General features: G+C 41.7%; 36 protein-coding genes and 3 tRNA genes. 26 read left to right on the top strand and 13 right to left on the bottom strand.

What is annotated here, in order from left to right; all coding sequences use genetic code 11:
* Positions 1-568 precede the first annotated feature (568 nt).
* From ACWB0I_RS07865 to ACWB0I_RS07875, 3 genes are read left to right on the top strand one after another with little or no spacing between them, the layout of a single operon-like run.
* The gene (locus tag ACWB0I_RS07865; protein ID WP_479387506.1) at positions 569-2,767 is read left to right on the top strand and encodes a SpoIIE family protein phosphatase; all 2,199 of its coding nucleotides are present in this window, start codon (positions 569-571) and stop codon (positions 2,765-2,767) included.
* Positions 2,768-4,174 carry a UTP--glucose-1-phosphate uridylyltransferase gene (locus tag ACWB0I_RS07870; RefSeq protein WP_479387507.1) on the top strand — a complete coding sequence of 469 codons (1,407 nt, stop codon included), beginning with the start codon at positions 2,768-2,770 and terminating at the stop codon, positions 4,172-4,174. It abuts the gene before it with no gap.
* Between the two features lie 50 nt (positions 4,175-4,224).
* A complete protein-coding gene (locus ACWB0I_RS07875) occupies positions 4,225-4,803 on the top strand; it encodes a hypothetical protein (RefSeq protein ID WP_479387508.1) in 579 nt (192 codons plus the stop codon).
* Between the two features lie 42 nt (positions 4,804-4,845).
* On the opposite strand, the gene pfp is transcribed toward ACWB0I_RS07875, so the two are convergent.
* Entirely contained in the window at positions 4,846-6,186 is a 1,341-nt protein-coding gene (gene pfp, locus ACWB0I_RS07880; RefSeq protein WP_479387509.1) for a diphosphate--fructose-6-phosphate 1-phosphotransferase, read from the bottom strand.
* 1,386 nt (positions 6,187-7,572) lie between these two features.
* Here pfp and ACWB0I_RS07885 point away from each other — a divergent pair.
* The 5 genes from ACWB0I_RS07885 to ACWB0I_RS07905 all read left to right on the top strand — a co-directional run bounded on the left by ACWB0I_RS07885 (position 7,573) and on the right by ACWB0I_RS07905 (position 12,415).
* Positions 7,573-9,336, top strand: a complete 1,764-nt coding sequence (locus ACWB0I_RS07885; protein WP_479387510.1) for a hypothetical protein — start codon at positions 7,573-7,575, stop codon at positions 9,334-9,336.
* Between the two features lie 68 nt (positions 9,337-9,404).
* Positions 9,405-10,367: an aminopeptidase gene (locus ACWB0I_RS07890; RefSeq protein ID WP_479387511.1), complete on the top strand. Its 963-nt coding sequence runs from the start codon at positions 9,405-9,407 to the stop codon at positions 10,365-10,367.
* A gap of 317 nt (positions 10,368-10,684) precedes the next feature.
* Entirely contained in the window at positions 10,685-11,419 is a 735-nt protein-coding gene (locus ACWB0I_RS07895) for a sulfite exporter TauE/SafE family protein (RefSeq protein ID WP_479387512.1), read from the top strand.
* A gap of 36 nt (positions 11,420-11,455) precedes the next feature.
* On the top strand, positions 11,456-12,187 hold the full coding sequence (locus tag ACWB0I_RS07900; protein WP_479387513.1) for a hypothetical protein: 732 nt from the start codon (positions 11,456-11,458) through the stop codon (positions 12,185-12,187).
* 21 nt (positions 12,188-12,208) lie between these two features.
* Positions 12,209-12,415 carry a cold-shock protein gene (locus tag ACWB0I_RS07905; protein WP_479387514.1) on the top strand — a complete coding sequence of 69 codons (207 nt, stop codon included), beginning with the start codon at positions 12,209-12,211 and terminating at the stop codon, positions 12,413-12,415.
* 60 nt (positions 12,416-12,475) lie between these two features.
* On the opposite strand, the gene ACWB0I_RS07910 is transcribed toward ACWB0I_RS07905, so the two are convergent.
* The 5 genes from ACWB0I_RS07910 to ACWB0I_RS07930 form a co-directional block, all read right to left on the bottom strand.
* Positions 12,476-13,138 (bottom strand): HAD family hydrolase, encoded by a 663-nt coding sequence (locus ACWB0I_RS07910; protein WP_479387515.1) that lies wholly within the window; start codon positions 13,136-13,138, stop codon positions 12,476-12,478.
* Between the two features lie 76 nt (positions 13,139-13,214).
* A complete protein-coding gene (locus tag ACWB0I_RS07915; protein WP_479387516.1) occupies positions 13,215-14,126 on the bottom strand; it encodes a tetratricopeptide repeat protein in 912 nt (303 codons plus the stop codon).
* A 128-nt stretch (positions 14,127-14,254) separates the two neighbouring features.
* A complete protein-coding gene (locus tag ACWB0I_RS07920) occupies positions 14,255-14,941 on the bottom strand; it encodes a potassium channel family protein (protein WP_479387517.1) in 687 nt (228 codons plus the stop codon).
* Positions 14,942-14,962: 21 nt separating this feature from the next.
* The gene (locus ACWB0I_RS07925) at positions 14,963-16,777 is read right to left on the bottom strand and encodes a TrkH family potassium uptake protein (RefSeq protein WP_479387518.1); all 1,815 of its coding nucleotides are present in this window, start codon (positions 16,775-16,777) and stop codon (positions 14,963-14,965) included.
* Between the two features lie 74 nt (positions 16,778-16,851).
* On the bottom strand, positions 16,852-18,600 hold the full coding sequence (locus ACWB0I_RS07930; protein ID WP_479387519.1) for a BamA/OMP85 family outer membrane protein: 1,749 nt from the start codon (positions 18,598-18,600) through the stop codon (positions 16,852-16,854).
* 850 nt (positions 18,601-19,450) lie between these two features.
* Here ACWB0I_RS07930 and ACWB0I_RS07935 point away from each other — a divergent pair.
* From ACWB0I_RS07935 to ACWB0I_RS07945, 3 genes are all read left to right on the top strand, one after another.
* Positions 19,451-20,068, top strand: coding sequence for an outer membrane beta-barrel protein (locus ACWB0I_RS07935; RefSeq protein WP_479387520.1), 618 nt, complete (start codon positions 19,451-19,453; stop codon positions 20,066-20,068).
* 14 nt (positions 20,069-20,082) lie between these two features.
* The gene (locus tag ACWB0I_RS07940; RefSeq protein WP_479387521.1) at positions 20,083-20,760 is read left to right on the top strand and encodes an outer membrane beta-barrel protein; all 678 of its coding nucleotides are present in this window, start codon (positions 20,083-20,085) and stop codon (positions 20,758-20,760) included.
* Between the two features lie 124 nt (positions 20,761-20,884).
* Positions 20,885-21,604 (top strand): uracil-DNA glycosylase family protein, encoded by a 720-nt coding sequence (locus ACWB0I_RS07945; RefSeq protein ID WP_479387522.1) that lies wholly within the window; start codon positions 20,885-20,887, stop codon positions 21,602-21,604.
* Between the two features lie 17 nt (positions 21,605-21,621).
* Here the strand turns inward: ACWB0I_RS07945 and ACWB0I_RS07950 are convergent, their stop codons facing one another.
* The 7 genes from ACWB0I_RS07950 to ACWB0I_RS07980 form a co-directional block, all read right to left on the bottom strand.
* Positions 21,622-24,069, bottom strand: coding sequence for a TonB-dependent receptor (locus tag ACWB0I_RS07950; protein WP_479387523.1), 2,448 nt, complete (start codon positions 24,067-24,069; stop codon positions 21,622-21,624).
* Positions 24,070-25,049: 980 nt separating this feature from the next.
* Positions 25,050-27,068, bottom strand: a complete 2,019-nt coding sequence (feoB, locus tag ACWB0I_RS07955; RefSeq protein ID WP_479387524.1) for a ferrous iron transport protein B — start codon at positions 27,066-27,068, stop codon at positions 25,050-25,052.
* Between the two features lie 8 nt (positions 27,069-27,076).
* The gene (locus ACWB0I_RS07960; protein ID WP_479387525.1) at positions 27,077-27,523 is read right to left on the bottom strand and encodes a FeoA family protein; all 447 of its coding nucleotides are present in this window, start codon (positions 27,521-27,523) and stop codon (positions 27,077-27,079) included.
* A gap of 500 nt (positions 27,524-28,023) precedes the next feature.
* A tRNA-Glu gene (locus ACWB0I_RS07965) sits at positions 28,024-28,096 on the bottom strand.
* A 33-nt stretch (positions 28,097-28,129) separates the two neighbouring features.
* A tRNA-Arg gene (locus ACWB0I_RS07970) sits at positions 28,130-28,203 on the bottom strand.
* A gap of 12 nt (positions 28,204-28,215) precedes the next feature.
* Positions 28,216-28,289 (bottom strand) — tRNA-Gln (locus tag ACWB0I_RS07975).
* Between the two features lie 83 nt (positions 28,290-28,372).
* Positions 28,373-29,038, bottom strand: coding sequence for a hypothetical protein (locus ACWB0I_RS07980; RefSeq protein WP_479387526.1), 666 nt, complete (start codon positions 29,036-29,038; stop codon positions 28,373-28,375).
* Between the two features lie 264 nt (positions 29,039-29,302).
* Between ACWB0I_RS07980 and ACWB0I_RS07985 the strand changes: the two genes are divergently transcribed.
* The 15 genes from ACWB0I_RS07985 to ACWB0I_RS08055 all read left to right on the top strand — a co-directional run bounded on the left by ACWB0I_RS07985 (position 29,303) and on the right by ACWB0I_RS08055 (position 46,181).
* Positions 29,303-32,149, top strand: a complete 2,847-nt coding sequence (locus tag ACWB0I_RS07985; protein WP_479387527.1) for a hypothetical protein — start codon at positions 29,303-29,305, stop codon at positions 32,147-32,149.
* A 230-nt stretch (positions 32,150-32,379) separates the two neighbouring features.
* Positions 32,380-34,665 (top strand): SLBB domain-containing protein, encoded by a 2,286-nt coding sequence (locus tag ACWB0I_RS07990; RefSeq protein ID WP_479387528.1) that lies wholly within the window; start codon positions 32,380-32,382, stop codon positions 34,663-34,665.
* A gap of 665 nt (positions 34,666-35,330) precedes the next feature.
* Entirely contained in the window at positions 35,331-35,879 is a 549-nt protein-coding gene (gene rfbC / locus ACWB0I_RS07995; RefSeq protein WP_479387529.1) for a dTDP-4-dehydrorhamnose 3,5-epimerase, read from the top strand.
* Positions 35,880-35,931: 52 nt separating this feature from the next.
* Positions 35,932-36,915 carry an RpnC/YadD family protein gene (locus ACWB0I_RS08000; RefSeq protein WP_479387530.1) on the top strand — a complete coding sequence of 328 codons (984 nt, stop codon included), beginning with the start codon at positions 35,932-35,934 and terminating at the stop codon, positions 36,913-36,915.
* Positions 36,916-36,927: 12 nt separating this feature from the next.
* Positions 36,928-37,188 (top strand): hypothetical protein, encoded by a 261-nt coding sequence (locus ACWB0I_RS08005; RefSeq protein WP_479387531.1) that lies wholly within the window; start codon positions 36,928-36,930, stop codon positions 37,186-37,188.
* 13 nt (positions 37,189-37,201) lie between these two features.
* Positions 37,202-37,498: a hypothetical protein gene (locus ACWB0I_RS08010; RefSeq protein ID WP_479387532.1), complete on the top strand. Its 297-nt coding sequence runs from the start codon at positions 37,202-37,204 to the stop codon at positions 37,496-37,498.
* 98 nt (positions 37,499-37,596) lie between these two features.
* On the top strand, positions 37,597-38,067 hold the full coding sequence (locus ACWB0I_RS08015; protein WP_479387533.1) for an IS1096 element passenger TnpR family protein: 471 nt from the start codon (positions 37,597-37,599) through the stop codon (positions 38,065-38,067).
* A 695-nt stretch (positions 38,068-38,762) separates the two neighbouring features.
* Positions 38,763-39,716 carry an ATP-binding protein gene (locus tag ACWB0I_RS08020; RefSeq protein WP_479387534.1) on the top strand — a complete coding sequence of 318 codons (954 nt, stop codon included), beginning with the start codon at positions 38,763-38,765 and terminating at the stop codon, positions 39,714-39,716.
* 196 nt (positions 39,717-39,912) lie between these two features.
* Positions 39,913-40,092 (top strand): DUF6922 domain-containing protein, encoded by a 180-nt coding sequence (locus ACWB0I_RS08025; protein ID WP_479387541.1) that lies wholly within the window; start codon positions 39,913-39,915, stop codon positions 40,090-40,092.
* Positions 40,093-40,147: 55 nt separating this feature from the next.
* A complete protein-coding gene (locus tag ACWB0I_RS08030; RefSeq protein WP_479387535.1) occupies positions 40,148-40,369 on the top strand; it encodes a nucleotidyl transferase AbiEii/AbiGii toxin family protein in 222 nt (73 codons plus the stop codon).
* A 579-nt stretch (positions 40,370-40,948) separates the two neighbouring features.
* Positions 40,949-42,106, top strand: a complete 1,158-nt coding sequence (locus ACWB0I_RS08035) for a Wzz/FepE/Etk N-terminal domain-containing protein (protein ID WP_479387536.1) — start codon at positions 40,949-40,951, stop codon at positions 42,104-42,106.
* 12 nt (positions 42,107-42,118) lie between these two features.
* Positions 42,119-43,375 carry an oligosaccharide flippase family protein gene (locus ACWB0I_RS08040; protein ID WP_479387537.1) on the top strand — a complete coding sequence of 419 codons (1,257 nt, stop codon included), beginning with the start codon at positions 42,119-42,121 and terminating at the stop codon, positions 43,373-43,375.
* Positions 43,372-44,544, top strand: a complete 1,173-nt coding sequence (locus ACWB0I_RS08045; RefSeq protein WP_479387538.1) for an O-antigen ligase family protein — start codon at positions 43,372-43,374, stop codon at positions 44,542-44,544. The genes ACWB0I_RS08040 and ACWB0I_RS08045 overlap by 4 nt, the downstream gene beginning before the upstream one ends.
* Positions 44,541-45,635 (top strand): glycosyltransferase family 4 protein, encoded by a 1,095-nt coding sequence (locus ACWB0I_RS08050; RefSeq protein ID WP_479387539.1) that lies wholly within the window; start codon positions 44,541-44,543, stop codon positions 45,633-45,635. The genes ACWB0I_RS08045 and ACWB0I_RS08050 overlap by 4 nt, the downstream gene beginning before the upstream one ends.
* Before the next feature lie 15 nt (positions 45,636-45,650).
* Positions 45,651-46,181 carry an acyltransferase gene (locus tag ACWB0I_RS08055; protein WP_479387540.1) on the top strand — a complete coding sequence of 177 codons (531 nt, stop codon included), beginning with the start codon at positions 45,651-45,653 and terminating at the stop codon, positions 46,179-46,181.
* Positions 46,182-46,455 lie beyond the last annotated feature (274 nt).

Consider the following 46,455-nt stretch of genomic DNA (forward strand, 5'->3'; position numbering starts at 1 on the left):
TCCTTCAAAACATCTAATCCCGCCACAGCGGGATGCGAAAATTTTTGTGCTGTGTGAAGAAGCAAATCTGTTGAATTGTTGAATTGTTTAATTGTTGAATGGTTTGATGTCCCGTCCCAGAGAATCGCAATTTCCGCTGCTCTCCAACAGGCAAAAGCGGCCGGACAATTAAGAAAATTTCCCACACAAGCCTTCCCCCTCTCCCAGATTTTTATTCTGGGGGCGGGGGATCGAGGGGGTGAGGGCTAATTCATGAAATGATTTCTTTTGTTGGCGGAGTTATATGAGTGTAAGAGTTAAAGGGTTCCGGGCACCTGACTGTCATTTTTTAAAGAAGTTTTTTGGTTGCAGCATTGCTACCTTAGTAAAAAAATACTCCATCCCGCTAATCCACAGGCAGAGTACGCTCGTTCTACATTGTAAGTTGACTTTTAAACAGGGCCTGTTTCGCGTACAGAATGTTAATTTTTTACAGAGTGTGGAAAAAAAGATTCTTAAATATTTTTTGAATTGAACGAATATAGGCAATAGTTTAATCATGGATTATTTTACAGGAAAATAAGTACACATGGGTTGGTTACAGGTTCTAAAGGACGATAGTAAGATAGAACAGACTAAGGAGACACAGAAGACAATTCTGGTCATTGATGACAATCCGGAGATTACGGCCACCATAAGTGAATACCTGACGCAACATGGTTACACGGTTCTGGTGGCTAATTCAGGGGAACATGGTTTACAGCTTTTTGAAAAAAAACATCCCCGAATACTTATTGTCGATTTAAAAATGCCTGGTCTCTCCGGGCTGGATGTGCTCAAAAAGATTCGTCAGCAGGATGAAGAATGTGAGATCATCATTCTCACTGCTTTTAAAGATAATAATTCTATTATTGAAGCCCTGCGTAATCGGGCCTCTGATTTTATTTTGAAGCCGGTTGAATTAGAAACCCTGAGATTAACGGTAGAAAAATCCATAAGCAGATTGGAATTATTGGAACAAGTAAAAGCAAACACCAGAGAACTGGAACGCCTGTTACAGAACGTACAGGACACAAAAGAATATCTGCAAAACATTTTAGAGAGTTCTCCGCAAGCGATTGTGACCTATGATCTGACCGGCAGAATTCTGGAGTGGAACAGAGCCGCAGAAAGAATTACCGGCTACCTGGCAGAAGAGGTAAAAGGCAAAACGCTCAAAGAAGTGCTGGTCCTGGTCGATGTGTTAATTACACCAGCGACCGATGGCATACAGACAGCGGTTACAGATGTAGTGGGGCAGATCATTACAAAAAGTGGGGCCTTAATTTACATTAACCGTAATGCCAAAGTTCTATTGGACTCCCGACACAAGGCCATAGGTATTATTGAAAATTTTTATGATGTTACTGAACAGGTAAGCAATAATCAGCTCCTGCAAAAACGCTACCTACAATTACAAACCATCAATGAAATTGGGAAAAAGATAGCCAGTTGCAATGATTTGTGCGAGATTGCCCAGTTTGTAAGTGAAAAGATTGTGCAAAGTTTTTTTGAGTCGACGCAAATGACCATTTTCTTTTATGATCCCGAGCAGCAAAAGCTGGTCTTAAAAGCCATGAGCGGTTACAACATCGAAAAGGTCAAAAAGCGCTTTCCGTTAGGAACCCCCTTCGAGCTGGACCAGGGTGTAATTGGCCATGTTTTTCAGACAGGGCAGGCAGTCATAGCCGAAGATGTGATAACTTTACCCTATTTTAAACAGGGGACAATGGAAGAGACACGCAGCGAATTCGCTTTTCCCATTCGTTTTAAAGAACAAGTGTTCGGTGTTTTAAATATTGAAAACATTGAAAACATGAAGCTGGATGAGGCCGACCGCTTCATGCTGGAAGCCGTTGCGGAATATCTGGGCATTGCCAAAGATCGTATTGAATTGATGGATAAGATTAAAGAACAAAATTTGCAACTGGAGAGGCAGGCCAACGAATTAAGAAAAGCCTTAAAAAAGGTTGAAAAACAGAAAAAAATTATTGAAAATCAACATAAAAAACTGATTACCGATCTACAAAAGGCTGGTGAGTTTCAAAAGAGTCTATTGCCTGAAGCCCTGCCGGACTATGAGGATGTTCAGTTCGGGGTGCTTTATTTGCCGTCCAGCCAATTGGGGGGCGATTTTTACGATATCATGGATATTAATAATCGCTACGCGGCCCTGGTCATTGCCGATGCTTCCGGCCATGGGGTTGCGGCCGCCATGCTTTCGGCCATGTTTAAAATGACTCTGCACAAATACAGCGACGAAATATTAAATCCCTCCGTTGTTTTACAGAAAATGAACCGCGACTTTTGCAGTGTACTGCAAACCGGAGAATTTTTCAGCGCCTTTTTAGCTGTGCTCGACCGAAAAGAAAATATCCTGCGTTTTGCCAATGCCGGACATCCCCACCCTCTGTTGTACGACTATCAAAGCGGAACCATTCATGAGCTGGACACGGAAGGATTTTTATTGGGGATTATTGATTTAGGAACAAATTTCGCCCAGAAAGATATTCAGCTAAAGGGCAAGATGCGATTGTTTTTTTACACAGATGGTCTGAATGAGGCCTCTAATCATAAGGAAGAACAGTTTGGGACAGAACGATTGAAACAGTTAATGCGGGAAAATGCTTCAAATAGCGCTGAAATTTTCATTGAAAATACCAGAAAAAGTTTGTACAATTACACCGGTTCAAATGATTTTGAAGATGATGTAACCATTCTGGTCATGGACAAAATTGGAAGTGAATAAATGATTAAGTCCGAAAATAAAAATTGGCAAAAGATCATCGATCTCTGTTTTGAACATGGGCAAGGACATATCTTTCGCTTTTGGGAAGAATTGAGTCCAACGCAAAAAGAATTCTTAATCAGTCAATTAAACCGCATTGACTGGCAGCAAATGGAACATCTAATTGCTCTGGCTTTGAATCCGCATAAAAAAAATCCGCCCCATCTGGAACCTGCGCCTGTAATTTCTTTGAGAGAGCGAGAGACGCTTGATGAGCAGGTGCGCCCTTTAGGAGAAGATGCCCTGCGACAGGGCCGGGTTGGCGTTTGTCTGGTGGCTGGCGGACAGGGCTCCCGCCTCGGCTTTGATGGGCCAAAAGGCTGCTTTCCCATTACGCCCGTAAAAAAGAAATCCCTCTTTCAATTGCATGCCGAAAAGATTAAAGCCATGTCCTTAAAATACGACGTTGATCTCCCATGGTACATCATGACCAGCCGCAGTAATCACCAGCAGACCGTCGATTTTTTTGAACAGCACCAATATTTTAATTTAGGTAAAGAACAGGTTTTCTTCTTTGTTCAGGACATGATTCCAGCTGTGGATCAAAACGGCAAATTTCTGTTAGCCGAAAAGCACCGTATTTTCGAGAGCCCCAATGGCCATGGAGGTGTGTTAAAGGCGCTGTACGATAGCGGGGTACTGCAGGACATGAAAAACAGGGGCATCCGGTACCTCTTCTATTTCCAGGTGGACAATGTGCTCGTTAACATGTGTGATCCGCTCTTTATTGGCTATCACATTCGCGAAAGAGCGCAGATTTCCAGCAAAGTGGTACGAAAAAGCGATCCGGAAGAACGCGTGGGCATCATTTGTAAGATGAATGGAAAAACAGGGGTCATCGAATACAGCGATCTGGATGAAACGCACATGTATGCCAGAGATGAGCAAGGACAATTATTATATTGGGCGGGCTCCATTGCCATTCACGTTATCGATGTTCAATTTATTGAAGATGAAAACAAAAATGGATTTAAATTACCGTTTCATATTGCCCACAAGAGCATCCCATTTATTGATGATCAGGGTAAGCTAATTCAACCTGATCACAAAAACGGATTTAAATTCGAAACCTTTATCTTTGACGCTTTGTTAGATGCTGAACGCGTATGTACTGTTGAAGTCGATCGCCCGGCAGAGTTCAGCCCGGTAAAGAACAGGGAAGGGGTGGATAGTCCACAAACCGCCCGCCGGGATCTGATCCGCAACTATGCCCGCTGGCTGGTAGAGTGTGGCTTCAAAGTTCCCATGAAAAACGGTATTCCGCAACATCCCATTGAAATTAGCCCTCTCTTGGCCTTGAATGCCAGCGAACTCAAAGAAAAACTAACCCATATTCCTCCCCTTAATGGCCCCATTTATTTGGAATAGCGCTTTTAGCATTGTAGATTAAAAAGAGAAGAAACAATTTGGGGTTAATAATGGACGAACAATTTAGAAGTAAAGTGCGCAATTTATATCGCGTTAACCGTTTACTGTGGTACGCCATATTGGGCGGGGTGCTTATGTTGTTACTGGTCGGCTATCTATTGTACTATTTTGGCTCCGTGGTCTCCACAGCGCCACACACCCAGGGCGGCCTGGGTACTGTAATTTTAATTGTAGCCATCCTTTTGCTCTATCTGGTTTTTCATATGAAACGAACCTATCTTGCTCCCCGCAAATTAGTCTGGCGGGCCAGAAAAAAAACATTGCAAATCACCAGTGTCGATCTGTCTGATTTCATTGTTCAGTTTGGAGAAACGGCCGATACCATGGCCAAAACATTAATTTTATTGAGGCGCTATTACATGGTGATCTGGTCTATTGCAAATTTAATTACACTGCTTGGTTTTATTGAATTTGTAGTTACCGGAGAAATACGCGTTCTGGCCATTTATGGGGTGGTCAGCCTCTATTCTTTGTTGATCAATTATCCTTCTTTCGGCATCATTGAAAGATGTTATGCGGTAATCAGCGAAGAAACCAGTTCTCAGGCCAGAGCAGCGGACGACGAATAGCCGTCCGCTCCGACCGGCTGAAATCAAACATTACCCGGCTCGTTATTTTAGGGCTTTATTGTTCTTTTTTGTCGGACTGGACGAAACCTTTTCGTGAGCGATTCCATCATCACCGATGTGTTCCACTTCGCTGTTGGCGACCAGATATTCAAACTGCTTTCTGAAATCATCCAACCCAACCCCGGCTGTAGCGGCATACTTTGCCAGTTCATGGGGGTCATCAAAATCTTCTGCTTTCAGGCGAATCATGTAGCGGTACGCCACGTGGTAGTATTCTGATTTAATGTCTACCATGCGGATTTTCATGCGTTTGGTCTTGGGGTCGATTTTATCCTTTAGCATCATGGGCATAAAGCGGCCGTCCTGGATAGAGATCAGAGCGCCCGAACCGCCATCAAACAAAAATTTGGCGGCCATGAATCCCAGGTCGCGACAGTATTCCATGTCAAAGGGGATGGGGTCTGCGCAGCGCAATTCGTAACCAATATTCTTGGCCACAATCGTAGTTTTTAGCCCGAACTCGGCCAGCCGTTCCTGTACCCGGCGCTTTAATATTTCGCCAAAACTGATCTCGGCCAATCGGATGTTGTCATGGGCGTCTTTTTCCACATTCATCAGCAATTCAAAATCATTGGGATCCAGTTTTTCCAGCAAGCCTTCAGCCAGAATAGCCACTCCATCCTGCCGGCCATAACTCATGCGCTTAATGATGGCTCCAACCAAAATATCCACGATACGTTTCAATTTAATCTTCTGATTGCCAAATTCTTCAGGAATCAGTGTCAGTGTGGCGCCGCAGGCTTTGCCGATGCCCAGGGCCAGATGACCGGCCTTACGCCCCATGGTAACCACAAAGTACCAGCGAGAGGTCGTTTTGGCGTCGGTCATGATGTTCTTAACGATCTCAACCCCCAGATGGCGGGCCGTCTGAAAACCAAATGTGCTGATGGTGCCCGGCAGGTCCAGATCGTTGTCTATGGTTTTGGGCACATGGGCTACGCGCACCCGGCCATTGGCCACCTGTTCCACGCGGAAGGCAGAATAGGCCGTGTCATCGCCGCCAATGGTGATCAACTTATCAACATTTAGCCGTAACAGGGAAGAAACTGTGTTTTCCAGGAGTTTTTTATCTTTTGTGGGATTGTCCCTGGAGATACCAATGTGCGAACCGCCACGAAAATGAATTCGACTTACCGATTCGATGGTCAGAGGAACCACGTGCGAAATGTCGCCGCGCATGATCCATTTAAAACCATCCTGAATGCCAATGACTTCCGATCCTGAAAGAATGGCTCTGATTGTTGCAGCGCCTATTACACTATTAATACCCGGAGCGGGACCTCCGCCCACTAAAATAGCTGTCCGTTTTGGAAATAATGACATGGTAAACTCCGTTCCCTTTGTTTTACTCCTTAAAACCCTATTGCTTGAAATTCTGCAAAATGTAATTTTTGGTGTCGTGTTCCAATTCCCGGTAGTACGGGAAACGAGGCGTCATTTGATTCTACTCCGTTCCAAAATTTTCCTCCCGATTTTTCAGGATTGAATTCGACCCGAATGAGCATTTTGCAGAATCCGCTGTATTAAAATTTAATTTCTTTTATTTTTTCACAAAATTAATTTAAAATTCTAAACCTGAAATCGCAAATTATTAAGCCAGTTTTTAATGATAAAAATAAATTATTTTGCAGCGGCCAGACAAAAAACGGTTATTCTGGAATACTGTCATTAAAAAATGTATCCCGTCATGGCGGAAGGCGAAATTTTTGTGCTGTGCGAGTGAATAAAACTGTTGAATGGTTAAATGGCCCGTCCCCGAAAATCGGGATTTGAAATGACACTCGGCACTCAGCCTCCCAAATTGTCATTTCGACCGATGCGCGAAGCGAAAGCGACGTGCAGAGTGGAGAAATCTTTCTAAGGTGTAAGGGCGAAGCATTTTCCTTAAGATGGTTCCAATTAGCGCAACCTCTTTGTGTGCAAGTTAAAATTGCTCTTGAGTAAAAATTTGCAAAAATGCTTCGCCCTTACATAAGTCTCGAGCTGAAGCTCGAGTTACGTTGCGCTTGCGAATTACATTTTGGCTTTGTGCCAGTGTATTTATGGTCTCCCGATGAATCGGGAATTGAAATTGCAGGCCAGTACGAATCCTCAACGTTTAGTCATAAACTTCGGTTTAAAAAATAATTCGTAATTCGTAAAAAAATACTCTATTTTGCTTTCATGGCCTTGTTGCATTCTTTCAGGTCGATTACAGCTTGCGGCTGTGCTCATAAGGCCGCTCGATTGGCGTAAAGAATGGGAAGGCTTTTCTTTTCTCTTTGTGGAGAACCAGGTGAAAAGAAATAATGACAGCGCGTGTTTAACAGTGCATCGCCAGGGATTATTTTAATTGTTTAATTGGTCAACCATTGACCTGTATCAGGCAGGGTTTAAAGTCGGCCTGAACCCGATTTTTTAAATTTCGAATAGGTAAACAAATCGTGACCTGGAACAAATACTTTATTTTTGGTGCAATTATTTTAAGAAAGATTTATTCAATCTGAATACCTTTTTGAGGGTACGTATTCCCGGATAGAGTGGCGGTTTTAAAGAGAGATGAGATCAGAGCCAGCCCAAATGTTGAAATAGAAAAAAAGCTGGGCTAGAAGAGTCAGATGCCTCGTAGAAGGGCAGAGCAAGGCGTTCCAAAAATTGTGGATTCCTGATCAAAATTTTGTAAATTGACAATAGATTTTAATTTATGGATGAAAGGGAGATTAGTCGAATATGCGTATTCAGTCTCTTCAACTCTCAGGATTCAAAGGATTTGATCAAAACACAACCTTAAACTTTTTGGATGAACATCAAAACTTAGTGTTTGAAACCGAAGCCGAAGAGAGTCGCTTTTTTATTGAAGCCATTCTGGGCATCATCTTTGGTTTCAGCGCCGATGAAAAATTACGATTTCGGGGCGATCCCAGGATCAACAGGACTTTTACCGGCCTGGTATCGTTAGTCATCGATCAGAAGATTCTGCTCATAGAAAGAGACTTTGAAACGGATGTGATTGCCTGTCTGTTAACCGATCCCAAATCCAGCCGTCCCATTTTCCAGGGCAAAGATATTGTGGACAATGGCTTTTCCAGACCCTATCTGGATATGTTGCGTTCCATTTTCCCAATAGTTGATAAATCCCTTTATCTGGAAGTGCTCAATGATGAAATGGAAGAAGGCAAATCGTTTGGCGAATTGATGTCTTCCCTCTATTTGCTCTTTTCGCCTACCTTTAAATTAAACAAAGCCCGCTCTCTGTTGAATCAAGTGGAAGCCATTGCCGGTGAACTTTTACCCGGCAAATTTGACACAAACGATATCCAGCAATTGGCGCGTTTTAAAGAGTTTTTGAATGTTTTAATAAAAGTAAATACGATGCGCCAGGAGCTGATAGAAGACCTGAACAAGTTAACGCAACTCTCTCAAAAAATCCGACAAAAACACGTACGTAAAGATGAGATCGACAAAACACTGGAAGAGTCATTCGAGCCCATAAAAGATCAAAATCCTATTTTATTGCGAGCCGAGGTTTTGCTCTGGAAAAGTCTGGAACAACTTAAAAGACAGAACGAAGAAGAGCTGAAAGAGATCGGAGACAAAATAGAGGTCATCGAGCAAACCTTTAAAATCGACCTTTCTGAATATGAACAATTACCTTTAGAGGCCGAACGCGACATTAAAACCTATCATGAAAATTTTGAAAAGATCAATAATCTGGAAAAGCGTGTTGAGTCCCTGAATCATGAGATTCAGTTGCAAGAGGTAAAACACAAAACCTGGAAACATGTAAAATATTTTTTTGTAGGATTTATTACTCCTCTCTCTTTTATCCTATCCTATATTGCGTTCAGTTCCTGGTTGTTAATCATTCCAGAAGCCTTTTTCTTTTCCCTGATATTTCTCTTTTTATTTGGACATTACCATTCTAAAATTATTGAAAAACTTTTAAACCTGCAGGAAGATCGCGATATTCTGGTAAAGAAATTAAATGATCTTAAGAATGAGCAAAATGAACTGCAGAAAAAGTGGTACTTTTTAAAAGACGACAAGAACTTTAAGATTCATAAAGAGCGTTTGCTAAAATACAAGGAACTAAAGGCGACTTATCGAAAATTAAAACAGAAACAGGCTCAAATTAAGGAAAATTTAGCTCAACCTTCTTTTAGAGAACAATTGGAAAATTACCGGAAGAAATATTATAATCTGATCGATATTAACCGACCGGATCTGGAGTCTTATCTTGATAAGTTTGTAAAGGTAAAAAATGAGCTCACAGCCATGGAAAGCAAAATGCCTGAGCCACCAGTGGTCAAAGAATTGCAAAAGATCGGTCATGAATACAGGAACGCCATCCAGAAACTAAAACAGTCTTACATTTCCATTTCGGACCGCTTAAATTTGCATCAGTACAACATGCCTATTGATCAGATACTGGATGCGGTCGAGCGTAGAATAAAGAATATCCAGCTCAAATCGGGTATTCCATTTGAATATTAGGGATTATTATTTTAACTTACCTTTTTTATTAATTATTAACTTTTTACCCAAATTAAAGGATCGTTTAAATGAATGATTTGATCCAGGCTGCGCATACCGCACTCAAGACCTGTCTTGGACTGACCCCTGAAGAAAAATTGCTAATCGTATGTGACAACAAAAAGGAAAATGTAGGCAAAGCCTTTTTTGAAGCCGGTATTGGAATAACAGAAAAGACCTTATTGGTTCAAATTCCGGTTGCTGATGTGAATGGTCAGGAACCGCCCAAAGAAGTGGCCGAATTGATGCGTGTGCACAATGTAGTGGTCTGTCCCACCTATCGTTCGTTAACGCACACAGACGCCAGACGAAATGCCTGTAAGGCCGGGGCTCGGGTGGCAACCATGCCCAATATCAGTGAAGATACCATGATCCGCACACTCAATGCCGATTACCAGCTTATTGCTAAACGTACCAATCGCCTGGCCTCTCTGTTGGACGAAGCAAAATTGGTGCATTTAAGTTCACCGTTAGGAACCGATTTGTACATGCCCATCGAAGGGATCAAGGCCATCGCCTCCACCGGATTACTGCTGGAAAAAGGAAAAGGCGGCAATCTGCCCAGCGGAGAGGCATTTTTGATGCCTGAAGAAGGGAAGAGTGAAGGAACACTGGTGGTCGATGCTTCGGTGGCCGGAATCGGTATGTTGCAGCAACCCATTAAAATCGTCATTAAGAATGGCTTTGCTGTTAAAATGGAAGGGGGCAAACAGGCCGATCAACTGTTTGCCATGCTCAGCCGCTTTGGCAAAGACGGACTGAATGTGGCAGAATTCGGCATTGGGACCAACCATACGGCCCGGATTATTGGCAATATCCTGGAAGATGAAAAAGTTTTAGGCACGGCTCATGTGGCCTTTGGTAACAATATCAGCATGGGCGGCACCTACGCTGTGGGCATTCACATCGACGGCGTACTCACCCTGCCTTCCATTTATCTGGACGACCATCCTTTGATGCTGGATGGAAAGCTGGTTATTGATATTGATTAAAATATTTCCCGCAAAGGGGACGAGTTTAGCCCTGATCCCCTAACTCCCTCTCCCTGAAAATCGGGGTTAGGTGCAAAATTTTGACGCCAGTGTAAAGGATTCCGATCCCGATAAATCGGGATCGGAATGACACGTCGGCACGAGGCCTCCAAAATTAACATTTCGACCGATGCGCCGAGCGAAAGCGATGTGCAATGCGGAGAAATCTTTACCTGGCGTAGTGGAGGTTTTTCCAGGACGTTGCTTAATACTGAAAGACTACTTAACCTTTCAGGGACGGAAGATGTGTCTTTTTTAATGAACGGACGGTGTAATTGATGCCGATTACAGTTCTTCTGATCGCAATGTGTCTGGTCTTTGTGGCCTATTTTGTCAAGGGATTCACGGGATTTGGCCCGGCATTAATCCTGATTCCTTCCCTTTCCTTCTTTTTTCCACCTCAACAGGCCATTTACCTGGCCACCTTACTGGATATTTTTGCAGGCCTCTATCTTTTTATCAATGTGTACCGCCTGATCGACTGGAAAATAGTTTTGCCCGTGTTATTCCTTTTTTTCCCGGGAGCATATTTGGGGGCCAGACTGTTAAGCGCGTTAAACGTTCTGTTGTTAAAACGGCTTTTGGGGGTCGTCCTCTTCTTTTTTATTGGTCTGATCTGGTTCAATACTCTGCCCCAAAGAGAGGCGATTAAGATTAAATTCAGTTTAAAGATGCTAATGCCTGTTTCGTTTTTGGCCGGCATTGGCGGAGGATTGTTCGGAATTAGCGGACCGTTGCTGGTAATCTATTTTAAACTGGTTTTCAAGAAAGCGGCCTTCCGCGCTCAGTTAATCGCCATCTTCTTTTTTGGTGCAATCTGGCGCCTCTTTCTGTACCACTCACTGGGCAACCGCTTACACTTTACCTGGGGCCAAACGCTGATCTTTCTGTTGACCATGTTCCTGGCCATTTTAGCCGGCAGCGCCTTCCACCTGCGAATTGATCAGAAAAAGTTTGATCGATTTGTTGCGCTTATTTTACTGATCCCCTGTTTTACCCTCTTGTTTTCCTGATTTGCAATCGTTTTTGATTTATTGTAAAATAAATGTATGAACAGGATACTAAGCGCATTACCATTGGCTTTTGTTCTCCTTTTTTTAGCCTGCTCCTCGGAGCCCGATTTCCAGCGGATCGATCAGCTACTCCATGAAGGTCAATTTGAGCAAGCCAGAAATTTAATTGAGCGTGAGTTGAGCAGAGAGTGGGCCGATACACTCCAGCAAAAACGTCTGGAATATCGTTTGATTAAAGCTGAAAAAGGAATGATGTTCAAGCAGATTGATTCGCTGGCCGCCCAAAATCCGCTGCAGGGGCTGGAAAAGTTACGTCAGTTGGAAGACTCCTTACAGCGCAGGACTCAGGCCAAAATGCGCTATTATGCCTTTGATCTCTACCTGCGCCGGGCCAGGCTCTTCAAAACATTGAAACAGGACTCCCTGTGGTTTAAGGAGGTTGGCAAAGCGCTTGCGGCTTTTACCGATCAATACGAGCTGAAACGAGACCTGTATGAACAGTGCGCCTTTTATCTGGCCGGGCAGGGTAAATATGATCAGGGACTCAAAATGCTGGATCATTCTTTCCGGGAAATTTCTTTGCACCACTTAACGCCTGAATTGAAGGACGTCTATTTTGCCTATTTTAATGGACAGTTTGCAAAGGCCCTTACTTTGCTCGAGAGATTGAAAGAGGATCAGAAAGACAGACACTGGATGAATCTGCAAAACTACTTAAAAAAATATGGGCAACATATTTCCATGGAGGAAAGATTTAAACTGTGGTAACACAACACGTAAGGAGAAAAGATGCTTAAGGGTACGGTAAAGAACTGGAACCAGGAAAGAGGCTACGGCTTCATTGTTTCCGATGAGGGAGAAGATATTTTTGTCAATGCCAATGATTTGCACGCTTCTTTGAAGAAGAGAGGGCTGCGGGAAGGAGATCGTGTAAAATTTGACCTAAAGAGCGATATGAAGGGCGACAAAGCCGTTAATGTGCGTCTGGACCTTTGAAGCCCTGAGCGTTACGCCAGCTCCCTTTAGCGCTCCATTGCTGATTTTATTTCTTCCTTTTCATGATGAATTTGTTATACCAAGAAGGTTATTCAAAATCGTTTCTACCTCATAAAAATCGTGGGCAATGTAGTCTGCCTGTTTTAAAAATGGCTTAGGTAGAGTAGTAGTGATGGCTACCACCGTCATGCCGGCCCGTTTTGCTCCCTTGATGCCCATGGGCGCGTTCTCCACAACGATGCAGTTTTGCGCTTTGATGTGTAAAGTCCGGGCTGCTTTTAAGAACGGATCGGGGAAGGGTTTGCCCCGTTCCACGTCATCCACGGTAACCAGTACCTTAAAATAGTGATTAAAATGTTCATTCACGATTTTTTCTACTCTGGAGCGGTTGCCCCCGGTAACGACAGCCATGGGCACTTTGTGTAGATGCAGGTGTTCAACCAGATCGTGGAAATGGTCGTAAAATTCCAGAGTCATGAACTGATTGTAATAATTGACTTTCCGTTGCATGACCTCGTCCACTTCATTGGGGCTCAGGCCATGAATTTTGCCCAGGTGGTGAGCGATGGTATGAATGCCCTGACCTTCCAGTACAAAGAACTCCTCTCCTTTAATTTCAACGCCTTTTTCCATAAAAGCCTGACGCCAGGCATTAAAGTGCTGTTCCATGCTCTTAACCACCACTCCATCAAAATCAAACAAGACGGCTTTTTGCTTCATCATTGTAATCCTTTATTTTTCTAACAGTCCATGAGCAGCAAATTGGGCTTGCTCTATTGCTAACGGGGATAGGCTGTTGTTAATCCATTTTCAGAGGTTTGCGTTTTTTACGATAGCGCAAAAAATAGGTATTGTCCAGAGATTCCATGTATTTTTCCAGTTCATTAATCATTCCTTTATTGCTTTTAAGAAAATGGCGGGAATATTCCGTCAGGTACAGACAACGCATAAAGTGCCGGTAGCGTTCTGCCATGGTGTATTTAATGCGGATGATGCGTTCGTTTTGCTCTTTTTTGAGCATCAATTTAAAGAAGACTTCATCCTGTTCAAAGACAAGGTAGTTGCGGAACCAGGCTTCAAATGGCAGCAACCACATGGCAACATTTTTCCGTCCGTGCTGAGAATGCAATCGGCCAAAAAGCATTTTGAATTGGGAGAGATAGAGGTCCTCTTCGTAAAGCTGATCTGCGGCCAAAAACAGATTTTGCGTCAGTACGGCGGTAACGTCTTTAGGCTTATTTTGCTGCAGGTAGATATGCCCGATAAAGACGCGGGCCCAGATATTTTCGGGTTCCTGTTCTTTCAGTTCTTTCAACAACACCAGCGCCTCTTCCGACTCACCCAGCAAAAAACGAAAGATGCCATGAGCCAGTGGGTCTGCCTCCGGGGCCAGATGCTTAAAATGTTTAGCGTAGAGATCGATAAGCAATCTCAGAAAAATACGATTGGTGTAAGGATGAATCTGCTTGTCTGAAAATTTTTGGCGCAGGAAGAAATATTTTTCTTTTAGCACGGGCAGGCTGCTCATTTTGCCTGGATGAAGCTCTTTAAGCAGATTCTGGATTTCTTTAATGATCAGGTTGTACTCAACCTTGGCCGTAATTTTGTAATAGTTCTGCCATTTTTCCAGGGCCTGGTCAAAATGGTGCTGGTAAAAATCTTTTTCCGCCTCTTCCAAAATGCTGTCAAAAACGTCAAACAGTGTTGCCATAAATCCATTCTTTTAAAACGACCATTCACAAATTAGTTTTATTTTTGACGAGATTCAATCTTTATTTTAGAAACCGGCAAAATGCACCTTCACGGTATTATTTCAAAATGGAGAATGGCTTCGGAGCTTTACTTGTTTTGCAGTCTGGAAATTTTTTGCAAATCGCGGTTACTGCCAATTAAAACCATGACGTCGCCCTTCTGGAAAACCGTGTTGGCATCTGGATTATTGTTCACAATGGGTGGCAACTGGCGGCCATCTTTGCTGACCTGTGGCGAGTGAATGGCAATCAGGTTTACGCCAAATTTGGAGCGCAGTTGCAGTTCGGCCGGTGTTTTGCCCACAAAAATATCGGGTACCTGAATTTTTGCCGCGACGGTGCCTCCACCGATGAAGGTAACGTCCAGTAAACCCTGATGCATCAAACGGTAAGAGAGTCTTTCGGCAGCTTCCATCTCTGGGGTGATCACCAGATCTACGCCTACGGCTTTTAAAATCTTTTCCTGAGTTGGATTGGAGGCCCGGGCAATAACGGTTTTGACGCCAAAATTCTTCAGATGCACGGCGGCTAATAGATTGGATTCGAAATCTTCACCAATACACACCACGCCCACATCGATTTCCTCTAGCCCAATGCTGCTCAAAGCCCGTTCATCCATGGCATCCAGCCGAACGGCGTAGGTTACCTGATCCTGAATTTCTTCGACCAGTTCCATCTTTTGATCAACCGCCACAACTTCGGCTCCTTTTTCGATGAGGCTTACCGCCAATTCACGGCCAAAGATACCCAATCCAATAATCAAAAACTTATTCATCTTGTTTTGTCCTTTTCTTAATTAACCGACCATGACATTCTTTTCTTCCGGATATTCAACGCGCAGGTGTTCCCGTGGGGTGGTAATGGCAAAGGCCAGTGTTAGAACACCTACCCGGCCCACAAACATGGAAACAATAATCACCATTTTCCCCCAGTTGCTCAGCCCTGCCGTAATACCCCTGGAAAGGCCCACGGTGCCAAAAGCGGAAATTTCTTCAAACAGGAGATTTAAAAAACTGGCCTTTTCGGTCAGGCTGAGTAAAAAGCTGGAAAACATGATGAAAGAGATGGCAAAGGCGAACACCACCAGGGCGCGATTTAAAATGGTAAAAGAGATGCTGCGTTTAAACAATTCGATGCGTGTCTTGCCGCGAATGATGGAAATGAAGCTGGCCACCAAAATCCCCAACGTTGTGGTTTTAATTCCGCCGCCGGTTGATCCCGGCGAAGCGCCGATAAACATGAGCAGCATGAGCAACAGGGCCGAAGAGACCGTAAGATTCGCTGTGTCAACCGTATTGAATCCGGCGGTACGCGCCGTGACAGAACAAAAAAAGGAGTTGATGGTCTTGAAGATCCAGTCTCCCTGAAATGGTTCAATCATTAAAAAGAGAAGCGTGCCGCTGACTAACAACACGCCAGTGACGATTAGGACCAGTTTGGTGTGTACAGAAAAGCGCCGAATCTTTTTACGTGTCGGGTACTCAAAAATGCGGCCCCGGGTTAAATCGATCATGACGACAAAGCCCAGACCACCAACGATGATCAGCAAGGCTATGGTCAAAACCACGGGGTAGTTGGTGTTAAATGACATCAGAGAGTCGTTGTTCAGGGAAAAACCCGCATTGCAGAAAGCTGAAACCGAATGAAAGATGGAATGGTACAACCGCTGTGAAAAATCCCATTGGGGCAAATTCCAGCTAAAGAAGAGCAAAATAACGCCCAGCGACTCCATGACAAAGGTGATCAGAATAACGCCCTTAATTAGGCGCGTAATGGCATCGAGCCGTTCAACGTTAAGCATCTCCTGCAACATGATGCGCTCGCGAATGGCCATGCCCCGCCCAAAAAACAGGGCAAAAAAACTGGAGATGGTCATGATGCCCAGGCCACCGATCTGAATTAAGGTCAGGATGATCAATTGGCCTAACAGTGAAAAGTGGCTGCCCGTGTCCACTACGATTAAGCCGGTGACACAGGTGGCGCTGGTTGCGGTAAAAAGGGCGTCTAACCAGCCAAGATTGTGGCCAGGCGCCACCGCTTTGGGCAGCATCAGTAAAAAAGTACCCAGAATAATCACAATAAAAAAACTGAGCATCAGGGTTTGCGCCGGATGAAATCGGAGATAAGCAATTTTGCGATTTAAACGCACGGCACCGCTGATGATCGTCAAAATAATGACCACCTGGGCGCCGACGATGGTTAATCGCGTAAGCGACTTAACGTTTAAATCGACCAGATATTTTTGAAATTGGGAAAGTCCCAGCTGGTGCAGAATGACCGTTGTTTCGGCAATGATCAATAAGACCAGGGCCGTTTCAAACCAGTGGGAGCGTATGTAGTCCCATTTTTCGAAAGTAAACAGCAATTTAATAAAATATTGAAGCACATAATACAACACGATCAGCACATTAACACGCTCAATGATCTGCGCCGTTTGAGGTGAGATGTAAAAACCATATTCCAGAATCAGGCTGACCAGGGCCAGCACACTGACAAAGAGAAGAGAAATATTAACCGCTTTGATGACCGGTTCTGACAATTCAAAAAAGCGAATTTTCAGCGAGTTCCACCATCCTTTGATGTCCGTAAAGTCAAAATCTTCCTTAGCCACTCAGGGTCTCCTTGTGCACTCCATTTAAAACGCTAATTTACGAAACGGGTTTAAATCTGCAAAATATTGGTTGTTCAAAACTGGCTGGTCAGACGCACGTGGATCTTCCCCTGACCGAAGCTGTCGCCCCTCGCCAGGCCGTAATCGATCCCCATGATGCCCATGGGCGTGGCAAAACGCAGGCCAAAGCCCAGGCCGCGCAGCATTTGTTCTTTTATGGTTTCCTGAATTTTGGTCCGGTAATAGCCAAAATCGGCAAACAGGAATACCCTTGAATTTCGTCCCATGATAAAACGATATTCTAAATTAAGCCAGGAAACCAGAAAACCATGAAATTGTCTTTCGCGGTAGCCGCGCACAGACTGACTGCCGCCGAACCAGAAATAGTCGCTTAGTTGTAAATGCCTGCCGCGGATGTTTTTTAAATAGAATTTGGCAGCCAGCACCTGGTTTTTAAATAGAGAGCGGTACCATTCAAACTGTAAATGTAAACTATTGAGCCCTGCATTCTTTCTTAAACTGTCTCTTAAAAGGATGGCAGCAGGCCCCAGGTTTTGCTTCAGGCCATAGCTGTAACTGCTCTGATAAAAAAGCCCCCTCCGGGGATTGGGAATGTAATCGCGGACATCGTATTGTAGCCCAGCTTGTACGGCATAGGTTCTGGTTTTTACCATGCCCAATTGCCAGGATGCCAGGGAATCCGGATTGACAGCCTGTCGCGAAAAATTTAAGAACAGGGCAAATGACTCGTTGAAATGGAATTGCGAGTTGAGAGCAAAATCATAGGCGATGTACAGAGTGTCTCTTACTTCGCGGCTAAAAGCGCCGCCCACATCGATGGGGAAATTAAATATCCAGGGTTCGAGGTAACGAATATGAAAATTTTCCGATAGGCGATCGCTCTTTTCCCAGTAGAGTTTAAACTTTCGTCCGCTGCCAAAGAGATTTCTGAATGAAAGATCGATTAAACCGGTCAGATAGCCTTTTGCCGTTTGGCTGTTGGCGGCCGGGGGGACATAGCCAAGCACGCCGTCAAACGAAGTGGCGTTACCTTCTTTAACAGTCTGGATGATTAGAACGCTGTCCGGGGCAATGCGCAAAAGTTTTGGCGGCGCTACCTGATCAAAGAGCTGCATTTTTTGAATTCGACTCGTCATCTTGCTAAACCAGGCCTGGTCGAACCTCATCCCGGGGGTGAAGTAGAGCTGGCGCAAAACGACCCTGGGTTTGGTGTAGTGCAGGCCGTTTAAAACAACGTCTTTAATAAAAACAGGATGCCCCTCTTTAATTCGGATTTCAATCCCCACCAGCGCCTGGTTGTCGTTTTCTTCGGTCTGTAAGCGCGAAACCTGTACCCGGGCAAATGGGAATCCCTTTTGCGCTGCCCATTGCAACAGGGCTTTCAGATCGTTGTTCAGAATATTTTGATCAAAGGATTGGCCAGCCCGACTCTGCAGGACAGCCAAATATTGGGCGGACGGGATGGAGTCGCTTGCAATTTGGATCTGTTTAATGTGGAACAGCGGTCCGGCATGGAGCCAGATGATCAATCCTTTCTGATCTTTTAAAAAGGTCAGTGAATCGATGCTTGCTTTCAGGTAACCCTGACGCTGACAATAGGTCAGCAGTTCTTTTTGCTTTTGTTCTAAGTATTGGGCGTCCATAGGCCGTCCGGCATTCAGGTTTAGAGCCTGAAGAAGTTTTTTCTCCGGCCAGGGATACTTCCCTTTAATGTACACCTGATTAATGGTAAGCGCCAGGCTGCCAGAAAGAAAAAGGACGAAGTTTACCCATGTCAGAAATAAAATTTTGCTACTGATCATAAATAAAAGTTAGCTAAATCTGGAATGGAAAGCCACAAAATATTAAGCGGGGCATTCCTGCAATGATTCAAAAATGGGGGAAAAGAGGTAGCGTTTTGATGGAACATTTCACATAGCCGTTTGGAAAAGACAGGTTTAGAAAGCTTTCCATAAAAGATATATCAATTTAAGGTGAGAAAATTTTTGTGCTGTGTGAGGAAGTAAAACCGTTTAATTGTTGATTTGTTGAATTGTTGAATGAGCATCGGGCTGACATTCCGAATTGCCATTGATCGTGAATGGGGCCATGAAAGAAAATCTTCAACACAGGTGGTAAGCCTTCCCCTTCTCTCATATTTTTATTTTGGGAGAGGGGGATCGAGGGAGAGAGGGCTAATTCTTGAAATGACTTCTGCTATTGGAGTAGTAAAGTTAAAAGTATATGAGTGTATGAATTAAATGGTTCCAAGGCACCGGCCCGTCATTATTTTAAAGAAGTTTTTGGTTGCGGCTCTGCAGCCTTAGAATGGACTTATGATATGATTTTATATGAAAAAGTCTCACCAATTGATAATTGTAGTAACATTCTGGGGGATAGCTACTTATTTTCCCTCTTGATTTTAAATGTGATTATATCTAACTTTTACGAGGTGTGATACTCTACCAGCAAGTTTTTGGAAGTGCCAAAAAATAAGTAAAAATTTTCTTAACACTGGAAGAGCATTTACCACAACGCGCCAACACGGGCCTGCTGCTCAACAGAGATTTACATTGATGCGTTGTTAATTTTCTAATGTTTCTGTAGCGCTGAAAGCACGAATGAATAACAATTTTACAATATGTTTTTAACCTGTATTTTTGAGGAAAAATCATGTTAAAGCGTACGATCTTATTGGTTCTTTTTTCCTGCCTTATGCTGAGCGCACAGGAAGCCGTTCCCCGTTCCGATCTGGCCATGGAAATGAAACTCTCAAATTTGTCAGGAATGATTCACATTGATCCCCTCTATGGCACGCTATTCTCCTTAAAATATCATGTCACCAGGAAAATGGCCGTGCGTTTTGGCTTTGAACCTACCTATTCCGGTACCAATAACCAGACGGATCAAACGGATAGCCTGGGCAGCGCTTTATTTTATCGGGAAAAGCAGTATTACAAAGGGCTTGGATTTAACCTGGATTTTCTCTATCTCTTTCCTGCTTCATCTTCAGTTAAGCTGTATCTGGGAGGAGGACCCTCTCTCTTTATGAAAAATGTAAAAGAGTTAAACAATACATACAAACTACGGGTTTATGATGTACATGTTTTAACAGAAGTGGCCTGGTTTGTTAAAAATAATTTTAGCCTGGGGCTGGAATACCAATGGGCCCTAAAAAGGGAAACAATGAAGCACACCTATGACATGCCGGACGGCAAAAAGACTATAGACCGGTCGTTTGTAAAAATGTACAGTAAGCCTGTTACTTTAGTGTTAAGTCTTTATTTTTAACAGGAGGGATGAAGATGCGCCACATTAAAACTTACTTTTTTGTGTTGATTTTGAGCGTTTTCGGCTTTGCGCAACAGCAAGCCTTTCAGTTTCCTAAATATGCCTTGCAGTTTGCTGTTGACGATGTGCTGCGCTTCAGTGCTTATTATGGTAGCCTGTTCAGCGCCAAATACCATTTTACAAACCGCTGGGCTCTGCGCGTAGGATTGAGTGGCAGAACCGAAAAGCTGAATACAGATAATAAAAATTACACGCAAATTAGCGGAAAAGCGGACAGTCTTACGAATAGGCAGGATGGAGAGGGCAGAATGTCTCAGATAGGAATTAATGTAATCCTGCTAAAATATTTTAATCTCAATAAACCCGTAAAATTTTATGCGGGTATTGGGCCCATGCTCAATTACAGCCCTGAGCATTCTACAAATAAATCAAACAGTGCCTACCAAACACAGGAAAATCGTCAGGACAAAACGACCTGGTCTGTGGGGCTCCGTGGAATTTATGGGGTGGAATGGTTCTTTCACTCGCACATGAGCCTCAATATGGACTATGGATTAAAAATCCAGTATTACTGGTACAATGTGAAACAAACAAAAAGGTATAATTCTACGGGCACTAAAAGTGATTACAAACGGACTTCCTGGTCATTCAATCCGCTGACCATACAACTTGGTCTAACGGTTTATCTGTAAGCCCGGTCCGTGTGAAATACGTTGTTTTCAGCCCAACTTTTTCAGAAAGATGCGCATTATTTTTTGCAATATTGGCTAATTTACCAGAAATTCCCTTCTGTTTTATGGACATTCTGGAGAAACATTGAGGCTACCTGCGGACTGGGAAAAATTTTTAGAAGCAGAGTTGGATTTACCTGGTTTTTACCGGAGCTTAACAGCGTTTACCAATCAATTTGCTCAAATCATACCGGACAAGCGCCATATCTTTCACGTCTTTAATCTGGTTTCTCCGCAGAATGTGTGCTGCGTTTTGTATGGCGAAGATCCCTATCCTCGGGCTACCAGCGCCAATGGCGTTGCTTTCTGGGATGCGGAGATTAAATCCTGGGCGGACAAAACCGTTGGCAATTCCATGAAAAACATCTTAAAAGCTCTGCTGGTTGCTCATGGACTGGCCGATTACAAAACGCCCATCAATCAATGCCGAACCATTGCTTTGCAGCAGAACCTTAAAACACCGCAGCAACTGTTCAGACACTGGCTTAAAAATGGAGTTCTCCTGGTCAATGTGGCCTTAACCTATTCCAGCGCTAAGGACAAAAAGCAGCATTTCATCTTCTGGCAAACTTTTCATCAGGCATTGATTAAGGCCTTAAGGCAGCTTCCGCAACCCCCTTATTTTATCTTGTGGGGGAGAAAGGCCCAGCAATGGGAAGACCTGATCGCAAAGGAGATGCAGGATCAGCGCAAAATAATTAAAAATGGGCATCCGACATTCATTCATCAGTTTTTGAAGGCCGGATTGCCCACCTACTCACCGTTTACAGAGATTGAAAGAAAAACCGGCTTTAGCTGGCTCTAAGCTTCCTGTCAGCCCGATTAGAATAGCTCTTCGCCGCCCATGTCTTCGTTGCCGTTCTCATTCCTGCCCCGTCGTTCTTGTTTGTAATTATTGAAAATGTACGAAATGGTTAAAGAAACCATGGGCGATGGGAAATCGATGTAACGATAGTAATAAAATCCGGAACCTTGCGAAGTGAATTCGTGACGCATGGAATTAAACAGATCCCTGATTTGCAAAGTGACCGATAGTTTTTTATCCAGAAACTGTTGTTTGATGGCCAGGTCGCTGCGCACCAATCCTTCGCTCTTTCCCTGGGAAGTTACGGTTGGGCTGCGGTAACCCACATTGAATTGCACACGCGTATTCTTGCCCAGACGGTAGTCGTTGTTAAAACGTAGACTCCAGTTAAAACTTTCCCTGGAAAAATCCTGTTTCAGCAATTGTCCCTCAACTTTGTACTGATAGATGGAAGCCATATAGTTGATGTTCCACCATTTAAAAATATCGCGATTAATCAGAAATTCGCTGCCTAAAGCGTAATCTTTACCCACATTTTCATAGGTGTGCAATAACACGTTTTCCTTGTAAGGATAAACCGAGCGCACGCGTTCCACCTTGTTGTGCGTAACGCGGTAAAAGCCTTCCAGGGAAATTAAGGTCTTTTTGATGAACAACTGGTGCCCTATTTCGTAGGAATCGATGTATTCGGGTTTAAGACCGGGATTCCCTCTGGTGACATTGTAGGCATCTCCCCAGGTGTAAAAGGGTTCCAGCCACCAACCGCGGGCGCGATTAATGCGTCTTGTGTAACTAACCATCAACTGGCGTCCTGGAGCGATCTCATAAGAAAAATGCGCTGTGGGAAAGGCATCCAGCCGATCGATTTTTGCGCTGGCCGAATCCTTTAAACCGATCTCACGAAAGGTGTATTCAGCTCTAAAACCTAACTGGAAGCCCAATTTTTTCCATTTGGAAGAAAAGGTGGTGTAAGCCGAATGGATATTGCGTGTGTAATCGGCAAAATGGCTGAATTGGGGTTGCAGCAGGTAGGTCTGGCTGCCTACTTCGTAATGGTAAATCTTATTTTCTTCTTGAGATTGAAGAATCCGGCTTTGATAGCCTGCTTCCAGCTTGCTGGTTTCAGAAAAGGGATGGGTGTAATCGGCCTTAATGCGCCAGCCTTTGCCCGGGCCATTCTCCGTTGATTTTTGACTCTCGCTTAGTGCGCCCTGAGCGTCAAATAATTCATTAATTGATTTTTCGTCGCCTGTACGGTAATCGTAAATAAGCTGAGCGCTGAAGCGCCGATTCTTTTGCTTCCAGCGATGCTGGTAATCCAGACTTAAGGAGTAATGGTCGCCGGTCCGTTTCCAGGTATCCTGGCTGAGATAGGAAAGGACCTCGTTTGCATCCTGCGAGGTCCATTCTTTGTAATCCAGATTAAAACCGCGTTCCATGCTACGATTTCCAAAACGACCGGCCACACTGAGCACATCCCAGTGGCCCAGATGAACATCCAGGCTAAAACGCAGGCCGTAGGGCAGCATATTCCAGTGCGTGTCACCATTGGAAGTGTTGTAAGTGGTAAACGATCCGGTTTGTGTCTGGCGTTCCAGCTTTTGATCGCCCGGGAAGTTACGCCGGTTGTAATTGCTGGCCACGTTTAGCACAATGGCTTTTTTACGATAACTGAAAAGGAAATCGCCGCCGTATCGGCCAAAAGTGCCTGCACTGGCGTTAACCATTCCACTCAAACCTTTGAGCTTGTTTTTCTTTAGAACAATATTGATGATGCCCGACACGCCATCCGGATCGTATTTGGCCGAAGGATTGGTGATGATTTCGATGTTTTCAATCGAGCTGGCCGGAATTTGCTGCAACACCTCGCTGGGTTCAAGAATGGTCGGACGATTATCGATTAAAATCTGAAAATTACCGCTACCCCGTAACTTAACATTCCCATCGATATCGACTTCCACCGAAGGCACGTTTTCCAATACGTCAACAGCAGTGCCCGATTGGGCTGTGGCCTGCTCACTGACATTGATCACCTTTTTGTCAATCTGATAAGAGATGGGAACGCGTTCCGCTTCCACTTCGACCGCATCGCTCTGCAGAGTCACCGGTTCCAGAAAAATTTCTGCAAGCAGCACTTCGGGCGACCTGGGTGAAACAATCACTCTGTCAATTCTTTTTTTGGCGTAGCCGATAAAATCCACGTCAAGAAAATACCGCCCCCCAGGAACATTTTCCAGTTTGAAATAGCCATCTTTGTCGGTAATTGTACCTGTAACCTGGCTGCTATCGCGTTTTTTGTACAATATGATATTGGCGTATTCGATGGGGCTGCCGGTCTGATCATCGTACACAAAGCCCTGAATTTTGCCTTTAAATTGTTTCATATCCATTCTGCGTGGCCGCTGCGCCCATAAAGTCGGGCTGGCCATGATGAACACGAACCACAATAATAAGAGTTTCTTCATCTATCTGCTCCTGCTTTTTGTTGGTATTACGTTTACGTTGTAATTTAGTAGCGCGTTAAATATTTGGGACAGACTTTTCATTTAAACTTCAAAGTTCTGTCCAGAATTCCTGAGCCAGACAAAGCGAAATGAAGGCATTTTACAATGCGCCTGTCTCAGTCTTTCCAGCCTAAGATGGCCCAGAATCGTTCCTAATGCTGTTGTTTAGAGCACTTATTTTAAAAGATCAAATGCTTTAGGGCGTAGGTCTGTCTGGCTCGGGCCCTTACCTCTCAGGCACAACTTGCAGTTTCACAAAGTAATTCGTGCTTAGTCAGGGCGATTCTGCCTACAAACGCGCGTTGCCCCTTTTGTGTTAATTTAATTCTTCTCTTCGTAAAATCGTCCCACTCAGGTTTATTGGTTTGAGAATCAGTAGTCTTAAATTAGTAGTCGATTTTGTAGAAATTTTGTAGAATCAGAATACTTCTATTAAAAGATTTAAAAGATCCAATACATTAGCGTGCGAAAATTTTTATGTTGTATGAGAAAGTAAAAAGGTTGAGTTGTTGAGTTGTTTAATTGTTGAATGGCCTGTCCGGCTGGGCCTGCCAGACAGGCCTGTTCCCGAAAATCGGGATTTTCGCTTGCATGGGAACAACATTGGTGTAGGTGTTAGGGCAAGTCTCGAGCTGAAGCTCGAGTTAGGTTGCTCTTTCGAATGGTCTGCCAATGTAAGGGATTCTTCACCCCCGATAAATCGGGGGATTCAGAATGACATGCCGGCACGGTTCCTCACCGCCTGGGCAAAACTTTCCCCTTCGCAAATTAATTCGTAATTCGTAATTTTTAATTTTTAATTAAAATTACCCTGTTGTGATTTCTCTATGCTCTCTGTGGTTGTTTAAATTTGTTTTTGGTTGCGACTTGGCTGCTTAAGAGTAGCGGAGGTGAATACCTCTCTAATTTGGTGTTTAATGGAGCGCCATCCGGGGGAGTATTCAGCCAAACAATAAAGAGCCAATCTGGTAAAACAGAAAACTGCTGATCCAGGCCAGAACCAGACCCAGACCAATAGTGGAGAGGGTAATTCGCCAGGATTGGGATTCGGCACGAATGGCCGCGATGGTGGCCACGCACGGTGTGTAGAGTAGGGTAAAGATCATAAAGCTGAGTCCCTGCAAAGGTGTCACCAATGTGGCAATTTGTGTGGCTGGATTCCCGCCATAGACAATGGCCAGGGAGCCGATGACAATTTCTTTGGCAATAAAACCAAAAAGCAGGGCAATAATCTGTTGCCATTCAATGCCTAATGGTCGGAACAGCGGTTCAATGAATTGACCGATTTTGACGGCCCAGGTTTCCGGACTACCGGTGGCCGCGCCAGGCGGTAAATTGGTCAATAGCCAAACGGCGATAACACCCAGGACAATGAGAGTGGAAGCGCGGTTTAAAAAAGCTTTCATCTCTTCCCAGGCGCGCAGAGCTACGGTTTTAACCGTGGGCAGGCGGTAAGGTGGAATTTCCATAATAAAGGGTTCAGGTCTGCCTGCAAAATGGACGTGTTTTAAAAGGAGACCTACCAGGATGACCATTAAAAAGCTGAACAGGTAAAAACCAAAAATAACCCAGGGCGCGATGTTCGGGGCAAAGAGAATGCCAGCTACGAATAAAAACACCTGTAAACGAGCGCTGCACAGGGTAAATGGAATGATCATCATGGTAATGATCCGGTTGTACTGGCTGGAAAGAATTCGCGTGCCCATGATGGCCGGCACGTTACAACCAAAGCCCAGCAAAACATTAATGAATGCTTTGCCATCCAATCCGATGACGTGCATGAGGTGATCCAGCAAAAAGGCAGCGCGGGCCATGTAACCGCTGTCTTCCACAATGGACATAAAGATAAAAAAGAGGGCGATAATTGGGAAAAAGGCGATAACCACGCCCAGACCTTCAATGATTCCGTCAATGATCAGGCGACTAAAAAATGGCGGCATGCTCTGGAAAAGGGAAGAGGCGCGTAAAAAATCTTGCAGGGCGCCAAATCCATTACCGATTACATCCTGTAAGGGCGTACCCAGAGCGTAAATGCCCTGAAACAATAAAAAGATAATGCCCAGGAAGATGGGAATGCCCAGATATTTGTGCAGGAAGATGCTGTCCAACTTCTTGGTGACCTCATCGGTGGCTGTCACAGCCGCGCTGGTGGTTTCTAACATCAAACCTTTGGCAGAATTGAAACGGCATTGAGCGCAGGCCACCGGAATGCTGGTGCCTAAGGATTTTTCCACCTGCTGTCTGGCTTCTACAATTTTTTTCTGTAAGGCCTGATCAGAGCCATTGTTTCGGTTAGTCAGTTTAACAGGTTCCGAAAAATCCAGCAAGCGTTCGGCGATAAACGTTTCATTTAATTTGGTGTTTGGGTTCAGCGTCTTAATTTCGCGGGCAATGCTCTGCACCGATTCCTGCAGGGGGATGGGACAGGCTATTTGTGGAGCATGGATTTTAATCTTGCCTTCAATGATTTGAATCAAGGTATTGACCAGCTGTCCAACGCCTTCGCCGTTTCGGGCAATGATGGGCACGGCCGGAACTCCCAGGTGTTGGGAGAGCCCTTTAATATCGATCTTGATGCCCAGTCGGTCGGCCTCATCCATCATGTTCACAGCCACTACCATAGGAATCCCGCTTTGCGCCAATTGCAGAGTAAGCCCCAGGCTACGGTACAAATTTCGGGCATCAACAATATTGATTAAAACATCGGGCGGAGTTTCAAGAATAAAATTGCGGACAATCTTTTCTTCCAGGGTAGTAGGGGTTAACGAGTAACTGCCGGGCAAATCGATTAATTCAATATCGTAGCCATTGACGCTGAAATGGCCGGTTTTCTTTTCAACAGAAACGCCTGGCCAGTTTCCAACCGCCTGTCGGGCTCCGGTAAGTGCGTTGAAAAGTGTAGATTTTCCGGTGTTGGGGATGGAAATAATTGCTGCCGTAATTTTTTTCTTATGCGCCATGCTTGCTCTTAAACCGGTTCAACAATAATTTTTTCAGCCTCGCCCCGGCCTACACGAATAGAGTGGCCGTTCTTTTTAAGGATGATAAAACCATCCGTTTCGCTCACTTTAATCACATCGGAAATGGACAAATTGCGCATTTTCATTTTCTCAATAAATCCCCGCCCCCCTAAAAAATTACGAATGCGGTAGTAACGATCTCTGTTTTTTACCGCATTCAAAGGCAGGGCAATCAATTTGCAATCCAGACTTTTAATTTCGTCGGTGCGCAGGGCAATGCTTTCGCCCTGATCAATTAAGACTTCGACTGTTTTACCAAGCGGGCCCAGGCGCAAAATACGCATTTTAGAACCTGGTAAAACGCCCATCTGTATCATACGCCTGGAGATGATATTGCGCTCATCCAGAGCCCGAATCAGATATTCCGTATTAGGTACCAAGATCACCTCTTCCATAGGTCAAATTTCCTAAAAATTACAGAAATTTTTGTTTCTGTTATTCTAATTTAACAATAGTTATAGCATTAAACAAATCTAAAATTCAATGCACTTTCTGGAGGCCATGGGAGGCGTTACAATATCTGCATCTTCTTCAACCATCTCATTCCGTTAGAGGGCCTCAAGAGACGGAATTCCTTGAACGTCTCATATTAGCTCTCATGCCCTGATACTCTACCCCAAAATCGAGGCGAAAAGGAAAATCAGTCAATTGGTAGGCGCAGGCTTGATGCAGCGTTTTGTTGAGAGTTCGCGAATTACTGGTCTGGAGCCCACTCTGAATGTCAATTCGACCGATGCCTCGAGTGCCCTGGGACAGAGCGGTGAAATTTTTTTGACTAATTAATTTTTCACTGAGAGATTTTCGACTATTTCCGACTATAAATGGACTCACTCGAAATGACAGTTGGCTGCAGTGTAAGGCGAAAAAAAAGCCAGTCTCTGTAAGACTGGCTGGGTAGCGCGTACGGGATTTGAACCCGTGTTACCGACGTGAGAGGCCGGCGTCCTAGACCCCTAGACGAACGCGCCAACTAAAAACCCCTCAGTTCTGAGGGGTATCAGTACGCCCGGGAGGATTCGAACCCCCAACCTTTTGGTCCGTAGCCAAACGCTCTATCCAGTTGAGCTACGGGCGCACAAAATTTTTCTGGCTGCGGGACGAGGATTCGAACCCCGGCTACCTGGGCCAGAACCAGGCGTCCTACCGCTAGACGATCCCGCACTTTTTATGATTTCTAACCACTCGGTTAGATGCAACACATTTTTCAAATGAGACTGCAAATTTAATTATCAAAAAATATGAAGTCAAATTTCTTTTGGCGCATCGCTCTTTTTCCAATAGCCGTAAAGAAAAGTAGCAAATCCTAATAGATATGCCAACAGGAACAGTAGCCATGGATATTCTTGCGGCACGCCTCCTTTAACGACTCTGGCCGTTTCCCAGAAAAAACTGAGTAATATGAGCAGAGCGCTAAAAATTTCAATTAACCAGAATTTTTTGCTAAAGAGCGGTCCATCAAACTTTTCAGGATGCAAACAGAGTAACATGGCGACCGCAATGAATCCGATGCTGACCAGGGCCGGCGCCAGCCAGGGGCCCACCCACGGCGCGGGAATTAGAAATAGAATGTCCCAATCCAGCCAGCCTGAAGGCCAGTTCAGTAACACTTTGAGCCAGAAATAGTAAAATAGATCCCATACACCAAACATAAAAATAAAAACAATAAAACGCTCCCTGAAACGTCCGTTAAAGGTTCGTGCTGCGAACCAGAGCATAATAATCGTTGATAATTCGCGCCCAATTTCCACCACGGCCACATCCGTGGGGATGATTTTTAAAGGGAATTGAAAACCGTCCGGATAATAGAGCAGGCGTAAGTAAACCACAACGGCCGCTTCCAGATATCCCATGGCAATGGCAAATACGCCATAGTTGAACAGAGCTCGCCAGTTTATTTTAGACTGGATCATTATATTTTCTCCCCCTTTTTGCTTAAATCTTCAATTTCGCATTGGATGTTCACTGCCCGCCCCAGTAGTAGAAGAGTTCATTTAGTCCCATAACATCAGTCATTTTATCCTGTTTTGGTTTTTACCGAAACAACCACAGACTAACTTTTTTTAAGCGCCATTCAAATCAAATCTACAAAAGAAAGGGGACGGGCTCAATATTTAGCTTGCAAGTCTCGACCAGAATCAATAATTTTAATCATGTTATTCAGGGAAAGAATATCGGTGATTAAAAACATTACTCTCTTTTTGATCCTGTTATTTGTATTAGGAATTTCCAGCTTGTTAGCCGCCCCCTGGCACAAAATTACAGGCAAATACGCCTCCGTTGAGTATGAACAACCCTATCAACTGCTGGCGCAACGTCTTTTGTACCTGGCCGACAGTGAGATTCCCCGTCTGGCCAGACTTCATGGACAGGATTCCACGGTACTGAAAACCTGGCCCAGGGCGAGGATTGTTCTAACGGATAAGATGGACTTCAGCAATGGATTCGCCCTGGGTAACAGCGTGGTCATTTATGCCCGTTCTTCCATGTACATGTTTAATTGGGTCGAGCAGGCGCCCTGGTACTACACGGTACTCACTCATGAATTGGCTCATTGGGTGACCTTTAAAGCCACACGACGTAAATTAAATTGGTTTGGAATAGCGGCTAATGTAACGATTCCACGCTGGTTTTACGAAGGCTTTGCCCAATACTGCGCCGAAACCTGGAATCTTTACCGCGGCGACCAGTTCATTCGCCAGGCTCTGCTTTATGGTGATCTAAACTACAATGCTTTGCAAAATCTGGAAAACGGCCGTTTGCTCTATGCCGCGGCTAATGCCTTTGTCCGGTATTTAGCCCAGCAATATGGCGATTCTTCTTTTGTGCGCTTTTATTCTTACAAACAAAACGCCTGGTATTTTGATTTTAAAAAAGCGTTTGAACATGTTTACCATAAATCGCCGGCTACTGCTTTTAAGGAATTCATCCGCCATGCGGTCCTGTTTTACGGAGCCTATTTGAGTCAGTTACCTGAACACCGCTTTCAGAAAGTTCTGGCCTCCGTTAACATGGATCAGTTGTACCGCATTTTGTGGGTGTCACAGAAAGATTCTCTCTTTTTACTGGTGGGAAAAGAAAAGAGCTACCACCGGTTTGTTACTTTAAAACTGGTGCGCATTGAACAGGGCAAAGTGCAATCTGAAAAGATTTTAACCAATAATCTGGCTACAGAGGTGGTAATCAGTCCCGATCGTTCGCTGGCGGCCTTTGGCCATCCGGTTTATGATATTAAAGCCAATCAACTTTCTCTGCAGTTTGAATGGCAGATTGTCTCTTTAAAGACGTCTGAACGTCACAAATTAAGGGGGCGCTACCGGGCGCGTTACGGAGCATTTGATTTTAAGAACCATTTCTATTTGGTGGAAATTTTATCGGATCGTTCGCTCATTCACCGCTGGAATTCTGATGGGCGGCTGCAAAAGTGCTGGATGGTTGAAAACAATATGATCCTGGGTAGGTTGACCTTTGCACCGAAAAATCGATTGTTCTTGATTGCCGAGCAAAACGGCCAGAGATCGCTCCTGCAGTGGAACAAGACCCATTTCGACACTCTGTTACTCGATCAACCCCTGCTGAATGTCCGCATGTTAAACGATCGCTTTTTAGGGGTAACCGTTGTGGAAAAAGCACACCTGCAGATGAAAGTACTTGATGCCTCAACCGCGAAAGTCTGCGGAGAGCTCACCGATCAATTCGATTACTATTTCTCCGATGTAGATTCAGCGCATCAGCAATTGCTGGCCTACCGCTGGGAAGCAGATGGACAACGCGGTTTTTATCGTATCCCTTACGACTCATTGTTCCATCCATCTGTTGCGGAGTATCGCCAGAATAGATATGGCCGCTGGCAAAAGGTGGCGCCGGTTTTTAGCGATTCGTTGTTTAAAGATAGACGGTTCGCAAAGGCTAAAAAAACATTTGAATGGAGTAAAAAGCGATGGGCGGCCTTTCCTCTTGAAAATGTATTTACCATGGCCTTGCCTCTTTACGATCCTTCAGCCGGGGCAGGTGTTTATGGTTTTACGGCCTGGATTGAGGCTTTACAACGCCAGATGATTTTGGGGGCTTTTTACCTTCTGCCCGCTCATTTTAACCAGTCCTTTGCTCTGGTAGAACACAGCTTGCGTGCTTTTAATCTGTTATTTAACAGCGGCTACTATCATGGGCCGGTTATTTTTGCCTTTCAGGATCATGATTGGATTCATCTGGTTGAGAATACCTATTATGTTTCTGTTAGAAAATATTTCTTTCCGTTTCAAAATGGACGTTGGCGAATGGCCTTTTCACTGCGCTACAATTTTTTCCATAATCGATTTCTGGAAAAGGAGATAACCTTTCCGCAATCATTTGGTTTTAAAGGGCCCCAAATGTCTTTTTTGCTACAATACCAGTTGCCCACGCGTCGGGGTTTAAATTTTCCTTTGCGCTATTTTTTTCTTAGTGGGAACCTATTTAAAACCTTCCGGTCGGATTATGATTTTGAGATTATGGAAACTGATGCCAGCTGGGCCGGAGAACTGTTCTGGGAAAGGTTGGGGTTCTGGCAAAGCGTTTCTTTTGTTAAACAGGTAGGCACGTTGCCTCCTTTAAAATCAGTGGGAATCGATCGTTTTTACCAGTTTGAATTGCCCCGCGATTACACCTACACGCGAACCATCCGTGGATTTGGCAAAGATGTTTTGAGCGATCAATTGTTCTGGAGTTCCACAGAATTGCGCTATCTGATTCAGGAAAAGACGCCATACAAATTGATTTTTATGCCCATTCAATTGCTTTCGCTTGATGCGTTTATGGATTATGCCAGATTGGGTAAAACAGCGCTCCAGGAAGTGGCTTCTTTTGGATTGCAGGTTTCCATGGCCCAGTCGGTAATGCGTTTGAGCGCCGGCCTGGCTCGTTCATTTGTTGATTGGGAGAATGGGAACACGACCTATTTTCTGCGTTTTACAGCGCTGTTGAATACGGTTTATGCCGGATTCTGGCATGGGCCGGGAAACGACGATCATTTGATTCTAAAATAAATGTTAAATGGGTCACACAGAGAATAAAGATGAAATTGTATTTTCCTTTTTCCATTTGAATGGAGAATGGATTTCAACAGGTCGGGGCATTTAATCAAATTTTTGGGATTTTAGATCAATTAACATAAATTAATTGATTGTCTTGAGTGTTTGTTTCTGTTTAAAACTCGCACTTCTCTGTAAGTGACGTGGCGGAGCTGTAGGTAAATCTCACAATTTTGGGAAAAATTATGAAAAGCATGATTTTAGTTATTTGCGTGATGTTCTGGACGGTTATTGCCGGTGCTCAATCACTGGAAGACCTGAAAAAGATTGAAGAGTTAAAAAAGCAGCTGGAAAAGGCCGGACAGGCCATCGAGAGCCCGGAAACGACCAGGGTAAGCGAAGTGAAAAGTCTGGAAAAATTCAAAGAAAAATTGACGCCTCCCCCGGCCGCCCCACCCTCAGAGGAGAAGGAAGAAAAAGAAGCACCGGTTACAAAAGAAGCAGAAGTGGTTAAAAAGCCAGAAGCGCTACCTATTTTTGGCCTGGATGTTTTTGAACAGGCTAGAATTGATTTTACTCCTGAAATGTACGGACCGGTTGATGAAGATTATCCCATCGGTCCAGGTGATGAAATCATTATTACGATTTGGGGAGAGGTGGAATTGCGCCATGATTTAACGGTTGATCGAGAAGGGCAGATATTTATCGATAACGTAGGGTTGGTTAAACTGGCGGGCCTGACTTTAAAGCAAGCCCGACGTAAGCTGTTCAAATTAATGGGTAAATCGTACTCTTCCCTTTTAAATAATAAAGCTTTTCTGGACGTTTCACTCGGTAAATTGCGCAGTATTCGAATTTACGTCATCGGTGAAGTAAAAGCGCCGGGTGTATTTACCGTGCCTGCCCTTTCAACGCCCCTTCAGTTGTTATTCTATGCCGGTGGTTTAAAGGAAAACGCTTCTTTACGCAATATTCAAGTCATTCGCAACGACAAAAAAATAGCCGATATCGATTTTTATGAGTTTCTGAAGTCTGGAAAAGAATTTGCCAATGTAAGATTACAAACCCATGATGTCATTTTAGTGCCCACGATTAAAAAGCGCGTGCATTTGCGCGGCGCTGTTAAAAAACCGGCTATTTTTGAACTCAAAGATAAAGAAGCTTTGAAAGAGTTGATAGACCTGGCCGGCGGTTTTTTGGAAAATGCTTACCTGGAAAACATTCAGATACAAAGATATGTGAACAATGAAGATTTAAAGCTAATATCGGTAAACTATAAAGCATTGCTTACCAATGGGCAGAACTTCGCTTTAAAAGATGGCGATCGCATTTCGGTGCCCTATCTCGACCGGGAATTATTAAATTATGTTACTATTAGCGGTCCCATTTATGGCCCGGATCGTTTTGAATACCGACCAGGAATGACCCTTAAAGATTTAATGAAGCAGATTGATAGCCTTCGTGGCGATGCCTATCTGGAACGGGTTCAAATTACACGCACACTGCCTGATCGACGGCAGCAGATTTTAGTCATTAATCTGAAAGACATTCTGGAAAAACCCCAGGCTGATTTTCCACTGGCTCCGCAGGATCATATCGCAATTGCTTCTTCATTATCGCTCTTCCCTCCGGATTCTGTGGCCATTTATGGTGCCGTAAACAAGCCAGGGAAATATCTATTAAAAAAAGATATGACCTTAAAAGACCTGATTTTTGCGGCCGGCGGCTTTGCAAAAAATGCGTTAATTACGGAAGCCGAAATTTCGCGCATCTACCCTTTTAAACCGGAAATGCGTAAACAACTGGCTAAATTGATTTATATTCCAATAGACTCCAGCTACACCAAAAGTTTGTTGCAAAGTCCGGATGAGCAATTTTTCCTCAAACCGTTTGACAATGTTTTTATCAGATTTAATAGCGATTGGGAGCTGCAACGCAATGTCTCGGTACAGGGGGAGGTGGTGCGTCCAGGCGCCTACACATTACAATCCAAAACGGAGCGCATCACAGATTTGATCAAGCGCGCCGGCGGATTGAAGCCCACGGCCTATCTGGAAGGGGCGCGTTTTTATCGTACGCGTGAGGGCGTTGGACAAATCGGCATCGATTTTAGAAAAATTTTTCAAAATCCCAAAGACCCACAAAATATTTACCTGCAAGCGGGCGATCGGATTGTAATTCCGGAAAAGATGTTTACGGTGCGTGTGACCGGTGGTGTCCATTTTCCGGTAAGCATTTTGTATGAAAAAGGTAAGGGAATCGATTATTACATCAAAGCTGCAGGTGGATTTACCGATTTAGCGGATAAAGATAATGTGACCATCCGTCTGGCCAATGGCAAACAGATTCAACCAAAACGCTTTTTGTTCTGGAAATATTTACCAGAAGAGATCACAGCCGGCAGTACGATTTATGTGCCTGTGCTGGCCGAAAAGAAAGAGATCGATTGGTCGGGCGCGGTGCGCGATGCCGCCGCCATCTTGAGCAGCGTGGCCACTACACTGCTGATTTATGATCGGCTGGTGAAATAGGGATTTAAATTAAAAATTAAAAATTACGAATTACGAATTAAAAATTATCACGCGGAGCGGGAGGTCCGCGGCGCGAATTATTCATGATTTTGCAAGAATGGGCAGCTGCCATTCAACTAAGGCAGCGGAGCCGCAGCCTTTAAAAAACCGCAAAGGGCGCAAAGAATTAATTTTAATTAAAAATTACGAATTAAAAATTATCACACGGAGCGGGTGGCCGCGCCCGAATCAATTTGTGAAAGGGCAAGTGGCGCCCTTGGATTTAGGGCACGTGCCAAAATGTCATTCTGAATCCGCTTCAGCCGTAAGAAGAATCCTTTCCATTTGCAGGAAGAATTTCCCCTCCTCCCGAATTTGGGGGACAGGCAATTAAACCATTTAACCATTCAACTATTCAACCAACTGTTAGCCCTCACCCCCTGCACCCCCTCTCCCAGAATAGAAATCTGGGAGAGGGGGACGGCTGTCGCTAACACGGCAGGCTGCCGTGAATTAAGGCTGAAAGACCTGAAGGTTTTCGTTTAGCTGATCAACCAATGGACTCATCAACTCTTACACTCTTAAACTCTTAACTTTTCCCCTCGCCAGGGCGGAATGAGGAATGACAGTCCGGTGACCATTCAACTATTCAACCATTCAACCAATATCTACGGAGGCTATCAAACATGCCATTTACCATTAAAGAGACATCTCTGCCAGGCGTGGTGCTGGTGACGCCCAAAAAATTTGGCGATGATCGCGGTTTTTTTATGGAAACCTACAAAGCATCCGACTTTTTGAATGCCGGCTTGCCTGGAATTTTTACACAGGACAATCAATCCCGTTCCGTTAAAGGCGTTCTGCGCGGTTTGCATTATCAACTGCCGCCTTTTGCGCAGGCTAAGCTGGTGCGCTGTATTAGAGGCAAAATATTTGATGTGGCTGTCGATATTCGTAAATCATCGTCAACATTTGGACAGTGGTATGGACATGTTTTAACGGAAGATGATCCGACCATGCTATTTATTCCGGAAGGTTTTGCGCATGGATTTTATACCTTAAGCGAAACAGCGGACGTGTTTTACAAAGTAACAGCCGAATATTCACCCGAGCATGATCGGGGCATATTGTGGAATGATCCGCAGATTGGGATAGAATGGCCGCAGGGCGAAAAAATTCTCTCGGAAAAAGACAGACGCAACCATACGCTGGAAGAGGCCGACCTGTTCGCATGAAAAAAAGGATGAAAGTTAGCGTCATTTAATTTTATCCAGAAAGCCTGTGGAAATGAAGGCCGACAGCATCTGGAAAGAAGTATTAGAAAAACTATTCGTCGAGTTTTTGCAATTTTTCTTTCCCGATATTCATCAGGATATCGATTTCAGCAAGGGCTATCAGTTCTTAGATAAAGAATTTCAGCAGATTACAAAATCTGCAAAAGCGGGCAGAAAAATTGTCGATAAACTGGTCAGGGTCTATTTAAAAGATGGCCGCGAGCAGTGGTTGTTGATTCACATCGAAATTCAGGGCAGGAAAGAAAAGGATTTTGCCCGACGCATGTTTATCTATAATTATCGGATTTTTGACAGATATCAGCGTGAGGTCATCAGCCTGGCTCTTTTAACCGATCGAGATGTCCACTACAGGCCGAATTATTTTGAGATAAAACGCTGGAATTTTAGCTGTACCTTTAAATTTCCTCTGATAAAAATTATTGATTATGTGGATTATCCTTTTGAGCAGTTTTATCAGAAGAATCCTTTTTCCATGGTAACTCAGGCCTATTTAAAAACCATGGAAGTGGAGGGCGATAATCAGCAGTGCTATCGCTGGCGAAAATATTTTCTTCTTAAATTACTTGATCTGGGCTTGAGGCGCGAAACTATCTACGCCATTTATCAGTTTATAGAGTGGTTGATGGAGCTGCCGGAGGATCTGGAGGATCAACTTTATCATGAAATCAAAGAAATAGAGGAGGGCAAAGAGATGTCCTTACTGACCATTGCCGAAAAGAAAGGCATGGAGCAGGGAATTCAGCAAGGTATTCAGCAAGGCCTTCAGCAGGGAAAAATAGCCGGGAAGATCGAAGGCCTGCGCGAGGCGATCAAAACGGCGCTGGAGATAAAGTTTGGCCAGCAAAGCTTTGCACTGTTCGATCGAATTGAAAAGATCAATACGCTTGAGGAACTGGAAAAATTGCTGCAGCAGGCAAAACAGGCGAATCGTCTGGAAGAGTTCGAAGCGCTGCTGACAAAGGAGGAAGCAAAGTAGCGGAGTAAAGAGATGTCCTTACTGACCATTGCCGAAAAGAAAGGCATGGAGCAGGGAATCCAGCAAGGAAAAATAGCCGGAAAGATCGAAGGGCTGCGCGAGGCGATTAAAACGGCGCTGGAGATAAAGTTTGGCCAGCAAAGCTTTGCACTGTTCGATCGAATTGAAAAGATCAATACGCTTGAGGAACTGGAAAAATTGCTGCAGCAGGCAAAACAGGCGGATCGTCTGGAAGAAATCGAAGCGCTGTTGACAAAGGACGACGCAAAGTAGGCGGAGCAAAGAGATGTCCTTACTGACTATTGCCGAAAAGAAAGGCATGGAGCAGGGAATCCAGCAAGGCCTTCAACAAGGAATTCAACAAGGCATTCAGCAGGGAAAAATAGCCGGAAAGATCGAAGGGCTGCGCAAGGCGATTAAAACGGCGCTGGAGATAAAATTTGGCCAGCAAAGCTTTGCCCTGTTCGATCGTATTGAAAAGATTAATACGCTTGAGGAACTGGAAAGACTGCTGCAGCAGGCAAAACAGGCGAATCGTCTGGAAGAGTTCGAAGCGCTGCTGCCAAAGGAGAACGCAAAGTAGGCGGCAGAGAGCGATCTACTTATTAATGATAAGCGGACGAAAAATTTAAAAATGCCTAATCTACATTTTAGCCTATCATCAAGATTGGAAAAGTTGTAATGGCGGTTTATTTGTTTAAAGTTGCATTGGATTTCAACAAGCGCATTTACAGGCAAATCGAAATATCGGATACGCACACGTTAGATGATTTTCATGAGATCATCTTTCAGGCCTTTGATCGTTACGATGAGCATCTTTATACTTTTTACATCACGAGAAAACCAACTAAAAGTATGGTTCGGCGGCGTGAAGCGCCTGAATTTGCGCATCCCATCGCACTAAAGGAGGCCCCTATTTTCCCTTTAAGAAGGCCAAAGAAAAAATATAATGCCGCCCGGACCAAAATCGGCGAGCTGGGACTGGAAGTAAAAGATAAAATGTACTACCTGTTTGACTATGGCGATGAATGGTGGCATGAAATCACCTTACTTTCAATAATCGAAACAAACAGAACGCAGGGCCTGCCGCGCATCGTTAAAAAGGTTGGAGAATCGCCGCCGCAGTATCCGGATTTTGACGACGATGAATGAAATAAGCGGGCGGTGGTTAAAGAGATAAGAGTTTAATAGTTGAATGGTTGAATAGTTGAATGGTTGAATAGTTGTATAGTTGAATGGTTGATTGGTTAAATGGCAACCGTCCTGTCGCTACTAATCCCAATTCTTCGGATGAAAGCCAGCCCAATTAGTAGGGGCGAAGGATTTCCATCAGTATTTTTTCATTGGCTATGTTTTCTTTGAAAGCGATTCTTTGTTTCGAATGCTGCATTGTTCAGGAAATCCTTCGCCCTTACCACAGAAAAGCCACCAACCTGTCACGACGCCGCGATGAGAATGCTTTACAGTGAAAAATAAAGACCGCTAAGCGTGAATACGATCAGCTGTCCCCCTCTCCCAGACTTTTATTCTGGGAGAGGGGGCGCAGGGGGTGAGGGCTACTACAAGGTTGAATGGTTAATTGGTTGAATAGTTGAATGGTCACCGGACTGTCATTCCTCATTCCGCCCTGGCGATGGGAAAAGTTAAGAGTATAAGAGTGTAAGAGTTGATGAGTCCGTTGGTTGATCGGCAAATAATCCAGGATTACGCTTCAGGATTTTACAAATTACGTAATCTGCAATCATCAAAACGCCTTATAAACTTTGTATTGGCATTAGAAGGGTATCGATTTAGATTTCTGATAGCGATAGAAAGTAAGCGTAATTTAATTAGAATACGAACTTTAGATGATCGAACGTGAAGCTTTAAAAACCGTAATATTAGATCAAAGAGAATATGCTCAAAATATCTCTTTTATTCATCGTCTAACAAATGAGTCGCTCATCCGGGGCAAGGAAATTGCGGTCATTTCCGGTATCCGTCGTTGTGGGAAATCAACCCTTTTACACGAAATTCGCCTGAAAAGCGCTGAACGCGATTACTACATAAACTTTGACGACGAACGACTCATTCATTTTACTGTGGAAGATTCCCAGAAGCTGCACGAACTTTTTATTGAATTGTTCGGCAAGCAATCTACATTTTACTTTGATGAAATCCAGAACATCAAAGGCTGGGAAAGATTTGTACGACGACTTCATGAAACGGGAAACAAAGTGTACGTTACCGGCTCCAATGCTTCGATGCTTAGCAAAGAATTGGGCACGCATCTTACGGGCCGCTATGTCCAATACGAAATGTATCCTTTTTCTTTTAGAGAATTCTTAAAATTTAATAATGTGGCTTATAATAATGAAGATTTATCTACCACTTCCGGTAGGTCCACATTAAAAAGATGGTTTAATGAATATTTTAAATGGGGCGGTTTTCCGGAATATTTAAAAAATAAAAACCGGGAATATCTGAAATCGCTATACGAAAGCATCTTTTACCGGGATGTGCTGGTAAGAAATAATTTGAGCAACGAAAAAGAAATCTTGGAAATCATGTATTACTTAGCCAGCAACATGGCCCGGCCGATGAGTTACAACCGTTTAAAAAATATCATCGGCGTTAAGAATCCTACCACGGTAAAAAATTATCTGGATTATTTACTAATCATGGTAATCATGTATTCAAGGTTGGTTTTGAACCACGATTATGAGGATTTAAAGATTATCTTGATTTTAATGGCTCATGGGAAGTTACTTCTCAAATATCAGGCACGTATTACCGATACAAAAAGAGCTTATTCCTGGTAATCATGTAATCAAGCAAATCCTGGTTCAGAAACATTTTTGAACCGCTATTATGAGGATTTAAAGATTATCTTGATTTTAATGGTTTACTGTAAGGTAACTTTCAATATTAGGCACAGAATTCCGACATAAAAAAACCTTAATCCTGGCAATCCTGCAATCGAGAAAATCAAGGTTCATAATCGTTTATAAACGCTTTATTATCGGAAGGATGTTGGAAAGAGGCAACCTTTCTGATTTTTTACATCTGCTTAACTATTATGGCGAGAAAACTGTAAAGCAAGAAGTTATTCAAATTCGCTATGTGGAAAAAAAGACTTTACGCTTTTGTAGTTTTTATTTTCATATTCTGAAAAAAAATTTAGATACTGCAAATTAATGCAGTTAAAGAACAAGCAGGCATCCTTTTAGTCAAATAGCTGAGCCATAACAGTGTGAGGAGATTTGCCCTGGCTGGCGGAACAGAGCTGGCCCGACGGAATGGGCATAGATTCTCTGACGACATTGATCTTTTTAGTATCACGGATTTTAATAAAGAGCAAATTTTGCAGGATTTAAAAGAATATCTTAATCTGGAAGTTGTAATTATGGATAGAAATAGTTTAAATTTAATAATTAATGAAATTAAATTAATCCATATTGTAAAAATAAGATAGAAATTATGATTGCCATGCTGCATCCGTTTTTGGCGGATGGGATTGAGCAGGCGGAGCTGTGAGTTAAAGTAACAAGCGACTAAGTGAGAGGGGTAAACCCGGTTACTTCAAATATGGGATTTAGAAGTTAATAAACAGGATGCTGACAAATTGGCTGAATGGGGCGTCTGTTATATATGTATGACGGACGAAGGATGAACGAAGGATCGACGAAGGAAAAGCGAAGGTAAAAAGGTAAGTCAGAATGACAGCGATCTCGCGTGCAGCGAAGAAAAAAATGGAATGAGCCGTCCGAAATTTTTAGATTTTTTAAGAAAAGTTGATCCTTCAAACTGATCAGTATCATTTTGAAAAGTGATCAGTACGAGTTTACAAAATGGTACGGAATAGTTTGGGAAATGATACTAATGAGTTTGGTAAGTTTTACTGAAGAGTTTGGGGAATTGACTATGAATGATTTAAAAAGTCAAATTAACGATTCGATAAAAATAAAGGACAGAAATATTTTAGAAAACGTACAAATTCTTCTAAGCAATAAATAATTTTATAACGTTAAAAAATAATAAGTAGGAATAAAGGATGGATAATAAGGAAGATAAATTAGAAAGTGTGTATAATAATATAAACAATTATATAACTGTTTTTGACTTAATTGCAGCGTTTTTTAAACAATATAAGATTGTTAAAAAATTAATTTTATTATTTTTTTTATTAGGTATAATTTATGTTGTTATCGTACCAGCAAAATATAGATCCAGCTCAATGGTTGTCGCAGAAATTAATACAAATGAAGTAATTAATACATTCAATAAATATAATGTATTAAAAAATTTAGGTCTTAATTTTGATAATACTTCTGCCACTTCGTTGTCACCAGATGCATACCCAAAAATTATAAAAAGTAGGGATGTTTTATTACCAGTGATTCATTTAAAATTTAAAATATCAGAGAATGATTCAACTTTTTTAATTGATTATATTAATAAAAGAAATTTATTTTATTATTTAAAAAAGTATACAATCAAATTACCTATTACAGTGTATAGTTTATTTTTCCCAAAGCATAAAGACCTAAGCTTGAAGGATGATGACGCAATTATATCAATCACAAAAGAAGAGGAATACGCAATAACAATACTTAGAGAAAAGATGCTTACTGTGAGAATAGATGATGAAACAGGACTCATTATAATCGGAGTTTTAACAGAAAAACCAGCCCTTTCAGCTCAAATTAATGAGGCTATTTTAAATAGCTTTAGAAAAAAAATACAAAATATTTATGACCAAAAGAATAATGAAAATCTTAAGTTTATTGCGTTACAAATTGCCATAGCTGAACAGGACTTAAAAAAAGCTGAACAGGATATTATTGACTTTGTAGAGAAAAATAGTTCGCCACAAACTATAAATTTGCAACTTGAATTAGAGAGACTTAAGAGAGAAGTAAGTTTAAGGACAAATATACTAAATGAATTGCAATTACAATATGCATTAACGAAAATTGATTTAAAGAAAAAAGAACCTGTCATTAGAATTGTATCAAATCCTTTTATACCAATAAATCCCTCAGGAATAAATAAAATAGTATTAATAATTTTATTTAGTTTTTTAGGACTCTTGGTAGGATTTGTTTATTCTGTTTTCAAATTATTGATAGAAATCTATTCAACTAACCCGGCCTATAGTGATAAGATTAAAGAAGTGAAACAATATTTTCATTATTTAATAAAAAAATAGTGTTTAATTGCATTGATAAAAAAAATATTTTCTTCCAGTTCATGGTTGTTGTTTGGCTCATCTGTTGGGCGCCTTGCTATGTTCCTTACTAATATTTTTGCTGCACGTATTTTAGGACGTGAACTGTTTGGACAATATACCATGATAAGATCAACAATCTCTTTGGCAAGTAATTTTATAACTGGTGCTTTAGGACCAACTGCTACAAAACATGTAGCGGAAGGTGAAGCAAAAGAGCCAGAAACTTTTTTAACAAAAATATTAGCAATTTTTTTAATTAATATAGTATTTAATATTGTTTTTGCAATTACAATATTATTATTTTCTAAAGAAATAATACAGTCATTTTTTCTTGGTGAAATTTCCTTAATAAATGCATTGTTTGTTGGTATTCTTCTTCTCTTTTCTTCAACAAATGCTTATCTTACTCAAAGCATATTGGTAGGATTAGAACGATTCAGAATAATTGCTTTAATTAATCTTGTTGTGTCAATTTTAATTTTCCCAATAATATTATTATTAATAAAATACGGAAAGGTAATTGGTGCATTAACAGGTGTTACTTTATATTTTACCTTTGATTTTTTCGTAAAAATATTTTTTTTAAAAAACAAAATTTATTCTCAATTTAAAAAATTAAGAATAAATTTTTTTTTATCTCAACTTAAGAAATTAGCTTCTTTTAGCCTGCCTTTAGTTTTGTCACTTTTTTTTAGCTCTGGAGCATTCTGGTACTCCAAAGTTGTTATTCTAAAACAATCCAATAATTTTTCTGAAATTGCAATTTTTGATGCTGCTTATCAATGGTTAACTATCATTATGTTAATAACTGGAGCAACAACAAGCGTTGCTTTGCCAATGTTTTCTAAAGCAGTAGGCAAAAACAATAATGCTGAATTACATAAAGTATTTAAAATTAATTTATTGGTTAATATTGGTATTTCTGCCACAATAGCAATTTTTATTATTATATTTTCATCTTATATTATGAGTTTGTATGGAGAGAGTTTTAGAGAGGGGAGCAAAATATTATCTATATTAGCTATTACGTCAATCTTTTTTTCAATTTCAAGTATTTTGAATAAATACATGATTTCTCACAACAAGGTATGGTACGTATTGGGGACGTCTTTTTTAGGAATGTTAACATTATTTCTGATTCTATCTCAGTTGAAAAATATGTATGCGTTTGGTTTATCAATTGCCTTTTTAAGTTATTATTTAATGACTACGTTGATTTATACAACTTTAATTATTTTTAGAAAATGAATATTTTACAAATTAATAAAAACAAATTTATTTTATCCTCTGGTTTTATATGGGGACTAAGCGGCTTTACTATAGAAATAGTTAGTGGAGAATCCGGTTTTGTTGATTTTTTCATACGCTTTCTATTTATGATCGTTTCTTGTTTTATTATCTACAGTAAAATAAAAATTCAAATAAAAAAGGAGTACCTTCCAACAATTTTATTTTTATTAATATTTCTTACATTTTTTCTACTTTCTCTTATTATTAACAAGGCGTCTGCAATTTTTTTTATTAGAGAAATGCTATTAGTTTTTACGGCTTTTACTGTAATTGCTTTAATGAATGACAAAGAAAATATTTATTCTTTTTTAAGAGGTATATTTTTGTCATTAATTTTGTTGAATTTTTATTATTTTATAAATATTGATTTCAATAATTTTTTTTCCCCTTTTTATAGACTTTATACACATTTAAATCCTAATGGCATAGGGACTGCTGCTGTTATGTTGTTTGTGATTGCTATGTATTCATTTTATGCTACTAATAATAAGGTTGAAAAGTATATATTTTTTATTAATATCATTTTGGCTTTTATAGTTATTTTGGCAACACGGTCTCGAACCTCTATATTAATGGTAATATTAGCATTTTTTGTGTTAAGTTTCATTTTTAAAAAGAAGAAAACTCTTATTATAAGCTTATTGTTTAGTATTATATTAATTCTTTATAACTTTAATACTTTTAGCTTAATTGTTAGATTGGAGAATCCACCAGGGTATAGTGGTCCTGAGAATGTTTCTAATTTAACAGGGCGAACAACATTATGGATAAGAGGCTTAAATGTTTTCATTGATAATTTTTTGTTAGGTGTTGGGCCAGAACGAGCAAAAGTAAAAGTAATAAATCATATGAGTCATTATCACAACGCATATATACAACTTATGGTATCCGGGGGTATCTTAACATTTATTCCAATTTTAGTTTTAGTAATAAATTCAATAAAAAATTTATTATTATATAAAACTGAGCCGTTGTTTAAAGTAATATTCATTGTGGGGTTAACAAGCAGCATGGTAGAAAACAGGCTACTGAATTTTGGTAGCCCAGGAAATTTTTTGTTTTTATTGTCTTTTTTATTTTTAAATTTTTTCCCTGGATTAAAAATAAGAGGAAAATTAGATAAATGAAACGAGTAGCGTTACAGTATTTAACTCTACCTCATTATAGACGTTCATTATTTAAATACTTGTGGAAACATTCCGAAATTGATTTTTCAATTGTATGTGGGAAAGTTTCTCCTTATACAAATCTTAAAAATTTTGATCCTGCTTTAGATGATAAAGTTACATTTATAAAAAACATATTTATTAAATTTGGAAAAAGGAAATTTATATGGCAAAAAGGTGTTTTTAAGGCAATTATGAGCTACAATCCCGAGTATATTATTTTATTAGGTTTTGATCCTCATATTTTGTCTAACATACCGTTGTTTTTTTGGGCAAAACGAAAAAAAATTAAAATATTTTGGTGGGGACACGCTACTTATGGTAAACAAGGTTTTATTGGTAGATTAATACGTTTATTTTTTTATAAAAATGCGGATGGAATATTGACATACGATGAAAAAGGAAAACAAAGATTAATTAGCATTGGAGTAGATAGTAAAAAAATTTTCACAATATGGAATTGTTTAAACGATGAAGATTATCCTTCTGAAGATATTTCTAATAGAAATAATAAAGATTCATATTATAATATAATATTTACTGGCAGAATTACCCCCAGGAAAAAGATTAATATACTAATTAAAGCCATTTCGGTATTAATAAAAAGAAAATATAATATTAGGCTACATATCGTAGGCGAAGGACCAGAATTGTCTGAATTGAAAAGAATAACCAAATTATTAAATATTGAGAGATATATTAATTTTCATGGCCCTATATATGGGAAAAAATTATCAAATTTACTAATAAATAGTGATATAATGGTTATCCCTGGATGGGCTGGACTTTCTGTTATTCATGCCTTGGCATATGGGATACCTGTAATAAGTAATGATAACCTTTCCAAGCATCCTCCTGAAGTTTCTGCTATTATACCAGGTAAAACAGGAGATTTTTTTAAAGAAGATAATGTCGAGGATTTAGCCCAAAAAATTATTGAATGGCTACCTAAAAAACAAAAAGTTAGTAGTTATTGTAAAACCTTGGTAAAAGAAAGATACACGCCCCAAAAAGTGGCACAAAGATTGGTAAATGCTCTAAAAGAAATTTAAAAAGAGGAATGTTTAATGCGTGTATGGATAAAAAATATTCTAAAAAAAATAAGGATTTTTTTTATTGTTCGTTTTAAGTACAAATTTGTAGAAGTTGGGGAAAATTTTTATTGCGGTAAAAATTTGTTGGTAAAACCAAATTCTGTATATATTGGCAATAATGTTTTTATAGGGAACTACTGTCATTTATCAGTTCCTAAATTAGAAATTCATGATTTTGTAATGTTAGCATCCAATGTTGCTGTGGTAGGAGGAGACCACCGTTTTGACGTAGTAGGTGTACCTATAATTTTTGCTGGAAGAGACGAGCAAAAAGGGGTTGTAATTAAAATGGATGCCTGGGTAGGGCATGGAAGTATCATTTTAGATGGTGTTACTATTGGAGAAGGAGCCGTCATAGCAGCTGGTTCTGTTGTAACTAAAGATGTTCCACCATACTCAATATATGGAGGAGTTCCCGCAAAGAAAATAAAAGATCGATTTAAGTCTAAAGAAGAAATTCAGCGTCATAGACAAGCATTAGAAATATATAAAAAAAGTAAATAACTTTTAATAATACTGATTAAATCTTTTTTTATTAATTTTATCCCAAGATATTGATATTTTTTTGAGTCTTCGTTTAAACTTAACAGATAATAATGAAAAAAGCATTCCAGAATCAAAATTAGTAAAATATGTTAAAAAAAATTAACGCAATATTTCAATATGCAAAAAATATGGGGCCAGAATGGACGCTTTTTAGAATTCAATATGAATTAAAAAGAAAGGCTGGATATTTTTCTTTGTTAAACAAAAAAATATTACAGCAGGCTGAACGCTT

The sequence above is a fragment of the Caldithrix sp. genome (assembly GCF_056497305.1).

Bases quoted from the DNA above. Each gene is read 5' to 3' on its own strand.
- ACWB0I_RS07865 (WP_479387506.1), top strand. From the start codon at position 569: ATGGGTTGGTTACAGGTTCTAAAGGACGATAGTAAGATAGAACAGACT.
- ACWB0I_RS07870 (WP_479387507.1), top strand. From the start codon at position 2,768: ATGATTAAGTCCGAAAATAAAAATTGGCAAAAGATCATCGATCTCTGT.
- ACWB0I_RS07875 (WP_479387508.1), top strand. From the start codon at position 4,225: ATGGACGAACAATTTAGAAGTAAAGTGCGCAATTTATATCGCGTTAAC.
- pfp (WP_479387509.1), bottom strand. From the start codon at position 6,186: ATGTCATTATTTCCAAAACGGACAGCTATTTTAGTGGGCGGAGGTCCC.
- ACWB0I_RS07885 (WP_479387510.1), top strand. From the start codon at position 7,573: ATGCGTATTCAGTCTCTTCAACTCTCAGGATTCAAAGGATTTGATCAA.
- ACWB0I_RS07890 (WP_479387511.1), top strand. From the start codon at position 9,405: ATGAATGATTTGATCCAGGCTGCGCATACCGCACTCAAGACCTGTCTT.
- ACWB0I_RS07895 (WP_479387512.1), top strand. From the start codon at position 10,685: ATGCCGATTACAGTTCTTCTGATCGCAATGTGTCTGGTCTTTGTGGCC.
- ACWB0I_RS07900 (WP_479387513.1), top strand. From the start codon at position 11,456: ATGAACAGGATACTAAGCGCATTACCATTGGCTTTTGTTCTCCTTTTT.
- ACWB0I_RS07905 (WP_479387514.1), top strand. From the start codon at position 12,209: ATGCTTAAGGGTACGGTAAAGAACTGGAACCAGGAAAGAGGCTACGGC.
- ACWB0I_RS07910 (WP_479387515.1), bottom strand. From the start codon at position 13,138: ATGATGAAGCAAAAAGCCGTCTTGTTTGATTTTGATGGAGTGGTGGTT.
- ACWB0I_RS07915 (WP_479387516.1), bottom strand. From the start codon at position 14,126: ATGGCAACACTGTTTGACGTTTTTGACAGCATTTTGGAAGAGGCGGAA.
- ACWB0I_RS07920 (WP_479387517.1), bottom strand. From the start codon at position 14,941: ATGAATAAGTTTTTGATTATTGGATTGGGTATCTTTGGCCGTGAATTG.
- ACWB0I_RS07930 (WP_479387519.1), bottom strand. From the start codon at position 18,600: ATGATCAGTAGCAAAATTTTATTTCTGACATGGGTAAACTTCGTCCTT.
- ACWB0I_RS07935 (WP_479387520.1), top strand. From the start codon at position 19,451: ATGTTAAAGCGTACGATCTTATTGGTTCTTTTTTCCTGCCTTATGCTG.
- ACWB0I_RS07940 (WP_479387521.1), top strand. From the start codon at position 20,083: ATGCGCCACATTAAAACTTACTTTTTTGTGTTGATTTTGAGCGTTTTC.
- ACWB0I_RS07950 (WP_479387523.1), bottom strand. From the start codon at position 24,069: ATGAAGAAACTCTTATTATTGTGGTTCGTGTTCATCATGGCCAGCCCG.
- feoB (WP_479387524.1), bottom strand. From the start codon at position 27,068: ATGGCGCATAAGAAAAAAATTACGGCAGCAATTATTTCCATCCCCAAC.
- ACWB0I_RS07960 (WP_479387525.1), bottom strand. From the start codon at position 27,523: ATGGAAGAGGTGATCTTGGTACCTAATACGGAATATCTGATTCGGGCT.
- ACWB0I_RS07980 (WP_479387526.1), bottom strand. From the start codon at position 29,038: ATGATCCAGTCTAAAATAAACTGGCGAGCTCTGTTCAACTATGGCGTA.
- ACWB0I_RS07990 (WP_479387528.1), top strand. From the start codon at position 32,380: ATGAAAAGCATGATTTTAGTTATTTGCGTGATGTTCTGGACGGTTATT.
- rfbC (WP_479387529.1), top strand. From the start codon at position 35,331: ATGCCATTTACCATTAAAGAGACATCTCTGCCAGGCGTGGTGCTGGTG.
- ACWB0I_RS08000 (WP_479387530.1), top strand. From the start codon at position 35,932: ATGAAGGCCGACAGCATCTGGAAAGAAGTATTAGAAAAACTATTCGTC.
- ACWB0I_RS08005 (WP_479387531.1), top strand. From the start codon at position 36,928: ATGTCCTTACTGACCATTGCCGAAAAGAAAGGCATGGAGCAGGGAATC.
- ACWB0I_RS08010 (WP_479387532.1), top strand. From the start codon at position 37,202: ATGTCCTTACTGACTATTGCCGAAAAGAAAGGCATGGAGCAGGGAATC.
- ACWB0I_RS08015 (WP_479387533.1), top strand. From the start codon at position 37,597: ATGGCGGTTTATTTGTTTAAAGTTGCATTGGATTTCAACAAGCGCATT.
- ACWB0I_RS08020 (WP_479387534.1), top strand. From the start codon at position 38,763: ATGATCGAACGTGAAGCTTTAAAAACCGTAATATTAGATCAAAGAGAA.
- ACWB0I_RS08035 (WP_479387536.1), top strand. From the start codon at position 40,949: ATGGATAATAAGGAAGATAAATTAGAAAGTGTGTATAATAATATAAAC.
- ACWB0I_RS08045 (WP_479387538.1), top strand. From the start codon at position 43,372: ATGAATATTTTACAAATTAATAAAAACAAATTTATTTTATCCTCTGGT.
- ACWB0I_RS08050 (WP_479387539.1), top strand. From the start codon at position 44,541: ATGAAACGAGTAGCGTTACAGTATTTAACTCTACCTCATTATAGACGT.
- ACWB0I_RS08055 (WP_479387540.1), top strand. From the start codon at position 45,651: ATGCGTGTATGGATAAAAAATATTCTAAAAAAAATAAGGATTTTTTTT.